The organism is Paenibacillus sp. FSL A5-0031, from assembly GCF_001956295.1.
Classification (GTDB): Bacteria; Bacillota; Bacilli; order Paenibacillales; family Paenibacillaceae; genus Pristimantibacillus.
Genome location: NZ_MRTD01000005.1, coordinates 57,672 through 115,342, shown reverse-complemented (window position 1 = coordinate 115,342; position 57,671 = coordinate 57,672). Strand labels below are relative to the sequence as shown.

Here is a 57,671-nt window from a genome sequence, read left to right as displayed (position 1 = left end):
CAGATTCGATTCATCTGGACTTTGCTGTCCGATTGGAGCTGTCACAATGTCCCAATTTTTCACGATCTTATTTTTTAGGCTTGGATAATCGCTTGCCTGCTTGATTTGGTTCGTGTAACCAACGTCTTGAATCGTCATCGCCAAACGACCGGACAGGAAAGGATCTGATAACAGGTAGTCCTCATAGGACTGTGACATCGCTCCCTCTTGGCTGCTCATACTTTCAAAATAAAGCGCGTTTGATTCTACTGCATCCAGCGCCTGCTGAAATACATTTTTCCACGAATCCGTATGTATGGTCATTTGCTTTTGCCCAGCATTCACATAGCTAACTTTTTCAGACTCTGCAAGCATGATGGCCAAATCAAACAGCTCCTCGCGATATCCCATCTTCAAACCGTATACCCGCTCCTTCCTATCACCGTCCGTAGGGAAACGCCTCGCCAGTTGTATCGTTTCATTCCAGCTCATTCGGCTTCGCGGAAGCTCAATTTTGTATTTTTCAAATAAATCCTTGTTGTAGTAAATAACCTGGCTGTAGAAGCTAGGCGCTAAACCGTATACTTTGCCGCCGCCCTGCTCTTTCAAATAGTCAAGCATACCGGGAATCAATCCCTCGGTTTCGTACTTTTCCTTTTCCATAACAGCATCGAGATCATAAAGCTTGCCTTCTTGTGACAGCTTTTGGTACCTCTCTCCATCCAGCATTAAAATATCAGGCTGTTTTTCTTCTATAAATTTGTTAAACGCAGTATCGTAGTCTGTATTTTCTTCACTATACATCGACTGATTGCTAATGACTTCAATTTCAACATTCGGATATAATGCCGAGAACACCATACCATAATCTTGAAAGAACATGCCTTCATCGTAATACATGACCTTCAGTGACGACTGCTTCATTTTATTACTGTCCTTATTGTCACCTCCAAAGCTGCAGCCAGTTGCCACTAATGCCAAAACAACGACTGATAAAACAAACCTCGACCATGCTTTCATCTTTCGTTTCTCTCCCTCTCCGCATATCCCTAATATGTATCCATATCCTATTCATAAATAGTCTAGAGGAAAAAACTTACTAATTCTCTCTGCTATTTCTTAACAATAGCTTAATGAATGCTTAAGTTTTTCAAAGTTTTCGAAGCAGCAAGGGAGCTCTAACGAAAAAAAGGACACATCCCCCTATAAGGGCTGTGTCCTTTCTTCCATGAAAACTTATGATTATACCGCTTTTTTGTAAAATGGCTTTAAAACAATCCCGAGTATTTTGCGGAGCGGCCCCGGGAACGAGCGCACATCCTCTGGTGTGATAACGCGAAGCGCAGCGAGCAATATGAGATAAAGTGAGCCTACAACAACAGATGCAACAGCAGCTGCCAAGAAATAGGAAAGCTTATCTGCCCATGCACCCGTAATAGCCAGCACCCCGTACTCAGCTCCCCAGCCTGCAAGGGCAGGTACAGCAATTGCGATCAAATAGGCAATCCATTTGCCGCCTAGCACGTTCAAGTTAACGTCCTTGTTAATGCTTCTTAAGTTCAAATACGTAATGACAACGAAACAAATCGTAGATCCAATAATAAATCCATAGACGCCAAGCAAAGGAGCAAGCGCCAGACTGAACACCACTTTAAGCGCCAAACCAATAAACGTATGGTTCATCGGCAGCTTAGGTTTGTTGAGTCCGTATAGGATCGAATTCGAAATCATCATTGTAATTTGGAAGATCGCTCCGGCTGTAAGCATCGCTACCGTCCCGCTTCCGCTTGGAGTCGTAAATAGTAGTCCAGTTACGGAATAAGAGGCTACTGCCAGCAGCAGCGCAACCGGTACGCCTGTAAACAACACAATCCGCATGACGAGCGAGGATTGACGCTGTACTTCCTTCATATTATTCAAGGCAAATGCCGAGGAAATGATCGGAATAATCGAAGCGCCGAGCGCAATCGCAAGAATCGGAGGTATGCCCGCTATCCCCATCGCCTTCGTGGAGTAATCCGCCAACGCTTTTGTTGCTGAATTTTCATTATAAAAGGATTCCGTCAATCGCATAAATATCGTTATATCAAAAAAGTACAAAAGCTGTACCGTCATCGCCGTTACGACAGCAGGAATGGAAGTGCCGAATATTTCTTTATAAATGGTCCGATAAGGCAGGTTGGAGCTTGTCTTTACCGACTTATCCTTCACATTTATAGCAGATTTGGCATGCTCCGATTGATCTTGTTTTTTCAGCTTACGCCAAAACCACATCATAACCGAAAATGCACCAATACTTCCGAGCACAGAACCAAACGCAATAGCTGCAGCGCCGTACTTATCTCCCCAGCCCCAGCCGAGAACGATCAGGGCTAGTCCAATTCCACCGATGAGCCGCAAAATTTGTTCCATGATTTGAGAAATACCGCCTGCGGACATGATCTGCCGGCCTTGGAAGTAACCTCGCATCATTGCAATAATAGGAAATAGCAGCAGCGCAGGCGCTATAGCTTGCAGCGATAAAGCTGCATCCGGCACCTTCGAGAACCGTTCATAAGCTGGTGCAAAAACAAACATCGCAGTGGCAAGCAATATTCCTGTCACTGCTCCAAACATTAATGCCGCTCGATAAATTCGTTTGGCTTCATCGGGCCGGCCAAGCGCATAGCGCTGAGAAATCATTCGACTAATCGATAGCGGTATGCCGCCCGTCGCAATCGTTAGCAGTAATAAGTAAATCGTATTCGCTGAGTTGAATGCCGCCTGTCCGGCAGCTCCCAGCATATATTCGAGCGGAATCCGCTGGAACAAGCCGAGAAACCGGACGACCAGCGCTGCGGCTGCCAGTATAATTGTGCCTTTAATTAATGAGTCTTTTTTTAGCATAATGGTCTGTCAAAGTCTCCCTATCCTTTATTTCCAATGGGCTCCAGCGGCTGATGATTGCCGCGTACGGGCACTGCTGCATGAGATGGAGAAGCCCAACGCACACCATTCTGAATCACTTGCAGCACTTGCGGGTTATAGTAGGTTGGATAAGTCTCATGCCCCGGACGGAAGTAAAAGATTTTGCCTTGGCCGCGGTTAAAGGTACAGCCGCTGCGGAACACCTCGCCGCCTTCAAACCAGCTCACAAAAACAAGCTCATCCGGCGCCGGGATATCAAAATGCTCACCATACATTTCCTCATGCTCCAGCGTAATGTATTCCGGCAAGCCGGCTGCTATTGGATGCGCTGGATTTACGACCCAAATTCTTTCCTTCTCGCCCACTTCACGCCATTTGAGATCACAGCCTGTGCCCATCAGCTTCTTGAAAATTTTTGAGAAGTGACCCGAGTGCAGCACGATTAAGCCCATGCCTGCGAGTACGCGCTGTTGAACACGATCTACAATAGCGTCATCCACCTGGTCATGCCCCATATGACCCCACCATATTAGAACATCCGTATTGGCTAGACGCGCTTCTGTAAGGCCATGCTCCGGCTCCTCAAGCGTTGCTGTCGCTACTTCGATATCTCCACTTGCGATCCCTTTGGCTAAAGCTTGATGAATGCCATCTGGATATACATTTTTGACTTCCTCATGAATTTTCTCATGCAAAAACTCATTCCATACGGTTACTTTAATCATTGAGCTATCCACCTTTTATTCATTTCATTAAAAGACGAGCCATAGGACAAACACCACGATCATCGCCAGCTGCAAAATTACCTTCACGACTACGCTTGAAAACAATCCTACAACTGAACCTAAACCAACCTTGAGCGATTTGTCAAAACGTGTTCCGATAATCATCTCACCAATGACGGCACCAACAAAAGGACCGATAATAAGGCCAAGTGCTGGAATAACGAAAGGACCAAAGATAAGACCAATTGTACTGCCGATCACTGAGGCTCGCGAGCCTCCAAATCGTTTGACGCCCCAGGCGCTAACCGCATAATCGGCGACAAACAGCACGATTAAAGTTACCGTCTGAATGAACCAGAACCAAAAACCAAATTCACTAAACGAGAAAAATAAGCCATAAACAAAAAATGCGCCATAAATGGCAAGAGCTCCCGGAAGAATCGGATAAATAGCTCCTGCCATCCCTACTACAAATAATAGAATAACTAATGTCCAGCCTAAAATATCCATACGTTTCTCATCCCTTCAGAAGGTAACGTCTAATCACTTCTGCAACTCCATGCTCATTATTCGTAAAAGTAATGAAGTCTGCAGCTTCCTTGACCGTTTCCTGCGCATTGCCCATCGCTACGCCTAAGCCAGCTTCGCGAATCGCCGCAATATCGTTCAAGCTATCGCCTACAGCAATGACTTGCGACATCTCGATGTTAAGCAAGCCGCAAAGCTCTTGAAGAGCGCTTGCCTTTGAAACGCCGAGCGGATTAAGCTCCAAATTAAATGGAGATGAATTCGTAATCTCAAGCGCTCCCCAGCTTTGTACTTCAGCGAGCAGCTTCTCTCGAGTGTTGTCATCCTCTGTGTAATAGCCGAATTTCAACCAGTGATGTGATGCATAATCATCAGCAGGCGTAATCCATTTCTCTTTATTGTAAATTTCATCAGCTGTATACGCCCAGAACCACGGCTCGCCATGTGCGAGAGCAAGCTCATGCAGCCTTTGCACGTAAACGTGGCTTAGATGAGTACGTTTATGAAGCACATGCGGACGATGCCAGATCTCACTGCCGTTTACTGTGATCATAGGTGTTTCCAGCTTCAATTGCTCAGCGTAAGGCAATGCACTGCGAAAACCTCTGCCCGTTGAGAAGCTGACAATAACTCCAGCATCAAGTGCTTTTTGAATCCATTCTGCATTTTCCGTACTAATTTCACTCTGTTCATTTAGCAATGTTCCGTCCATATCAAGCGCAAGCAATTTATAATCTCCCAATATTGTGCCTCCTCGTAAATGCCGTATCGTTGTTGTACCTAACTAGTAAATTATTTTAGCACATTTACGACAGATTCCAAATGAAAGTCACTCTAAAAAACACGAATTCATCATACTTGCTCAGAAAAAAGGAGCAGCCTCCGCTAATTTGCGTAAGCATGCTCCCCATCTTTTAACTTACTCCGTTGTTTCAATTGTCGTAACAGAACCGCTGCTTTCCGAAGTTCCAGCTCCTTCAGCACCTTCAGTAGGTACAGGATCTTCCTTCAACAGCATTTCTTGGCCTTTCACCTGCAAAATATCAAGCGCCGCATCGAGTTCCTGTTCCTTTTTCTTCACTTTTTCAAGCTCTTGGCTGGCTGCGCCTCTAAATTCTCCCCAGAAGCTTTGTGGCAGCTTGTCAAAATCTTTATAGCTATTAAATGTACTTGGCTTCAAGTCATAAAATGCTGCAAAATTATGCCCTTCTGTATCCGTAATATATTTCGTGCGGACAGGCAGTCCATTATAATTGTTCGACTTTGACTTGACTCTTGCAAAGTCCTCACTCGTTACATAGCTAAGGAATTTCCACGCAGCGTCCTTACTCGGCGATTCCGAGCGAATAGAGAAAATATTGTTGAAAGACATCATGCTTGATTGATCCGGATTTTGTTGTCCAACCGGAACCGTTACAATATCCCAGTTTTTCACGATCTTATCTTTTACTTTCTCATTCTCAGCCGCTTGCTTGATTTGATTGATGAAATTAATATCGCCCATCGTCATCGCCAATCGGCCCGCTATGAAGGGATCGCTTAACAAATAGTCCTCATAGGTTTGCGCCATCGCTTCGTCGCCACCTTGATTACGCATGCTATCAAAATAAAGCGCGTTCGAATCCAATGCGTCAATTGCTTGCTTAAATGCATTTTTCCATGAATCTGTGTTTATCGTCATTTGTTTTTGCGAAGCATTCACATAATTAACGTTTTCTGAATTAGCAAGAATGCTTGCCATTTCAAATAAATCTTCGCTGTAGCCCATTTTCAGCCCGTAAATCCGTTCCTTTTTGTCGCCATCCGTAGGGAAGCGGCGTGCCAATTGTATCGTCTGGTCCCAGCTCATGCGATTGGTTGGCGGCTCGATTTGGTATTTCTCAAACAAATCCTTGTTGTAAAACATAACTTGACTATAGAAGCTTGGCGTCATGCCAAAAACCTGTCCGCCGCCATTTTCTCTCAAATAATCAAGCATGCCGGGAATCAAGCCCTCTGTATTATACTTTTCCTTCTCCATAACCGGATCAAGATCATAAAGCTTGCCGTCGAGTGCCAGCTTTTTGTATTGATCGGTATCAAGCATCAAAATATCTGGCTGCTCCTCCGTAATAAACTTTTCGAGAGCAGCATCCATATCCTTGTTTTCACTTTGATACATTTTCCTATTTTCTACGACTTGAATTTCGATATTTGGATATAATGCCGAGAACACCATGCCATACTCCTGAAAGAAAGAACCTTCATCGTAATACATAATTTTCAGCGTTGACTGTTCATTTTCTTTTTGTTCGTTTTTGCCCCCAAAGCTGCAACCTGTTACCAATAATGTAAAAACTACTAGCGGTATGACGAATTTTGACAACACTTTCATGTTCAATTTTCTCTCCTCTTCAATTTCCTCCTAATATGTACCAATTACATTACGTTTCTTTTTGGATATAAGTTGCAGTTATACACCTTTTTTTGAAATAAATATGAAAAAAGCATCCATTAAGGATGCTTTTCGCAATTATTATGCTAACTTTCTTAGACGCAGTTTCTTGATTACAATGCCATGTGAGGGCGAGAACAAAAATGCGATAACGAACAATAATGCAGCTGCGCAGACCATACAGCCAGCAATTGAAGCATCCAATAAAACAGCTGCACCATACCCGATGAATGTACTAGCTACGCCGGCTGCTACACTCAAAACGATCATCAGGCCGAGCCGATCTGTCAGTAAATAAGCGGTAGATGCCGGGATAATCAGCAGTCCTACAACGAGTATCGCTCCTACGCTTTCAAAGGAGCTGACGGTAGCCATCGATACGAGACCCATTAACAAATAATGAAAGATAGCTACAGGTATGCCGATTGCAGCCGCTAGGGCGGGATCAAACGCGCATAACTTGAATTGTTTATAGAACAAAACGATAACTGACGTTATAATCAGCAGCGTTGTACCGAGCAGCCAAACGGCTTTCGGGCCCATATTTACGCCGCCAAGCTCCCAAATATTCCAGTGTACATACGCAATCTCACCGTACAAAATCGCATCCTGGTCCAAATGCACCTGACGAGCATACAAGCTTACAAGAACGACGCCAATGGCGAATAATGCTGTAAAGACAACGCCAATCGAAGCATCGGATTGAATGCCGCTTTGCTGAAACATTTGAATAAGAAAGGTCGTCAGCAATCCGCATAATAGTGCTGCGAACATCATCAGCAGCGAATCGCGTGAGCCGCTGAGCAGAAACGCGATAACGATACCGGGCATGACGGAGTGGCTAATGGCATCGCCGATCATCGCCATTTTGCGCAAAACGAGAAATACACCTAGAATACCGCAGCAGCTTGCTACTAGTGCACCTGTAAGCAAGATCCAGAAGTCGCTCATAATGCCGCCTCCTTCTTCACTTTGCCCTCAAGCAGCATTTCGGAGTCACGATTATAGCTTTGCTTCACTCTTTGGCGCACCAGTCTTTTTGCAAGTAATCCGCGCTGTGGACCAAATAGAATGGAAATGCAGAAGAGCAAGGTTGCTGCCAGCACCGTAACAGGTCCCGTTGGCAAGTTAGACACCGATGCGCTAATCCAAGTGCCTGCCGCACCGCTAACTGCACCGAATATGCCTGATAATACAACCATAAGCCCAAGGCGATCCGTCCAGTATCTAGCCGATACGGCCGGTGTTATAAGCAGCGCAGCTACGAGTACGACACCTACCGCTTGAATGCCCGCTACTACAGCAACGACGATTAGAAGCATAAGCAGCTGCTCAAGAAAGGCTACGGGATAACCGATGCCTCTAGCAAACCCGGGATCAAAAGAAATAATTTTAAACTGTTTAAAGAGCAGCGTGCAAACCGTAATAAGAGATACACATACGACCGTCATCGTAATCACATCAGATGCAATCATGGATGCCGCCTGCCCAAACAGGAATTTATCCAATCCGGCTTGATTGCCATAGCTGCCATGCTGGATAAGTGTAAGCAGTACGATACCTAGGCCAAAAAATCCTGACAAGACGATCCCCATCGCTGCATCCTGTTTAAGCTTAGAGTTTCGAGTAATATATCCAATACCGAACGTTGCGATAAGACCAGATATGCCTGCTCCTATGAGAAACAGTCCAATCGATTTAACGCCAGTAAGCATGAATGCAATGCATATGCCCGGCAATGCCGCATGGGCTAACGTATCGCCCATTAAGCTTTGTTTTCGAAGATACGAGAAGCAGCCGATCACACCGCTGCTTAAGCCAAGCAGCGTACAGCCTAGAAAAATCCATTGCATATTCGGATCGGTCAGCATCAACCATATTTTATCCATGAATTACTCACCCTTTCCGTCAAAACGTGACGGAGACTGCATGCTGCGATCAAGAAACGCCAGTCTGCCGCCGTAAGTACGCTGTAATTTCTCCTGGGTAAAGGTTTGCTCTGTTTTGCCGAATGCTTGAAGCTCTACATTCAGGAGCAGTACCGAGTCAAAATAATCTTGCACAGTCGCTAGATCATGATGGACAACGATGACCGTTTTCCCTTGCAGCTTCAGCTCCTGCAGCAATGTGATAATGGCTTTCTCTGTCGCTGCATCCACGCCTGCAAATGGTTCATCCATAAAGTACAGCTTCGCGTCCTGCGCCAGCGCACGCGCTAGAAACACGCGCTGCTGCTGTCCGCCAGAGAGCTGACTGATTTGCCTGCCTGCATAATCGGCCATTCCAACCTTGTTCAGGCACTCCAGCGCAATCGCCTTATCCTTCGCGCTTGGGCGGCGGAACCAGCCTAAATGACCATAACGGCCCATAAGTACAACATCAAGCGCATTCGTTGGAAAATCCCAATCCACCGATTCTCGCTGCGGGACATATCCGATCATTTTCCGCTGCTGCTTATAAGGCTTGCCATATACTAACACTTCTCCGCCAATACTCGGTATGAGGCCAAGAGCCGCCTTCATCAGTGTTGACTTACCTGCGCCATTGGGCCCGATTACCCCGACGAGCTCACCCTCGCTTACTTCAAACGATACGTTCCGAAGCACTGGCTTCTTCTGATAAGCAACGCTTAGTCCCTTAATCGTAAGCGGTGCAATTTGTTTCGTATTTTGCTTGGCTGCTGTTGTAGATTGGTTCATATTTATCACTCACTTTCCTTGCCTTTGTTATGTGCTATTTCAAAGCGGCTACAATCGTATCCACGTTATGCTTCACCATTCCGATATAAGTGCCTTCAAACGTACCGGCATCTCCCATTGCGTCGGAGTAAAGCTCGCCGCCAATCTTCACCTCATGGCCTAAGCTTTTTGCCCCTTCTATGACCGATTCAATTGATTTTTTCGGAACGCTGGATTCGATAAAAACAGCTTTTATTTTTTTCTCAACTAAGTAGTCGCGCAGCTTGCTAACATCCTTTGAGCCGTACTCCGACATCGTATTCATCCCTTGCAAACCCGTGACAGTTAGACCATACGCTTCGCCAAAATATCCAAATGCATCGTGTGCTGTTACTAAAATGCGGTCTGCCTCAGGAATAAGTGCAATTTGCTCTCTCGCGTAATTATCCAGATCCTCCAACTGCTTGATGTAGGCTGCTGCATGCTCTTTGTAGTACTCAGCGTGGACCGCATCCTTCTCCATTAGCGTGTCGCGGATCACCTCTGTTGTAGAAATCCAAAGCTTCACATTGAACCAAATATGCGGATCATGCATGCCCGCCCCTTGCCCTGGGGCAGAGTGCAGCTGATCTTCCGTCAAATATTTGGAGACGGCTACCGTCGGCTTGCGCTTCTCCAATTTCTCGAACATCTCGGCCATCTTGCCCTCTAAGTGCAAGCCGTTATAAAAAATAATGTCCGCATTATCCAGCTTCCGCACGTCTCCTTGAGATGCCTTGTATAGATGGGGGTCAATCCCTGCCCCCATCAATCCGCTAACATCGACATACTCGCCGCCTACCTGCTGCACTACGTCTGTGATCATTCCTGTTGTTGTCGTAATTTTCAATTTCCCATCGCTCGTTCCTTGCTGTCCGCAAGCTGAGGTTACCATTGCCGTCATCGCCAGAAAAACGATAACCATAATAAATCTCCGAAGAGCAGAATTTGTTTTGTACGTTTTGCGCATTGTGCTACCTCCTCCATCCCTGTCATTTTTTATATGCTCTAAAGTTTGCCCTTATGAATCTTAGTTTACCTAATGCCTTTTTTTTAATAATACACAAAAATGTTTCACTCGTGCAACATTTATTTTAAAATGGGCGATTTGCATAGCAAAAAAGGCAGATCGGAGTTGATGCTCCGACCTGCCTTTTTGATGTTTTTAGACCACTATTCGTTTGTTCCTGTTCCTGTATCAGTTCCTGTATTAGCATTATCCGCTGTATTATTAGCCGTATTTCCAGCAGCATCATTTGTAGCTGGCGCTTTCTTCTTCGGCACGCCGTACAAACCAATTTCCTCGTCATAAGCATCAAAAATCTTACGAGCGATTGGAGAGGCGCCGTAACCCCCGAATCCGCCATCAGGTACTACAACAGCTACAGCAAGCTTCGGCTTATCGGCAGGCGCATAGGCGATAAATACCGCATTTTCTGCAGTCCGGCCTTTTACTTGTTGCTCTGACGTACCTGTCTTACGGTTATAGGTGTAATCCACACCTTCAAAGCCTTGCGAACTAACCTTCGACATGCCTAGCTCAATTTCTTTCCAGTATTCAATCGGGTAATTTACTTCATTCAAAATGACAGGCGTATAGCCTTGAATAATATTTCCGTCTGCATCCTTAATTTCGTTTACAAATTGCGGCTTCATTCGTTTGCCGCGATTGGCAAGCATTGCAGTATATTGCGCGAGCTGCAACGTTGTATAACGCCCTTGCTGACCGAAGGAGGCTTGAACGAGTGCTGATTGCGAACTGGCATTTTTCGCCTCGTTAAAATACTCAATAACGCCCTTCGTTTCGTTAGGCAAGCCGCTTTCCGTCAGGACGCCAAGACCAAATTGCTTCATGTATTCGTCCCAGATTTCCACGCCATTTTGCGGATCTCTTCTATAAAGCCTATCGCCAATCATAGCTGCCATAAACGTATTGGAAGAATGTTGAATGCCTTGTGCGCCATCAATGTAGCCGAACTTTTTGCCTTGGGAGTTGCCGATATAAGTCTCATATCCTTTTCTACCATATGAGAATCTCCCAGTATCCGGGTAGGTATCTGTCGTCTTAAACAATTTCTCATTCAGTCCGACTAATACGGATAACGGCTTCATTGTCGAGCCGAGCGGCAGGATGGAAGATGGATGTTGATTGCGCTCCTCTTCGGAATACTTGCCATATACCGTTCGAATCGTACCGTTCGATAAGATATTCTGGAAGTTCTCGTAATCCTCTTTGCTAATACGGCCTCCTGACCAAATATTTGGATCATAATCCGGCATACTCGCCATCGCCACGATTTTACCTGTATCAACTTCCATCGCTACTGCGAATCCGGTTTGTGCATATTTGGCACGCTCATATTTGTTTGTAGACGTTGATATTTTTTTGAGCTGATCCATAATGGCTGTTTCCGTCGTTAACTGCACGTTTTTGTTTATGGTTAAATAAAGATCCGACCCCTTCGTAGGGTTCGTTATTTCCATAGGCCCGATAATACGCTCCGCATTGTTAACGGGATAGGTTTTCAACCCATTTTTGCCGCGCAGCACGTCCTGATACATCCGCTCAAGTCCGTCGAAGCCAACGTCCTCTTCATCCAAGTATCTCAGCGTAGGATCTTCCTCTGTCGTCTTTTCCTTGTAGAAGTCTACGTTTTCGCGAACGGTATTAAACTTCTTCAAATACCCGACAAGCTGCACCGAAATCGAATCTTTGTCATAATTCCGAACGCTTTCCTCCATGATATCTACACCTTTGAACGCCGTGCGATTTTCCATGAAATAAGCAACTTCTTTATTCGTGAGGCCGGATTTAATCCGCCGCGGGGTCGAGATATTATTCCGCTTAAAATCAAGATCCATCTGGCGAATAATATCGTCAACCGTCATCGCCTTGGCAGGATCGCCAAGCTTTGTAAATATTTCATAAAGCTTCTGCGCCATCTCTTTAGCACTTGCAGTCGCTTTCTCCAGCTTAAGCTCAGGCTGAATCGTGAAATAGATGGATTGGGTCGAAGTCGAATAGGCAATTGCATGACCCGTAGAGTCGTAAATGTTGCCCCTAATCGGCGGAATCTTCACGCTGCGTGTACTTTTGCCGATCCCTTCAGCACTTAGCGTCGGCCCTTCTACAAACTGTAAAATGGCTAGCCTTACAATCAAAACACTAAATAATGCGAACGTAATAAAGAAAAATAAGTTCAATCGAAACGAAAAATGACGTCGATTTATAATTTCCCGTTTCTGCGGATCATCTTGCACGTCTAATCACCTCATAACCTTCTCATTTTAAGCTATGCATCACTTATGTGAGTATCGTCAAATGCCGGCGGATTAAACCAATTCCCGGTATTTGCCCAAGTAGCATCCAGTGGAATCCAGCCATTATCCCCTTCGCTGATTCGCACCTCATTCCAAGCATGGGGACCGAAGCCTCCCTTGCCGTTAGCTCCCATTCCAGTTACAACCCGTACCTCTAGACCTGCCGACCTAGCCATTACAGCATATAAACGAGCTATATCTATACATACGCCTTTGCGCGTATCAAATGTTTCGGGAGGTGTCTGTTCCTTCCAAATTCCCTGCTCTTCATAATTCCGAGCTTTGTCCCAATCGTAAGCAATTCTTGTTCCAAGAAAGTCATATAGCTTTCTCGCCTTATCCTCATTCGTTTGCGCATCCTTGGTCACATAAAGAGCAGCTTTCTCAATCTCAGCTGGGATGGCGTAATCAATAATCTCATATTTTCGTTGCAAAATTTGTTTGAACTGCGCTTCAACCGCTTGGGCGAGCACGGGTCCTTGCCCTGCTAGAACGTCTCCGGCAACTGGACTCAGCCACGAAGCCGCTTTGGTATAAACCGGCGATTCGGAAATTTTGTCGACATACCAGCCATTTGGCACAAGGGACACATAAACGAATAAAAGAACGACGAATACAAATGAACGACCCGCTCCGTGAGCAGCACCAATTAAAGCCCCTATGGCACGGCTAGCACTTCGCCTGCCTTGCAAGTGAGCCATAGGCTCTTCCTTGCCGCTCCTCAGAACGCCTTCTACTGCTCTTTCCAGCAAAGGCTCAATAGAAGCTGCCAATGCCCGCAGCAGTAAATAACCGAGCAGGAACAAGACGCCATAGCGCAGCAATGCAAAATCCCTCAAACTCGTAAGCAGCGTGTACCATGCTTGCTCCACCCCGCTGAGGTCATGAAGAGGAACCTTCACCTTGCTAGTCAGCCACTTCGCTACAGCTGGCGACAATGTATTCGTAAGCTGTGCTGCCAGTACCAAACATACGATAACTGCTAAACCTTCCCAAACAAAAAAGAAAAGACGCCTCGCAGATCCCGATGCGCCTCTCCTCATCCCCTGTATAAGAGAGCCAATTAGCAATAGAAGCACAATGATAGCAATTGGCTCCGGCTCTCTAAATAATTGATCCCAACTTGTCATCGGCATTACCCGTTCTGCTTCGCTTGGTCGATGAAGGTTTGTATCGTATTATCGAGCTCCCACTTGCCGAGCGCCGTTCCGCGGAATGAAATGGCAACCTCATTCGCACCAGGCTCTCCGGTAAGCTCTACATTTTTAGTTTTCACTGTAAAGGTTCCATCCCCGTTATTCACGAAAGTAGCATCCTTTGCTTCGCCTACCATTGCATTAACGGCTTCCTGTTTTACTGTATCTGCAACCTTAGTGCCAATCTCTTTCAAATCATCCATAGTGTAGCCGCTATATACGACAATACCAAGCACGATTGCCACCACGAGTGCCCATTTAACTACAGTTTTCACGATGCGGATAATAATTAATAGTAAGATAAGCGCAATAACCAGCACAAGCCAATGTTCTTTAAGAAAAGCTGTCCAAGTGTCCCAATCATAGGTCGAAAAATTCAAAAAATCCAATTGCGATCCCCTCCATTATACCTCGTACAAAATCCCATTACAAAATATTATAACCTACGGAATATAGGGCGTAAACGCTCGTTTCCTTTTTATGCAGACATATCCTGTCCCAATTAGACGTACAAGTATATAAGAATGTAATTGGCAAGGAGGGTCAGCTCTGTGAAAACCGCGGTTTGGCTGTACTTATTTTTGTTTATCGCCTTTTTTGATTTGCATGCGCAATACCCCATTTTAACACCTTTTGCCATCTCTTTAGGTGCAGCGCCTTCCTTCATCGGACTCATGATGGGCATGTACTCCATTACGCATTTGCCTGGAAATCTCATTGCAGGCTTTGGCGTTGATCGTTATGGCAGCAGATTATTTATCGTGTTCAGTCTTATGGCAGCCGGCATTGTTCTCCTGTTTCAATCGCATGTAACTAATCCTTGGCAGCTGCTCGCGCTCCGCTCCATCAGTGGTTTTGTGCTTGCCTTTCTGTCTCCGGCTTGCTTGTCCCTGCTTGCACGAATAACGAGCGATCGAACGGAGCAAGGAAAGCTTATGGCTGGCAATGGACTAGTTCATACGCTAGCATCAGTCGTATCTCCAGCAGCAGGAGCGTATCTCGTTGCAAAAATTGGATTTTCGACCGCTTTTACGCTGCTTGGATGGGTTCTGATCGTAACATCTGTCTGCGCTCTGTTCTTTATTAAAGAAGTTCGCCAGAAGGTAGAGCAAACGGAAGCTGAGGGCAACGACGGGAAAAAGAAAACGAAGCTGCCGCTTGAACCTGCAGTGCCTATTCCTTGGCTCGTCTACCTGCTGCCTGTTGCAATAAGCTGCGCGCAGGGTATCCTATCGTTCGAGCTGCCGCTGCTTGCCAAAACGCAGGAAGCGATGATGACGACCGGCCTTTTATTTTCCGTTATCAGTATCGGCGCACTCGTAACATTAAGCATGCTCTTTCTGAACCGCGTATCCGCGTATCTGCGAACGTTGTGGGGCTCGCTCATTCTTGCCATTATTTACTTTGGCATTGCATCCGACATACCGGCACCTCTAACATTGATGCTGCTGTTTGTCGGTATGGCAAAAGGAGTCATTTTGCCCGCGCTGTCCACCTTATTAATTGAGCTTAGCGGCGGAGCACGTTACGGCCGTACTTTTTCTGTATTATCCATCGCCTTCTCCATCGGTGCGTTTATCGGGCCGATGGCGGCAGGACAGCTTCGCAACTATATATCGCCTTACTACATAGCGTTTATTGCATTAATGATAGCAGTCGCTCTGCTCCCGCTGCGAATTTCCCGTTCCCTTTCTTCCCGCACCCATTTTTCGTAGGCATAGGTAAATGCACAGGGCTAATTCCCCATCATGTCATATGCTGTACTATGACAGGTGACTAGTTAGAACAGCTAAGCTCAGCTGTTTGCATTCATCCTTCTAACACTACGGAAACGAGGTGACCCCATATATGTCTGCAAATGTAAGTTCAGAAAATCGTGGTTATGGCCACGGCGGTTTCTCAAACCTTGGCATTATCCTTGTATTGTTTATCCTGCTCGTAATCATAGCTTGCACTTGTCTCTACTAGTAAAATAATAAACGGTCTGCAAACTGCAGACCGTTTTTTCATTTTCAAAAGAAAAAACCGATCATTCCCGTTCTCGGTAAAATCGCTGTTTGGTGGTAAACTATACATATGCTTCATGACCCTGCTCTACATTCACTACGCGAGGTGACTTCCATGGATATAGCCATTATCGTAGAAGGAAAAAATGACAAGGCAAGACTTAAACGCGTCCTTCACCCGGATGTACCGATTTTCTGCACCTTCGGCACGCCCGGTTCCGAGCAATTGGACAAGCTTAGAAAACAAATTGGCAAAAGCCAAGCTTATATTTTCACCGACAATGATTCCTCTGGAAAACGGATTCGCTTCTTATTGCGCGACGTATTTCCAGATGCTGAGCATATTTATACCCGCAGAGGTTATTCAGGTGTAGAGCATACGCCAGAGGAATATTTAATTGAGCAATTAGAAAAAGCGGGCCTCGATGCGCATATCCTGTACCCTGCGCAGAGTCCCGCTTCTATTTGGAGCAAAGATGAATTTTAAAGCACCTTGTTTAATTGATTTACAATTTCCTCAGCCGTCAAATCTTCTTTGCTGCCATCAATCCATTTGCGAATTTGACCGTCCTTATCCACAATCGTAATGACATTGGAGTGAGAGAAGGAGCCATCCTCATTTTTAATGACGCCAATGCCGAAATCTCTAGCAATTTGCATCGTGTTTGACTCATCGCCCCGCAGGAAACGCCAACCATTAAGATCAGCAAAATTCCGCTTTGCAAAATCATGAATCACTTCAGGTGTATCCCGTACCGGATCAAACGTAATCGAGATGAGCTCTGCTTTAGTGCCGAGCTTGCCTTCCTCTTTAAGCTGCTCCTGTACTTGCGACAGCAAGAAGGTAGTTGGCGGACAAACATCTGGACAATTTGCGAAATAGAAATATACAATTCGCGCCTTTCCATTTGTTGAAGCGAGTGTTACCTTCTGATCATCCAGATCCGTCAGCTCAAACGTTGGCGCAGCCTTCTCGATTGGAAGAGTCTGCTTCTCCGGCATACCGTACGTAATAAATAAATAAATTCCCATTGCTGCGCAAAGCGCAAGTACTGCAATTTTGAAGCTATGCTTTTTGACAAAATCCACGCCAGTCACTCCTTAAGACGATAATTATGATCCCGTCGTATTAAGAATCATAACGATAAATATAACCATTAAATAATTGACCGAGATAAGAAAATTGGTTTTTGCCCATTTGTCGGTATCCTTGGCTTTTGGCCCCTTCAACGTATGGATAAGCCAGATTAAGCCGCCTGCAACGGATATGACCAAGAAGAAAATACCAACGTAACCGTAGGAATAAAACAATATGCCCGTTGGCAAAAGCAATACGATGTAAGGAATCATTTGAAACTTTGTACGTTTGATTCCTTTCACGACAGGCAGCAATGGAAAACCTGCTGCGCGATATTCTTCTACCCTTCTAATGGCAAGCGACCAGAAATGAGCAGGCTGCCATAGGAACATCAGAGCAAACAATATCCAAGCACCCGCATCGATTTCACCTGTTACCGCGCAATAACCGATAACCGGCGGCATCGCGCCAGAGATGCCTCCAACCGATGTACTCCAAGTTGAAGTACGCTTGAGCCACATCGTGTAAACCACAATGTAAACACCCCACCCTAACAGTCCAAGCCAGCCTGATAAAGGATTAACGAGCAGGAAGAGAACAGCTAGTCCAACAACCCCCAAAATAATACCATAAGCCAGAACAGAGCCTGGCGTCATTCGACCGGTAGGAAGCGCGCGATCCTTCGTACGTTCCATTTTCAAATCAAGTTCCCGATCCCAATAATTATTAATCACGGTTGCTGACGCTATCGTCAACGTTGAGCCGATAATCGCCCATATAAGCAATAGAACGTTAATGTCCCATTTGGAAGCAACCATGAAACCACCTATCGCAGCAAATACATTAAGTCGAAGTAGCCGCGGTTTTGTCAATGCAATCCAGTCTTTAAGCACGAAGCTAGCCTCCCAAGTTATGCGACAAGACGCTGATGGCGTCTATCATCCATTGATGAATCGTTTTTAATCATACCGAAAAAAGAACACGATGACAACGTTCGACGGTTTTGTTCATCATTTTGCCACGTAAATTGTGACAAATCATTTAGTAACCAAATGGGCGGGTGCACAATACAATAACTATGTAGTTTGATGCCTATGCCGAACAGCAAATCAAACCGTCCTAAAGTCTACGAAAGGAAGTGATCTGTCAATTCCATGGCTGTCATCAAAACCAATTCCGAAGATACGAAGATGCTCGCTAGGCTCATGCGAGCGGAAGCAGAGGGCGAGGGCGAGCTCGGCATGCTTATGGTAGGCAACGTTGGCGTAAACCGTGTACTAGGAAATTGTATCGACTTTAGAAATCTTCGGTCCATCCCAGACATGGTCTATCAAAGTCCTGGCGGTTTCGAAGCAATCACCAAAAGCTACTTTTATCAAAGCGCTCGTGATAAAGATATTCGATTAGCAAAGCGGGTCATTAACGGCGAGCGTCAGCACCCGGCTTCTAATGCATTATGGTTTTTCCGCCCAGCAGGCAGCTGCCCTGATACGTGGTGGGATCAGGCCAATAGCGGAAGATATAAGAAACATTGCTTCTTCGTTCCAACGCCAGAGGATTGTCCGGCCGTTTATTAAAACTATTTCTAAAGTATGAAAGTGAGGAAATTCTAAATGTCTAATGGTTATGGTTACAAAAATCAAGTAAGCCCCGCAAATACAGGTCCTGTTCAAGGATTCGGCTACGGCGGTTATGGTCAATACCAGTTTCCAATGGGGATGCAGCAGCCGATGGGGATGGGCATGCAACAGCCAACTACGCTCCCAGCCAACTTTCAAACCCAACAAGCACAAGTCATTCCGCCAAATGTGCCAAGCGGATCGTTTATTACGCCACAAGGCGGCACCATCGTTTCGATGCCTTCCGTTGAAGAATCCTATGTAGAAAACATTTTGCGTCTGAACCGCGGCAAAATGGCAACTTTTTATATGACTTACGAAAACAATCGCGAGTGGAACGCCAAAATTTTCAAAGGAATCATCGAAGCTGCTGGACGTGATCACATCGTTATTAGCGATCCAACGACTGGTATGCGCTACTTACTTTTGACGCTTAATCTTGATTATGTAACATTCGATGAGCCGATTGCTTATGAATATCCATTCCAAGGCGGAGTAGTAAGCTCTTCCACTCCACTTGGCATGGCTACTCTCGGCACAGCAAATTCTAGCCGTTAATCGCTGCTTCGCCCTTTAGATGTGCTGGCTTAAAGGTCCAAATGTGCATTTTCGCAGCTCCCCCAACAATAAAGCTCGATATATGCATCCAAGAGGAACGCTCACTGCAGCGTTCTTTTTTGATTTGCTCCGCTTGCTCGCAGGTTGCTGCGTTCCAAACCTCTACAAATAAACCCGGCTGATCTGTTCCTTCATATAATTGCACATCGTATCCTTCCTTTAGCAGCGAAGCTGTGTATTCAAGATATTGTGCCCGAAATTCTGGTGAAACACGATATTCTGCAAAACATATGTACATTTGCCTTCAGTCTCCTTTAGATTATATTGATAAAGTTGCTCCCCTCCGCCGATACTACATCTAATTATCGATTGGGGAGGACTTGTCATGGACACAGGCACACATCTTATCATGGGCATCGGTTTAGGGGGACTTGCCGCAATAGATCCCGTGGTAGCAGCAAATCCAGCCATTCACACCGCTGTATTGCTCGGCACAGTTATCGGATCGCAAGCGCCCGATTTAGATGGCCTACTTCGTTTAAAAGGCAATGCGATTTACATTCGCAATCATCGCGGCATCTCTCACTCCTTGCCGGCTATCGCCATTTGGACTGCGCTAATTACCGGCCTCCTCCAATTATTTTACCGCGGCTCGCTGCCTTGGCTGCATATTGGAGGCTGGGTGCTGCTCGCCGTATGCGTGCATGTATTCACCGATTTATTTAATACTTACGGCACTCAAGCGATGCGACCCTTCACGGACAAATGGATCTCTTGGAATATTATACACATATTTGATCCCATCATTTTCACAACGCATGTCATAGCTATTTTACTGTGGGCAGGCGGATTCGTAAATCCAGCTTCAATATTCCCGCTTATGTACTTGTTTCTAGCCGTTTATTTTGTATGGCGAACAATTACCTCCAGAAGTACGCTGCAACGGATGAAGACGCTGGACACTGAATATCATGAAGGCGATGCTTATATCGTCATTCCAACGATTTCTCTAACGATATGGAATGTAGTCAAGCAAGTTAAAAATGGCGGATTCGCTATCGGAAATTTACGAAATAACAATTTAGTATGGATTGATTATGTGGAATGCTCTGATCACCCGGCAGTCGCCAAATCCAAAAACGATCCCGCCATTCGATCCTTTTTATATTTCACCAGCTTTGCCTGCGCAGACGTTCGGGAGCATACATGGGGCTATGAGGTCAGATGGTGCGACGTACGTTATCGCCATCGCAAGCAATACCCATTCGTTGGCGTTCTGCTTATGAATAAAAAGGATGAGACCATTGGCTCTTATGTAGGCTGGCTTAGCGATGAACGTTTATTGAAAAGATTGCGCATGGATACTTTTTAGTATTGACGTTAGAAAGCCCTTTGCTTCAAAATAAAGGGGGCTTTCTTTTTTTTGTTTTATATTATAGAAGAAAGTCGATGAGCCCTGTGCTAAAATGATGGTTACCATAATAAAAAGCCCAAGGATTACCCTTGGGCTTCATTTCATCACTGTGTATTAGAAGCGATTAACGGGAGCCGCCTGACAATTGTTGTTCAGCAATTTGAACAAGCTTTTTCGTAATATAACCACCTAGGGAGCCTGCATCACGAGTTGAAACATTACCGTAGTAGCCATCTTGAGGAATTTGTACGCCCAGTTCTTGCGCTGCCTCAAGTTTCATTTGTTGTAATGCTGCAGTTGCTTGTGGAACAACAAGTTGATTTCTGCTTCCTGCCATAATGTATTTCTCCTTTCGTCCTCTGCACTTTGATGTGTGTTGCAAGCTTGCAAGCTTATTATGTGCACCATCAAAGAATCTATTCTTAAACCTTTAAAATATATTGACGATTTATTAAGGAGAGAAAACAAGATGTCCAAACCGCTTTCTTTGTTCTTTTCCGTACTAGCTATCGTATTTATGAGCGCTATGGCTATCTCCATCAGCTATAATGGCTGGTTTGTATTATTGTTTGGTTTGTTGAGCCTTTTCACTATAGGAGCCGGCTTTATTACAAAAGCTCGCTTGCGCAGAAAAAAACAAGGCTGACGCTATGGCGTCAGCCTTGTAAGTACCTAAAAGATTAGCCGCGAGGCGGCAGAAAACCCATAAGCTCTTTCACGTCTGCAAGTGTACGATCTGCGACCAAGGAAGCCTTTTCTGCGCCTTGCTTCAAGATTTGATGAATTTCGCCTGAACTGCGAATTTCATTATATCGAGCTTGCAGCGGTTCTATAACCGCAACCACCTGCTCCGCAAGATCCTTCTTGAAAGGCCCATAACCTTGCCCCTCATAACGAGCCTCGATATCTTCAATGCTCATATTTGCACAATGAGCATAAATACTCATTAGATTGCTAATCTCAGGTTTATTTGCTGGATCGTATTTCACTTCGCGGCCTGAATCTGTTGTCGCTCTGCTAATTTTTTTGCGAATCACATCTGAAGAATCAAGCAGCGCAATGAAGCTTCCTACGTTTGGATTGCTTTTGCTCATTTTTTTGCTGGCATCATCAAGCGACATGACCCTTGCGCCTACTTTCGGAATATAAGGCTCCGGTATCGTAAAGTATTTGCCAAACCTTGTATTGAAGCGATGCGCCAAATCACGAGTAAGCTCCAAATGCTGCTTCTGATCGTCGCCAACTGGTACAAGATCCGCATTATAAACCAATATATCGGCAGCCATCAGCGTCGGATAGACGAACAACCCCGCCCCAACAGAATCTTTGCCTGCAGATTTATCTTTGAATTGCGTCATTCTTTCCAGCTCGCCCATGTTGGCAAGCGTCGTAAACAACCATCCAAGCTCAGCATGCGCGCGAACATGCGATTGTACAAATACATTCGCTTTGAGCGGATCTATGCCTGCAGCAATAAATAATGCGGCTACCGCTTCCGTTTGTTCTCTTAAGGCAGCCGGCTCCTGTGGAACCGAAATCGCATGCAAATCAACAATCATAAAAAAACATTCTTCCGTATGCTGCAGCTTTACGAAGTTTTGCATGGCGCCAATGTAGTTTCCAAGTGTGAGCTGACCGCTTGGCTGAATACCGGAGAGTACTTTTTTCATAATGCTTCAACCTCTTTCTTGTTAATTTCAGTCTAAAAAAAAACGCAAAAAATCCCCCGCCGCAAGGGACGAGGGACCGTGGTGCCACCCTAATTCGCTTATGGTACGCTTTGTTATACAATCTAAGCGTATTATTATCCCACAAGCCTTGTTGCTCCGTAACGGGGAACGTCCGTACAAACATCTTCGGCTGCTCGTGCAGCCAGTTTCCGTTCATAGGCTCCGGGGCCCATTCAGCATCGTTGTTTGCACCGGTTCGCAGCAACCACCGGCTCTCTGTACGCAATCCAATCGAGCTTACTTATTCCCATCATTGCATTTAAAACGATTATACATCTGTAATCGTTAATGTCAAGCGATACGAAAGTTGTCCTATCCCGCATCGATACCGCATAAGCTATAGTCATAATCGTAATCCTTACATAAAGAAAGGATATTGCGCTATGGCAAAATTTCTTTACCGCATCTGCACGCCATTGCTCGGAGTAGGCTGCTTGATCATGCTCGCCCTTATCGTAACCAATCGAGAGCTTCCCACACATCTTTTTAGTATCGCTAATTTGCAATCCTTCAAAATATTATTTATAAGCATTATTTTAGAAGCATTTCCATTTATCTTGCTCGGTGTAATCTTTTCTGCACTTTTGCAAGTCTTCGTTTCGGACGAGCTCATTCAAAAATTCATGCCCAAAAACCCGGTATTAGGCGTTCTTTTTGGGGCGCTGCTGGGCATTTTATTCCCATTATGTGAATGCGGAATGATACCGGTTGTCAGGCGGCTAATTCGCAAAGGCATGCCTGCTTATATCGGAATCGTTTATTTATTGGCAGGCCCCATCGTTAATTCAATCGTTTTTGCATCAACCTTTGCTGCATTTCGAATGACGCCAGAAATGGCATACGCACGAATGATACTAGCCTTTGTCATTGCTGTTATCATCGGCTTGCTCCTTTATAAATTTATGCGAAGCAGTCCGCTCAAATTAGCTCAACCGTTTCATTTAATTAAACAGGGTCATACACACAGCCACAATCACACCCATAATCATGAGCATGGGACAAGCGGTACTGGATTCCGTGGAAGAGCCTCATCAACCCTATCACATGCTTCAAACGAGTTTTTTGAAATGGGCAAATATTTTATTTTCGGAGCAATGTTGACTGCCATTATTCAAACGGTTATTGATCGCAGCACCTTTGAGGCATTTGCTGATCAGCCTTTATTTTCATACCTTTTCATGATGGGCTTTGCTTTTATATTATCAATCTGCTCCACTTCGGATGCTTTCATTGCTTCATCGTTCAGCGGCATGTTTGATTTTGGACCGCTGCTTGCTTTTCTTGTATTCGGCCCAATGATCGATCTTAAAAATACGTTAATGCTGCTAACGACATTCCGTATTAAATTCGTATTTATTCTCATTGTACTAACCGCGGCGCTAACCTTCATCGGCGCTTGGATAACGGAGGCGCTGCTATGATTCATCATCTTTTGCGTGCCGCAATTCTTACTGGATTTGCTCTGTTTATTCTCTACTTGGATCGAACGGGTGAAATGGCTCTTTATATCGCTCCAAAAATGGAGGTATACGTAAAGCTGTCAGCGTTAGGCCTCTATGCAGCAGCTATTTATCAAGTCTATGCCGCTTTACAGAAACGTATCGGAAATCAAACGCCAAGCTGTGATTGCGAGCACGAGCCATCTCCATCCGTGTTCAAAAACATCATCATTTATGGGTTGTTTATTTTTCCGCTGCTGCTCGGTTTTCTCGTCCCGACCGGGACGCTTGGGAGCGATATTGCTTCAAAAAAAGGGATCAGCTTATCTGGAATTTCAACAGCTGAAGAAAATGGTGCCGGAGTCGATGCCTTTTATCCTTTCGATGGCTATATGGAAGCACATACAGCATACGCGAAGAAGCTGTACAGCCAACCACTTATCCGTGTACCTGATACTCAATTTATTGAGACGTTGACGACATTTGATCTCTTTCGAGAGAAACTAATCGGTAAAGAAGTTGAAATTTCGGGGTTTATTTACCACGAGGACGAGATGGGCAAGGGGCGATTTGCGGTCAGTAGATTTGCAATGAATTGTTGTTCAGCCGACGCTATGCCTTATGGACTTATGGTATCTTGGCCAAAAGCGATGGATTACGCCGACGATGAATGGGTGACGGTGACAGGAAGGTTAACGACATCAACTTATATGAATCATGTTGTCATGACTTTAGAAGCCCAGCGGCTTGAACGAATCAAGGTGCCGGAATCACCTTATGTGTATCCTGATCTAGATTTCGGACAATAAAATGAGGAGCTGACGGGTGCCGTCAGCTCTTTTTTTTCTTTACGTAATTTTATTTATTGTGAATCCCATAAATCATTTCTTTTCGGATAATAGCGAGAATTCCAATTGGCCATATTGTAATTAGATTCAAAAAGTATGCTTGCCGACCAAGAATTAGCGCTTGAACGAACGGAAAAATCATATAAAATTTCGCCATGCGACCAGTCTTTCCTAAACTTAAGCGATTCAATGGCCATTTGTTTAAATGCCTGTACCTGAACAGCTGTCAGTCCTTTATCGACACTCTCGAACTTTCCATTTTTGCATTCGATTGGATGGTGCCTAACCCCAAATTTACCCACCGCATTGTTTCGAATATGTATTAATACTGTACCAGCCGTAGCATTTGTCAGTTCACTTTCAAGCTGACGAAACACAAATTCAACTTGACGAGCGAGAGCTGCAGATTCCGTTTGCATACTTATTATCCTCCTTTATGATTTATTAGGCATGAGTTTCCACTTAGGTCTCAACGCATATTATATAGTCCATTTCTATCATTATCAATATACTAAACAACATTATTTTTATTTATTCGATATTATTCGACCTTTATTTACTTATTATATAACTTATTTTTACATAATTAAAGAAAGACCTTTTTATTACATCTTAATAAAATGAACCTTGCGAACTAAAATAATATTTTTTAATTTATTTTTCTATTCTAATTTCAAGATGTTTTTCTTTCTTACTTAGGAGTTATGTACCATGCAATCTAAACCATCAATTAATAATAAAAATGATTTCTAATTACCGATAATGGTATCATTTTCTATTTATTGTTACACCGAAAACGTATTTAGTATTTTCCGAAGTGCCGCATGCGGTCATTATTTATCTATTTTTTATGAATCGACAATTATAGACCAATTTCGCAGCTGGTGCTATAATATGGATATTCTATTAAAAGGAGCGCTTACATAATGATCCAATGGTACTATTCGCTTTCCGTGCGCAATAAGCTGCTGATTACTTCTTACCTAAATTTAGCAGTGTTTGCCCTCATTATGCTTGTCATATTATCAGTATCAGGCGGCTCGCTTATCGCTGGAATTGTTTTCACAATCATTATGGCAATCGCTACGCTTCCACTCGTTTCCTTCATCGAGAGATCCATCAATAATTCATTTGATGAAATTAAAGGAACCGCGCTTCGTATTTCCAAAGGTGATTTCACTCAAAAAATCGACACAACGTCTTCATCAGCTTTAGGCGAGCTTGGACATTCGTTTAACAGTATGATTGATAAACTTCGTGACATTCTTACGGAAACGACGAACATCATCCGTCATGTGTCCGATACAAGTCACAGCATTTTTGACAAAAATAATAATATTCAAATCGCGATGCAGCAGGTTGCTGCTTCCGCAAACGAGCTTGCTACTGGCGCAAACGAAATTTCCGAGGACGTTTCGGAGATGAGCGAATCCATTACCGAGATTGAAGAGAAAGTTTCCGATTACGCTACCTCAACAAAGGAAATGAACACACGCTCTGAGCAAACGCTTCAGCTCGTAGATAAAGGCATGAAGGCTCTTGATATTCAAGCCGACGGCATGCGCCGCAACGTTGAGGCAACCGAGAAGGTGTCTGCTACAATTGAAGATCTAGCCCGCAAAGCAAGAGGCATTAGTGCAATTACGACGACTATTTCCGATTTGGCTGAACAAACTAACCTGCTTTCATTGAATGCCTCTATCGAGGCTGCAAGAGCAGGCGAGCACGGACGAGGTTTTGCCGTTGTTGCACAGGAAGTCCGCAAGCTTGCTGAGGAATCCAGCGCTTCAACTAAACAAGTATTCAACCTAGTGAAAAGTATTGATGAGGGTATCAAGCAAACGATCAGCAATATGAAAACAAACGAAGAGGTCGTTAAGCTGCAAACCGAGCATATTAAGGAATCCGAAGTCGTATTCTCAGAAATTGTTCAAAGTGTTCAATTTATTACGGATAAAATTTATGTTTTCTCCCAAGAAAGCGACGCTATGCTTGAGAGTGCCCGCAAAATTTCCGGAGCCATCCAAAATATATCCGCGATTACGCAGCAATCGGCTGCTGGCACTGAGCAAGTATCCGCTTCGATGAATGAGCAGATTGCATCTGTACAAGCGGTGGTAGAAGAAACGGAACGTATGCGTACAATGGCGGCTCAACTGCTCAGAACCATCAATGTTTTCAAAATGAAATAATCAAGTTTTTGATTGTTTATCACGCAACAAAAAAAGACCATAATCCTTCCATTCAACATGGATGATTATGGTCTTTCTTATTTTACGCCTGCTGCTTGCAGCGATATTCTTCACGCTGTTCTGCACGAACGCTTTCTTTCACCCTTGGGCAAGTATAACAATAATAGCCGCCATCAACTAGATAATACAAGCAGCATGCTGCTTTCAGCCGAACCTGCTTATCTTTGTCTCCCAATGACTCTGTCATACGGAATTTCACATCAAGCGGGTTTTTGCTTCTGCCGAAAACCTCGCCATCAAGCGATTTGACCATATTGAAATAGGTGACAATGCTTTGCTTTGCCTGTTCATCTACTTCGGCACTCAGCATCCTGTCATACCCATATTCAAGCGAGGTAGGAAGCTGGCTCCAGAGCATGCCTATTTTCAACGTTCCTACCTTTGCAATCATGTCAAATACAGGACGAATCGTATGCTCAAAAAAAGAGCTGATTTTATCCTTAACCCACATGTCTTGTTCATCTAAAGGTAGTGGTGCCGCTACAAATTCAGAGTTATGTAAGTAAAAGCTGACAGCAATATATTCATGATTGTTATATTCAGCCTTGTATATTTGAACCGTTAAATTGTTAAGTGATAAATCCGGCGCTTGTTTTAATACCGACAACGTATAGAGCAAGCCCAGCATAGGCCCGCGAAACCAACCTGCCATGTACACTTCCCCTACGGAAGGGTCCATGCCTTTAACTAGCGGAGTATAGAAAGCTAATAATTGCTTCAATTTGTGCTCATCCAACAGATCTATTGCAGGGCAGGTAAACAGAAGATTTTCTCGTTTATTTACCGTTAAATCATAGCTGTCCTCCAACATCGCAAACAACGCTTCATTCATTGATGTTCTCGTCCTTCCATAACATGAATGTACAATAATAAACGATACGATTTATTATACAACGGACGAAAATGATTATCAATTGCATTTCATTATCTCATTGTGACAGTTAACTCACCAAGCTGCTCGATTTCCACGGTTACCACATCACCTGATTTTAAATACACCCTTTGATCTCTCGGGTATCCGATTACTACCCCTTCCGGAGTCCCTGTTAATATGATATCGCCAGGTACGAGTGTCATATGCTTAGAAATATAACTAATGATAGATCGGCAAGAAAAAATCATATCTTCCGTATTCGAATGCTGCTTTTGAACACCGTTTACGCGGCAAGAAATAGTGAGCTTATCCGGATCATTTACTTCATCTGCCGTTACAATATAAGGACCAATTGGTGCAAATCCGTCGCAGCTTTTGCCAAGCATCCACTGGGATGTTCGGCGCTGCAGGTTCCTCGCTGACAAATCGTTAGCGCAGCTATAGCCAAAAACATAATCAAGCGCATCCGCTTCTTCGATGTTTTTTGCCGTTTTTCCTATAATGATCGCAAGCTCAGCTTCATAATCCACCTCATTGCTCGTAAGCGGCAGCTCCACCTCATCACCATGTGCACTCAGGGCATTGGCAAATTTATTAAACAAAATAGGGGAGGTCGGAATTTCAGCTTTCGTCTCCTCTGCATGCTTGCGGTAATTTAAACCGACGCAAATCATTTTTTGCGGGCTCGAAACGACCGGTGCGTAAGCGAAAGTTGTATCCTGTAGCACATACATGTGGTTGTTATTTGCAACGACAGCCTCAATAACCGCTTGAAGTTCCGCTAATGCTGTTTTACCGCCTCTTATAACTTCTTCTATAGAAAGCGGAGTTGGAATATCCAGAGCTTGAGAGGCCATTTTAATATCAATAATTCCTAAGTCAACCTGCACGCCGAGTCTTAGTTGATCAGATTGCTTAAACTGCAATAACTTCATAAAAGATAACCTCCCTGCCATGAATTGGTGAACTATATTTAGTTTAAGCCTCTCTTTTTTTAAAGTAAAGCGCATGAAAGTATGCAGCATGGGTAAAATAGCGGCACGGCTTGTTTACAATCAATCATGGGGACTGATGCAAATGTGGAAAACACCACATAAAATAGGGAAGACCGTGGCGGGCATTGCTTTAATCGGTTGTATGCTGCTTAACCTATCAACCGATTCCTATGCTTCAGCTGCCGATAAGCAGCAAATAGCTCAGTTCAAACCTGCAAAAGAATCAAAAAAACGAAAAACTGCTGTCGTGTCTTGGGATAGGCTTCATAGGCAATTTCCCAATACCTTTCTCCTTAATGGGCCTCGTAATAAGAAAAGAGTCGCGCTAACGTTTGATGATGTTCCCGATCCAAGATATACACCAGCTATTTTGGATATATTAGCGGAGCATGATGTTTGCGCTACCTTTTTTATTGTAGGGAACCGTGCTGCCAAATACCCTGCATTAGTAAAGCGGATACATAACGAAGGACATGTCATTGGTAATCACTCTTATGACCATGCCATTTTTTCAAAGCTTACTTTAACGAAGTATCAGAAGCAAATTTGGCGAACGGACACCATAATAAAAAATATAGTCGGATATTCTCCTCACTTTATACGACCGCCATACGGTGAACTGCTGCCTCAGCAAGTAAGATGGAGCAAGCAGGCTGGTTTTGCTATCGTCAACTGGGATGTGGATTCCGTAGATTGGAAAAACAATCCTAGCAGCGCATTGGTGCTGCAAAATATAAAAAGAACGCTTCAACCTGGATCGATAATTTTACAGCACGCAGGCGGAGGAGTCGGCCAAAACTTATCCGGCACGGTTGCTGCACTCCCGAAGCTCATCCAATTGCTGGAAAGCAAAGGGTATGAGCTCGTTACATTGCCTGAGCTCGTCGGACAATCCGCAGCCCGTTGAGTTTATGTACAAAAAAAGGCAATCCCTCATGAAGAGTGGATTGCCTTTTCCATCTATATTTTTATTCAAGAACGAATACTTTCACGTTTTGAATACCAAAAGACATGGCTTGGCTTGTTGAGCCTGGTACAAAAATATCAACGCGATTGCCTTTAATCGAACCGCCAATATCTGTTGCTGTTGCAATCATTCCGCCTTGCGGCAAACCATTATAGGAATACCCTGTCACATAAAGCTTAGTGCCAAGAGGTATCATTTTCGGATCTACGGCAATCGTACCAACCTGGAGCTTGTCTCCAAAGTAGTCGACTGCGCCCCACTTGCCATTCTCAGATGCTGCTGCTGTATAAGCTGTAGCTTGTACGAGAAGCGCTTTCGAGTAAGCGTATTCTTTACCATTCATAGCTTTAACTGTTTTTGAGGAGTCGTCAGCTGCTGAATTCATCGTTGCCGGTTTCTTCTCTACAGAAGCTTCTGTGGAAGGTATAGTAAGCTTTAAACCTTTATATAGGTTAAGCGGATCTATCTTAGGATTAGCTTCCATTAGTGTATCCAAAGGTACACTGTACTGCTTGGATAGCTTCCAGAATGTATCATTGTCATTCGCTGTATGTGTTTTCGAAGCTGCACTTACTGTTCCTGCTGCCATCATAACCGATAATCCTACTACTGCTGCTGCTAATGTACGTTTTTTAAACATGGGGTAAATCCTCCTGTGCGTTCCCGAAGTTTCACAACTTCGATCACGTGATTATAAATCTTGTTAAGGGCGGTTGTACGCCCTTAACGTATTGCTGTTGTCTAAGGTTTAAGGAAAGACTAGCCGATAAACATTTGAACCCATTCGCCGTTTACATAACCAACGCCGATTTTAGTAAAGTTGCCGCTAAGAATGTTTGCTTTGTGACCTGGGCTGTTCATCCAAGCAGTCATAACATCTTGTGGTGTTTTTTGACCAGAAGCAATGTTCTCACCAGCATAAGAATAAGTCACTCCGAAAGAACGCATCATATCAAATGGAGATCCGTAAGTCGGCGATGTGTGGCTGAAGTAATTGTTAACGTCCATATCTCTTGCTTTCTCTGATGCTACTTTCGTAAGAAGCGTATCGCTCTTCAAAGCGGACAAGCCCGCTTTAGCACGTTCCTTATTAACTAAGTCGACAACTTGTGATTGATAAGCACTCAAATTGGAAGCTCCTGTGTCAGTACCTGTGCCTGGTTTTGTTTCAGTTCCTGTACCAGTCCCAGTGCCTGTTCCCGGTTTTGTTACTGTTCCAGTACCTGTTCCTGGTTTTGTTACTGTTCCTGTACCAGTTCCTGGTTTTGTTACTGTTCCAGTACCTGTTCCTGGCTTAGTTACTGTTCCAGTACCTGTTCCTGGTTTTGTTACTGTTCCAGTGCCTGTTCCCGGATTAGTTACTGTTCCAGTACCTGTTCCCGGTTTTGTTACTGTTCCTGTGTTACCGCCTGTCGTAGGCCATTGAATGAAGCTGCCATTCAAAAGCTTGCTAAAATCTATTCCATATTTATCACCGATCTGTTTGATCGTATCTTGGCTAATGAGGCATGGTTGTTGAATCGTGGAGAAAGTTTTCACAGCCGGTGCTGCACCTGCCGTTGGAGCCGTAAAACCTGCGCCGATCACCGTTGCTGCGATTATGCCAGCGACACCTACACGTATTGGTTGCATCTTCATGAATGAATCCTCCTAATAAGATAAGTTTTTGTAAAAAAGCGTCTGACGACTGAAGCTTTTTCAGCTGCGCATTCGTTTTGTTTGCGCATCGTTCTTCCTGACGCCACTTATCTTACCATGGGGTTTTTGGTGTTTCATGACACAAAAACTGGTAATCGCGTGAAAATAGCTTGCAAAACAGCACCATTACTGCTTTATGAGAATATGCTCATCACCGTTTTTTGCTGCTTTTAGAGCTGACCGCTAGCTTTTCGAAGCTCGTTTGCGAGCCGATGAATTTCATCTTTCTCCGCTTTTGTCGTTGCTGCAAACCATGCTGGAGAGAGCCAAGTAGAGATAATTTTGTTAGCATCTGATGCGTTCATATCAACATCCCTCCAGTCGCGAACAAGCTCTAAGAAAGCCGCTTTGCTAACTGAACTTCCTGGACATGTTTTCGCTGGATTCATTTCGCGATGAAACAAAATTTGACTGTCTGGCAGCTTCCACATGGCAGCAATTTGACTTGTCAGCTTAACGGCTGAAGCAAGCTGAGCACCTTCCAGCTTCTCCGCTCCAACATCAAAATTACCGATCATCTCGAACATAAACGGATGTATGCGATCTGGATCAGGGTCGTTGTAGCCAACAGCAGAGGCCGGCGCTTCCAGAAGAGAACGCCCCTCCCATATATAGCCGTCAGGGTCGATCGTTGCATGCTGGGCGATATCACCCCAATTTTGGGTAATTGCATGAAACCGCCACATCCCTTGAATGATTTTCATTTTATCCGCAGCTCTCCGGTAATCCACAATAGTCGGCTTCCATGTTCCATGCACATGAATCTGCGAAAACTTCACTTTTGATACGAATGGTTTCAAATACTCAACATACTCCGCAAAAGTAAACCTTTGAAAATATTTGCGCTCTACGACCATTACGCATCGCATCCTCTCGATAAACAATTGCTATATTTTATGCGATACATGAATGAATCGAGACGGCAAACACATAAAAAAAGCAAGCCATGGATATATTCCACGACTTGCTTCTTGTTTTTATAAATCTATTTTTGCTTATCGAGTGCCGAGTTTGATGTTGCCCGTCTCCGACTCCATGCTTATTTGGATATCACCGCTGCCGATTATACCTTCAATATTATTTTCTGTCTCCTTGTTAACCGAGAAACCATCCCAATCCACCTTGCTGTTTCCGGTATCCTTCTTGATACGAATAGTAGCCGAAGCAGGCTGCTTATCTGCATTAACGATAATATTCCCGGTATCCGTCTTAATTGAAAGATCGCTGCGTAATTCCTCTGTTTCAACTCGTACATTTCCCGTCTCAGATTCTGCTTTTAGAATGCCTTTTCCGTCCGCAATATTAATGTTTCCAGTATCTGTTTTTAATTCAAGCTCCTGAGCCGTGTAATTCGTTAATTTTATATTGCCGGTTTCTGATTTTAATTTCATTTTGTCAACTTCCATCTGATTCACTACAATGTTTCCTGTATCGGTTTCGATATCAACTGAGGTCCATAGCTTAGCAGGCACCTCAATCGTCAGCTTCAAGTTAACGATAGAAATACCGAATGTAAAACGATCCTTCGTATTTGCCTCAATATTAAGCGTATCCCCTTTAGGAGCTGCCGTTAGAATGACGTCTCCAGCAAGCTTTTCACTTACATCTCCTTCAAGTCTCACTTTAATATCATCTGCTGTGCCGGGAACGAAAGTGATATTAAACGTATCCGTCTCCGCATGGATCGAGCGAATGGACGATGCATCAATCGTTTTTTCCTGCAAAAAAGGTTCGCCCTGAAATTTCGTTACAAGTTCATCTTTATCGAATACAAAAAACGCGCAAAGTACTCCTATACCAAGCAAAATTAAAGCGAATGCGGCTAGTTTTTTCATTTGTTATTCCCCTTTACAATTCTTGTGTTGAATTTCAAATATTTTAAGGTCATTTTATAGAAGGAAGTTGTAAGTGCCTTTAAGCCGATGATGAGTAAAATCGTAATTGAGCTTGTAATCAAGCCTATCGTCAATGCCTGCGGCATAGTAAATGTGCCGTTCCATAAGCTCTCTACCATGATTCCGATACCGCCTACGCCTATTCCCAAAGCTGACGCCCATAAAGCAACAATGACCGACGCCAGAGCCAGATAGGGTCCTAGAACGAATATAATATTGAATAAACCAAGGCTTGCTGTTGCAAATACAGCCTTAGAGAGCTTTCCGAAGCCCTTGTTCGTCTCTGCTTGATTAACTCGGTATCCAAGCAGCATCTCGTTCGCAATCATTCTTGGATCTCCCAGCTCGCTTGCTGCTTGCTCCTCGGTTTGACCATTCTCTACCGCTTGCTGAAAATGAAGATAATAATCGTACAGCCATTCCTTCCGCTGCGGCTCTGGAATGACTTTGAGCATGCTCTCAAGCTCCAACATATATCGATCTCTTGTCGTCATGGTCTTAAACCTTCCTCTACAATTTCATTTACGGATTGCGTGAAACTTTCCCATTCTGCAATTAATTTGCGCATATGACTCCAGCCCTCTGCTGTTAATTGATAATATTTCCGAGGCGGGCCTTCAGTTGATTCCTTCAAATAGGTTGAGAAATAGCCGTCCTGTGTCAATCTGCTTAGTAATGGATATACGCTTCCGACTGCTACTTCAAACTTTTCGGAAATTTTAACAGCCAGCTCATAGCCATATCGGTCTCCCCTTGTCGCAAGCACAAGAACGCATATTTCAAGCACGCCCTTTTTAAATTGAATGTTCATTTCGTGTCCTCCATCATTGAAGTTCTAATTCTTCGGTACTGTATGTGGAAAGATACTAAGCATAACTTACTATTAATCAATACAGTATAGCACCGTACAGCAATTCCGTCTTTTGTATAATTTACCACATGCTATTCTGCAATGCAAGATAGTGTGCAAAAAAGAATACCTCCAACCTCACGGCTTGCGCACGTCGGTTGAAGGCATTCCTGTACATTGCTTAGTTTACGCTAATGAATTTGCCTGTTGCTTGTGACTCAAATGCACACAAGATAACTTTCAAAGAAGCACGGCCGTCTTCACCGCTTACAGCAGGTGTTGTGTTCGTAAGAATGCTTTCCAAGAAAGCATTGACTACGCCGCTTGTCTCTTGCTTATCGTTAGTTGAGATTGCGCCTACTTTATGCTTCTCAACTGTGCCGTTGCGCAGCTCTACGATTACTTGATCGTCAGGATGCGTACCGATTTTCATAACGCCGTTCTCGCACCACAAAATAGTGCTGTTGTCCTCACCCTTATAGTAAGTCCAGCTTGCTACAAGCGTGCCGATTGCACCGCTCTTCATACGAAGCAAGCATGATGCGTTATCATCAACATCGGTATCCTTATCAAGCGTGCCAACAAAACCAGCTACTTCTGAAACTTCGTCGTCAAGCATCCAGCGAATAAGATCGGATTTATGAACGCCAAGATCGCCCATTGCGCCCATAATAGCTTCTGGCTTACGGAAGAACCAGCTTTCTGCGCCATCGATGCTCCAGCCATCTGGACCAGGGTGACCAAACGATGTACGGAATGTAAGTACTTTGCCTAGAATGCCGGACTGCAATACTTGCTTCGCTTTAACATGCGGCGGCATGAATCGTTGGTTGTGGCCAACCATCAAGTGAACGCCGTTTTTCTTAGCTGCTTCAATCATCGCTTCCGCTTCTTCATCGGTTACAGCCATTGGTTTCTCAACAAGAACATGAGCGCCCGCATTAGCTGCAGTAATTGACATTGAAGCATGCAATGCATTTGGCGTACATACGCTTACTGCATCAGGTTTGATTTCTGCAAGCATCGTTTCGAAATCAGCAAACGCTTTGCCGCCATGCAAATTCGCATAGTGTTCTGCGCGCTCGATAATTGGATCTACGAATGCAACAAGCTCAACATTCTCATGAGCTGCATATTCCGGGATATGACGGTATTTCGAAATCGATCCACAACCTATAACTGCTACACGTACTTTAGACATGAATATTTTCCCCTATCTATTATCAATTAGATTATTATTTGTTCAAAAAATTAGTTTTCAACCATTCCATGCTTTCTGCAACAGCCTCAATCGGAGGATTCGCACAAGTGTCCTGCTCAACAATAATCCATTCAACAGATGCTTTCGAGGCAGCATCAATAATAGGAAGAAGCGGCAAATCGCCACGGCCAAGCTCTACTGTATCGATTTGCCCACCCTTCTCACCAGCGCGGAAGTCCTTCAAATGAAGAAGCGGCAGACGTCCTGCGTATTTTGCAATGTAAGCAAGCGGATCTACGCCGGAGTATTGTACCCAGCCGATATCCATTTCAACTTGCAGATATTGCGGATCAATCCGCTCATACAAAGCGTCAAATACGATTTGGCCGTCGATTTCAACTTCAAATTCAAATTCATGGTTGTGGTAAGCAAAAGAAATGCCTGCTTCACGGAAACGCTTACCATACTCTTCAAATTTCACGAGATGTCCACGCCATGCTTCTGTATCACGAGCATCTACCGGCAACCAAGGACAAATAGCATATTTAGCTCCAATGGTTTGAAGATAAGCAATTTCCTCATCAAGATTGCCTTCAAGCAGATGCAAGCCAACGTGGCTGCCGATTGCTTTCAAATTCAATTCTTGAAGCAGGTCGCGCATGTCTTCAGCTTTGATATCGCCGTATCCTGCAAATTCTACGCCCTCATAACCCATTGCTGCAACCTTGCGAAGCGTGCCTTCAAAATCTTGTGCGGTAGCGTCTCTTAACGTGTACAATTGCAAACCAATATTCATTCGTGACATGTGAGCTGCACTCCCTTATATTTATTATTTGATGTATTTGATTTTGTTTTCTGATCTTTATTATATCGACAGTCCTATGCGAAAACCAGTTGTATTATTAGTCTTTTCTTATGCGATTTTGGTCAATGCTCGTACAATGGCACTATAAAAGGGGCAGCTTCGGCCTAGCCTGCATACGGCTGGGTCGAAGCTGCCTCTTATTTGTTTAGATATGAATAGTAAACGCCAGCTGCTTCGAGCCTGCAGCAATGTGCAGAACTGTATCCTTCACATCAGCTTTTACCCCTTCGACAGAACGAATTGGACCTAGCCCCTTCAGTGCCAACGAGAATGCTTTCCCGCTGCCCTCTAATTGAACAGTGATCACTTCGCCTTGGCGTGTTGCCGAGATCGTCAATTCTGTATCGCCTTTGGTATTGCGTACAGCCGTTGCAGCTGTTTTTCCGTCTTCCAGATTATGAAGCTCAAACTGTACGCCATCCGCATAATCATAATCTGGTTTAACCTCATTCGCTCCAAGCGCAATAATGGAATTAGGACGAACGAATAGTGGAAGGCTAAAGAAATCATATTTCTCTTTGCGCCATGAGCCGCCTTCTACAATTTCTCCGGATAACAAATGCGTCCATTTTCCAGCTGGCAAATAATAAGTGACATGGCCCTGCTCGTTGAAAATTGGAGCTACCAGTATAGAGTCGCCCAGCATGTATTGGCGGTCCAGCATTTCGCTGGTCGGATCTTCTGGGAACTCAAGCACCATGGCACGCATCGAAGGCAAGCCCAGCTCAGTTGCTTGAACAGCTGTATTAAATAAGTAAGGCATGATCCGGCATTTCAGCTTCGTGAAGAAGCGAGTAACATCTACCGCTTCCGTATCGTATGCCCAAGGCACTCTATACGATTTGCTTCCATGCAGGCGGCTATGGCTGGACAGCAGACCAAAGGCTAACCAACGTTTGAATACATGCTCTGGCGCAGTGTTCTCGAATCCGCCAATATCGTGGCTCCAGAAGCCGAAGCCCGACATCCCAAGCGACAAACCGCCGCGCAAGCTCTCCGCCATGGACTCATAATCCGCATAACAGTCACCGCCCCAATGTACGGGGAATTTCTGTCCGCCTGCCGTAGCTGAACGGGCAAACAAAGCGGCTTCGTTTCGGCCAAGCTTCTCTTCCAGCACTTCAAATACGACTTTGTTATAAAGCTGAGTATAGTAATTGTGCATTTTCATCGGATCGGAGCCGTCAAAATAAGCGACATCGGTCGGAATACGCTCACCGAAGTCGGTTTTAAAGCTGTCCACACCCATATCGACAAGCTCACGCAGATAATTTGCGTACCACTTGCATGCTGCTGGGTTTGTGAAATCAACGAGCGCCATGCCTGGCTGCCACAAATCCCATTGCCATACATCGCCGTTTGGCTTTTTCACCAAATAGCCATTTTGTTTGCCTTCCTCGAACAAACGCGAGCGCTGAGCAATGTATGGATTGATCCACACGCAAATTTTAAGCCCTTTTTCTTTGAGCCGCGACAGCATGCCGACAGGGTCTGGGAATACCCGCTCATCCCACTTGAAATCGGTCCAATGAAACTCACGCATCCAGAAACAATCGAAGTGGAACACATGCAATGGAAGATCACGTTCTGCCATGCCATCGACGAATGAATTAACTGTTGCTTCATCATAGTTAGTCGTAAATGAAGTGGTAAGCCATAATCCAAATGTCCATGCCGGCGGCAGCGCTGGCTTGCCAGTCAAATCTGTATATTTATGAAGAACATCCTTCATGCTCGGACCATCGATAATGAAATATTCGAGTGATTCTCCTGACACACTGAATTGCACTTTTTTCACTTTTTCCGAAGCGATCTCGAATGATACCAGCTCTGGATGATTGACGAATACGCCATATCCCTTATTGGTCATGTAGAAAGGAATATTTTTGTACGATTGCTCCGAGCTTGTGCCCCCGTCTTTGTTCCAGAGGTCGACGACTTGTCCGTTTCTTACGAAAGGCGTGAAGCGCTCGCCAAGGCCATATACCCACTCGCCAACACCAACATCCAATTCTTCGCGCATAAACGTATTGCCGTTGTCTTCTTTAATGTAGGCCATCGATTTTTGCGTACTTCCCGTAATCCGCTCGCCCGCGCGATAGAAATCCACCGCCCATACGGCTCCTTTACGGATATGAACGCTGAGGCTGCCGCTTGTTAGAACAGCCCGTTCATCATTTTCTTCGATTACAACATGGTCGCCAGTTTGCGAGGACAACTCGAACACTGGGCCACGCTCCCGAACGCCTGCATGATGCACAAGCTTAACGCCAATAATGCCTGGCAGCGGAGAATGAAAATGGACCGTTAACAACATCGTATCCAGCATATTAGAGCGATTATAGATAGGTTGTGGCGAAGCATAAGCAGTTAGTTTGCCATCCTTATGCTCGAAATCATGGACTTGTACAGCCCCTAATACTTTGTATTCATCACGAATGAGCCAGTTGCCGTCTGTAAATTTCATCGACTGAACCAACCTTCCTGTTTAGTTTTATTTGCAATCCTATATAATTGCATTATACTGATAATTAATCGAATAATTCTAACAGAATACTGCTCATCTATAGCACTATTTTGACGATATGCCTCTATGGAATGGCAACTAACTCGCATCAAGCACAGGAGGCCTCTCAAAATGGATCAAACAACTAGGCACGCCTTAAAAGAAGACCGGCTGCATGGCGACAATATGTTCCCGCTTGCCGCCTACTGGATTGAACATGAAGAGGCTGGCGTCCCCGTTCTGGATTGTCATTGGCATGCTGAAGCAGAGTTTTTTTATGTGCTTGAAGGTGAAGTGCTGTTCCAGGTTGATACCGATTATTTCATTGTAAAAGCAGGCGAAGCTGTTTTTATAGACGGTGGCGACATTCATGCTGGTCATGCACAAGGCGATACTGCCTGTTCTTTTTGCGCCATCGTGTTCGATACTCATTTGCTCGCCAGTGCCAGCTATGATGCCGTACAGGAACGATTTATTTCACCGCTTCAGGACAAGAAAAAGACGTTTCCTAGACATATTCAGCCAAAAACAGAATGGGAAATCGCGCTGCTTCAGCATTTGCAATGCATTATGAACGTATGTCAAAGTCAGAAGCCTGGTCACGAGACCGCGGTGAAGGGTCACTTTTATTTAATGCTTCATGAAATTGCCGCGCAAAGCAAGTTTTGCAACAGAAGTGAAACAAGCAATGCCGACTCTACAAAAATTGACAGACTGAAGACCGCTATTGTTTATATGCAAAATCATTTCCAGCGCCCTATACGGATCGCAGAAATTGCTGATCAAATTCCGATGAGCGAAGGTCAGTTTTGCCGATTCTTCAAGACGATGACCAGACAAACGCCAATTGAGTATTTGAATGCTTATCGAATTAGACAAGCAACGGAGCTGCTTCTGAAGCCAGAGCTCAAAATAGCAGCTGTAGCGCTTGATGTCGGATTCGATCATATTAGTTATTTCGTCAAAGTATTTCGCAAAATGATGAAATGCACGCCTTCCCAGTTTCGCAAAAAACAGCTTGAATCGTCGGATCGTCGTCCATAATAAGAAAAAACGTGTATGATTTGGTCATTTACTCAAAAGTTACAGCTTTGTAACCAAATACTCACCGAATTTTAAGAATTATTTAATAATTGTACGTTACACTATAAAAAAAAATCCTTCGCGGGATGGAGGTCCATACTATGAAAACGATGCTGATGTTCCAAAATAAAACGATACCTGTCTATTTAACAGATACAAATAAGCAAGCCATTGAGAAATTGACCGCAGTACTTAATCGTAAACTGACAACAGGCAAAAACGCACTTAAAACATGTATCAAATCGCTTATTAGCGTAGAAATTGTAGGCAGTGAGGCAACGCTTCATTCTTATTTCGAACGTGACACTCTAACCATTTCCCTATATTAATCTAGACTTCCCATATACCGAAATACGAAGAGGGTGATCCTTTTGGTCTATACAGGCCATCAGGACACCCTCTTCTTTTATTTACAACGTTCAAACGCTTTAATTAGTAAACATTTGAGTTGTGTAATTAACTTTCGAATTATATAATGTTAGCAAACATAACGGAATGAGGATCAATCGATGAACATAGAGGTTAACAGCCGCAATATCAAATTTCTTGAATGCTTTGCATCGGACACAAGAGTGAAGATCATTGAATTATTAAATATTAAACCAATGAACATTAAAGAAATAGCTGAAGCGCTAGGCATTTCGTCAGCCATCGTGACTAAGCATATTCAGAAGCTTGAAGAAGCATCCATTATTACGACAGAAAGTGTGCCCAGCACGAGAGGCCGTCAGAAGGTATGCCATCTCACACTCGATTCTGCTACGCTGCAATTTCGTGTGAAGGAGCAAGCCATTCAAAATAGGTATGCCGTATCCATTCCAATTGGTCAATATTCCTCTTATGAAGTAAAACCTACTTGCGGACTGACATCGGATACCAAAATTATCGGCATGGTGGATGACCCGCGCTACTTCTCCGATCCTGAGCATGTGAAGGCATGCCATCTGTGGTTCGGAAGCGGCTATATTGAATATCGCATTCCTAATTATTTAGTAGGAAAACAATCGGCAAAAAGCATTTCCATATCGCTTGAAATATGCTCGGAAGCACCGCACTACAACGAGAACTGGCCTTCTGATCTTTCCTTTTATATTAATGACATCTTGCTCGGAGTATGGACTTGCCCAGGAGACTTCGGTGCAGTAAAGGGTGTGTATACGCCGAGCTGGTGGGATTTGGGGACTCAGCATGGCTTGCTGAAACAAATAACCATCGACTCAGGAGGCTCCTTCATCGATGGCATTCGGATGTCTGACCGGACGATAACGGATCTTGATGTTGGCTTTGGCGACGACATCAGATTCCGTATATGTGCGCCGGAGACTGCAACGCACAGCGGCGGGCTAAGCATGTTCGGCAAACAATTCGGGAATTATGATCAGGACATTCAAGTTTACGTCGCCTACTAGCAGCTAGTTCTGCATAACATTCGGTTTGATATGGATATCTTCACGGTATTCCTTTGGCGACATACCGGTTTCATTGCGAAACACACGGTTAAAATGGCGGATATTCGTGAAGCCCGTATGTTCAGCTATCGTAGCAATTTTATTATCGGTTTGAACCATTTGCCGCTTCGCTTCAAAGATTCGAATCTCAGTAAGCCGCTCAACGAAGGATTTCCCGGTTTGCTTCTTGAACAAGGTGCTGAAATATGCTGCATTTAAATAGACGGAATCGGCTACCTCTTTAAGCGTCAGCGCTTTGGAATAATGCTGTTCAATATATCGAATCGATTTTTCAATGGGATCATGCTCAGGCTGCGCCGTACTCTCAGCGATACATACGGCTAAACGAACGAGCAGCTGCGAGCATGCATCCATCAGCTCTTCTCTGGAAGAGATCGAGCAAATATCAAATAGAACGGTTTTCATATCCTTCATGCCCAGCCACTGCTTCGTTAACCGCAGCCGCCCTGCTGCTTCATAATAATGAATGAGCAGCTTGCATAGCTGCTGATGCACGGTTTCCGGCGTTTTGGCATCAAGGCAAAGCTCACTAACGAAAGCATGGGCTGCCGCCGCGACCTGTTCCAGCTTCCCCTCATTCATGGCCAGATCCAGCTTCTCCCACGACCATTTTTTCAGTTCACCTTTGAAACGATCTTCCGTGCCTAAATCACTGTAGACTAACACTTTATCTCCGCCAACGATGAGCCTGTGAAGCAAAGCAATTTCCGCTTCGTTGTACGCATCGGATATCGATTTAAAGCCCTTTGCCACCTGGCCTATGCCGATCGTGACCGTCATATTCGATAAGCTTGTAATTTGTCTGCGAATCGTCTCGCCTATTTCCCGCACGGCAGCCATCGCTTGGTCACTATCCTCAATATTTAGCAGCGCCGCTACTTCCGTCTCCGACATGATGAAACAAAAGCCATTTGTTCTCCTGCTCAGCACTTCTTGCACGAGCTGTTGAATATACAATTGAAACAAAGAAGGATCAGCTTGATTATACCGCTCACTGCCGATTGAATTTTTGTCTAATTTCACAACCATGCAGGTGAAGTAAGGTTGATGAAAGTCGATCCCAATGGTCCGAAGCAGCTCCAAATCCGCTTCATTCACGCTGCCCTTCAGAAGGCCAGTTAACAGATGTTCACTTACATGCTGCCTAATCCGATGCTCATCACGATGGGGATTGCTAACCGGAACCGCTTGGCTAAGCTGTACTTTCTCTTTAAGCATTTGAAGCACCTTATCCAGCTCTTCGCGCTCAATCGGCTTCATCATATAATCCTTCGCGCCTTGCCTCATCGATTGCTGAATATAGACAAAATCATCAAACCCGCTTATAACGACACATAACACATGCGGAAAACGCTCCTTCATCATCTGCTGCAATTGAATGCCATCCATGCGAGGCATCCGAATATCCGTCAGAATAGCTTCTGGCTCAAGCTCCTCCACCAGCTGCAATGCTTCATAACCATCCCGCGCTTCACCAACGACCTCCCATTCCGGGTCGAGTTCTATTATCATTTTGCGCAAGCCTTTTCTAAATATCGATTCATCATCTACAATAACGATTCTAGGCATGAGCATCCCCTTTCATTTGATCAGGCTTCTCAAATACAGCAGGAAAAGTCATCGTAACTTTCAAGCCTTGATATGGCATGCTCTCCAGCATTAAACCATACGATTCACCATAATGAAGAACAATTCTACGATGGACATTTAATAATCCATTGCCGGAGCTGCCTCCTAAATCCTTCGAATGCTGAAGTCGTCGGCGAATATCCGCGAGCTGCTCCTCCGTCATCCCAATACCATCGTCTTCAATGATAATACGCAGCACGTTTTCTTCTATTTTGCAGGTTAATGTAATTCGCCCGTTGCCCACACCCTGATCGATGCCGTGGTTAATGGCGTTCTCGACAATCGGTTGAATAATTAAGGGAATGACCATACAGGTCAAAGAAGCTTCTTCTCGGTCTAATCGAAAATCGATCCGATCCTCATAGCGCATTTTTTGAATCGTCATGTAACCCAAGACATGTCCCAGCTCATCCCCAAGGTTGACATGTTCTTTCTGGCTGCTCAAGCTGTAACGCAGCAGCCTGCTTAAATTATTCGTCATTTTGACAACCTCTTGATTGCCGTCGACTTCTGCATACATACTGATCGATCCAAGCGTATTATACAAAAAATGCGGATTGATTTTGCTTTGCAAAGCCGCAATCTGCGCATCCTTCTCGCGAATCTCTGTCTCATAAAGCAAGTAACCAAGCTCGCTTAGCTTGGATACCATCGTATTGAACGCTTTGCCCAAATGGCCAACTTCATCCCATTGCTTGACGGGAAAGGATACGAGAAGATCGCCGCGTTCCACCTTGCGCATGAGCCTAATTAAACCTCGCAGCGGCTCTGTTATTCGAAACGCAAGGAATACCGACATAAGCATAGCAAGGCCCATACAGATGACACCAAACAGAATAATCGAATTCCGCATAATTAAACTGTCCTTCATCAGCTCCGACACCGGAACGACTCCAACTGTCGTCCAATTGGTGATCGATGACGTCACGTAAGAAACGAGCTGCCGCTCTCCGTTAAGTGCAGCGTGTGTAACCCCTTCCGGCGCTTTATCCTTATAAAGGCCTCCCAAAGCCTCTTGCGGCATCGTTCGATTTTTACCGACAACGACTCCACCGTCTTGATCCATAATATATAAAGCTTCCTTCGTTCCGAGCGTAACCTGCGATATCATCTTATGAATGACCGTTGGATCTACATCAATAACGATATATCCAAGCTTTTTCCCGCTATCAAAGCTGCGCAGCTCCCTTGCAATAGAGAACACGGGGTATACCGTTCCGCTGGTAGACTGAATATTGTGGGTTGTAATAAAAATGGATTGTCCGTTGCCGCCCTTCTCGTTTTGGAGCCACTGCGCATTCTCATCTAGTCGATACGTCGTGACATATTGGCTTTCCGGCAGTACAACATAGGATGCGCCGCTTTCCCCAAATAACGAGACACCCACAATATCGATGCGGCCGTTCAGAAATACTTGGGAGACAAAGCTGTTTAATTGCTTAATCTCTTCCAGTGTTAAAGCCTGACCCTGCTCACGCTTGCTCTCTAGAAAAGCTGTAATTTGCTCATATTGATAGGGCATAAGCGTCAAACGATCTAATTCTGCCATATAAGTATCCAGATTTAGCGTCAGCTGCTTCATGGTCTGCAGTTGATAGTCGCCGACCTTCTGCTCAAGCGTCGAAGCAAACCGAGTGAATGCGAAATACCCCATAACGCTGAGTGGAAGCACGATGAGTATAAAGTTTATGAGGATGAGCTTTCGTGCCAGCTCCTGATTTTTGAACCACCCAATCACCGCGAGTACCCGCTTCATAGCTATCTCCTTACTTCCTCAGCTCGATGTTCACCCTTTTCACGGCTGCTTGCAGCGTTTCCTCAGGCGTTTGCTCCGAATAATTCATTTTTTCAAATTCTTGAATTAAAATTTCAACGATCGACCATTGCCGGACATGACGCGGCCAATAAGCTACATAGTTTGCGGAAGCTGCATAGGAGCTTCTGTAATTCAAGCTGTTAAACGGTTCGCTGGCAACGACCTTTGTCATGCTTGGCACATGGCCCGCTTCCGCCCACATCGCACCGTTTTCTACACACCATTTGACAAAAGTAAGCGCCGCTCGCTTCTTCTCATCTGTCATCCCATGCTTGGTTGGTATGGCAATGGTGTGCGAATCCCCCCATACCGCAGCCCGGTCGAACAACGCAGGCATTGGAATTACGCCAAAGTCCAAATTTTTTGCTTTCTCAAATGCACCCGTTCCCCACATCCCTGTAATTAGCACCGCAGCTTTTCCATCATAAAAAAGCTTGAATGCATCATTAATATCAGGCGGAATAAGCCCTTTCTTGTACAAATCATTCATATAGCTTAGCGCTTGCAGCGCTTGCGGATTGTTGAATACGGCAGCAGTTGCATCCTCATTATAAAAGCTGCCCCCGCCGTCTATTTGGTTATACAGACTCCACCAAAGCCATACGGAATCAATCCGAGTACTCGGCTGAGCCATCGGCGCAATGTCGGCTGGTATTGAAGACTTAAGCTTCTGCAGGAAAGCTTCAAATCCCGCAGCTCCTGCCCCGATCAATGGCTTATCCGCCTCATCAATTAGACCTGCTTTACGCAAATAGGTTTTATTGTAAAACATAACAAGCGCATGCGTATCAAGCGGCACAGCGTAAGGGATTCCGTCATACATGGTAGAATCGAGAATATTGCGATTAAAGCCCGACCAGTCCAGCCCGATCTGCTTAGCAGGCTCTGTCAGATTCTCGATATAGCCGTTCTGTACGAACTGCGGCAAACTTGTCTGATGCAAAATCGCAAGCTCCGGCGCATTGCCAGACATTATCGCCGTTTTTAGCCTCGTGTAATAGTCATCCAATCGAGAGTTTACTTGCACAACGTTAATCGTCGGATTCTCTTCATTAAATCGTGTGACCATTTCCGTCATAAACTGATTGTCGCCGCCGCTAAACGGCGTCCAGTACTCAAGCCTTATAGCCTCAGGCTTCGTCTCTTCATTCTTCTGATCTGCTTCTTGCTCGGAGGCGCAGCTTGTCAAGGCAATGACCAGGAGACCAATTAGTGTATAGGAGACCCACTGCGCGCTCCATTTTTTTATATTCATGTCTAGCGCCTCCGTAGCCTGAGTTGTTAGTTAGTTTCTATCGGAAACAATATCGATATAATCGATTTCAAGCGGCCCGGTCGCATTTCCAAATTGCAAAGTATTGTCATCCATTTTCAGGTTTACGCTTACGGTTATCTGCTGCTCTGCATCTGCCTCACTTGCGGGAATACTTATCTTTTGTACACGTCCGCTATTAACCTTCAGCTCCAGCATCTGCTTGCTTCCTGTCCCATTAGCCACACTTAAATGTAAAGCATATTTCCCACCCATCGGAACTCTAACATGATCAAAACGAATCGCGTCCTTATCACCCTCTGCCAATTGAACAGAACGGCCATTCGATTTTGTCGAGCTTTCAATAAGCTCACTGTCTGATGAGAACTGCGCGTACTCCGCTTCAAAACGTGGAATTTCAATCGCCGAGATCAGATCAGCTGCCTGATTTCCTATAAAAGAAAGGTGGTTTTGCCCATCGTTCAGCGCAATTGAAGCATATACATATCCCACTTCATTTGGCTTAGTAGGTAGAAGTATAATTTCTGCACCAACCGCATCATTCACATTGACCTGAATACGCTGCTCTGTTTCCGCATCGTTTGTGTAATGGACTAATAATGGGGCATCCGTAGCAAGTGAAGACGATATCCCGCTGAAATCTAAGTTATCTTTGTCAGTAGCTGCTGCATGCTCTGCACGTATTAATCCTGTGCCCGCTGGTACTTCAATTGCTGTAGCAAGAGATAATGGAGAACCAAAGACAGGCAAACCATCCTTCTGCCATTCAATCCGCTGGGCACGCGCCTTCCGATTATTCCAGCCGTCCCCTTGACCGCTTGTCGCATGGTAGACGATCCAATCCTCGGTTCCGTCTGGCGAGGCAACAAACGTATTGTGACCAGGACCGTAAACTTCAGCATCTCCATCCATTTGCATAAGGGGCTGCTCAGCTTTTGTCCATTTCGCCGGATCAAGCGGATCTGCTCCCAGCTCTAATGACAATAATCCAATGCTATAGAACGGTGTCCAGCTTCCCGCACCAGAATAAGCAATCCATACACGGCCGTCTTTTTTCAAAATCGCTTGGCCTTCATTTATGAACGGAGGTCCGCCTGCTCTCTCCCATTCCAAATCCGGCTCGCTAAGCAATACTCGCGGTCCGCTAATCGTGTATGGATTGCTCATCGGTGCAATGTACGTATTTTGTTGTACATTTAAATCGCCTTCCCAGCCCGACCATACAAAATACAGCTGCCCCTCATGCTCAAGCGCGAGGCCGTCAATAGCCCATTTGTTTGTCGAATCCGTCACTTGGCCTTTAAACGCATAGCTGCCCATCGGATCGCTGGTTTCCGCTTCGAGCGCATACATGCGATGGTTTTCATTTTCACCGTTATCTGCTGCAAAATAAATATAAAACTTTCCTTGAATATATTGAATTTCCGGCGCCCACAAATTTGCCGAATACATCGTATCCACAGGCGGGTACCATACCACCTTCCGCTCTGCTTGATTGAAGTCGAGCGATCGCGATTTCATAATCATAATATCCGTTCCGTTATGCGTAAACGTCATATAATAAAATCCATTGACGTAAATGATGCTCGGATCTGGTGTGTCCATAGATGCTAATGTATTTTTGAACGTTCCACCATGCCCATTATAAGCTCCCGCAGCCGTAGTGTCATGATTCATTTTATTCACGATAAAAGCCCCCAAAATAATAATAATTACCGCAATCATAGATGCGATCAGAGTTATACGCTTACGATTAAGTTTCATGACATTCCCTCCGCTTACTCGCCAACATGGACAGAAAGAGACCTTATCGGTCTCTTCTCCTTGCCATATCGGTGTAATCATTGATTATTTCACTGCCGATTGTGTAATAGCTCTCACAAAGGAGCGCTGTCCAAGAATGAATACAATAACGACTGGAAGCGTTGCGACTGTCGTCATCGCCATAAGCTTGCCGTAGCTTTGGGTATAGCTTCCTGTTGCCATCATCGCTATGCCCGCCGTGATCGTGCGCATCTCGGGTGATGTTGTCGCATACAGCGGCCATACAAAATCGTTATAGATCCCCATAAAAGTGAAGATGGCTAATGTCACCATAATAGAAACGGCGGATGGCAATAAAATACGAGCATATATCTGCCACTTGTTCGCTCCGTCAATACGCGCCGCTTCTTCGATTTCCTTTGGAAAGGAAGCGAAAAACTGATAGAGCAAAAAGACGCCAAACGCCCCCGCAGTTGCCGGCAAAATCAGTGCGGGATACGTATTGATTAAATTGAGTGCATTAAATTCCAAATACATGGGCAGAAACGTGAGCACGCCAGGAATCATAAGTGATGCGATAAATAAGGAAAGCATAATTCTGCGAAGCGGCAAATCGTTTAATCTCGCCAATGCATAAGCAGCCATAGAATCGATAATGAGTACGAGAATGGTGCCAATGAGCCCAACCGACAAGGAGTTAACAATCCAGCGCGTAATGGGTACGTTCATTAATTCACCGGTCAAGCCTTGTACGAAGTTATCGATCGTTGGTTTTATCGGAAAAAAGTTCATTTTCCCAGACAATGCTTCGAAATCATTTTTAAACGATGTTGAAATCATCCAAACGAGCGGGAGGAGGAAAAATACCGCAATGATTATGGCAAGCACGATAAGCCATAACTTTTTTGTCTTTACCATTTAAACCTCTCCCTTTCTGCCGCTCGTCAGCTTGAACTGTACGATGGATATAATAATAATGAGCAGTGCCATAACGATCGCCATCGCTGAAGCTGAACCTACTTCTTTGCGTAAAAAGGCTTGATCCAGCACATTGATGAGCAGCACCTTCGTCGTATCGCCGGGTCCGCCGCGTGTTAATAAATAAGGCTGCGCATAAATATTAAAGGAAGCAATCGTCGATGTAATCATAATGAACAGCATAACCGGACGAATCGACGGTAGCGTTATTTTCGTAAATTTATTCCATGCGTTTGCCCCATCAATCGAAGCAGCTTCATAGAAATCCTCTGGCACTTCATTTAGTGCATTTATAAAAATAATCATATTGAAGCCAATTGTCCACCAAAGCGTCGTCACAATAAGCGAGATCCACGCCCATGGCGTATCCGTTAGCCAAGGAATGCTGTTGATGCCAAGCTTAGCAAGCATACTATTAAGAAAACCGGCATTCGTATCGAACATCATCAGCCAAATGACCGCCATAACGGAAGCTGACAACGCGTACGGAAGAAAATAAAAGGTACGAAACAAACCGCGTATTTTGGCAGGCAGCGCATTAACAAGCATCGCTAATGACAACCCAACAATGATTAAGAGTGGAACGGAAAATAAGACAAATTGAGCGGTTACCCACAACCCTCTAAAGAAAATATCGTTAAGATACGTGCCTGGCGTAAAAATTTTGATGTAGTTGGCAAGTCCAACAAATTCATGTTCCTTCGATAGCAGCTCGAAATTTTGAAGGCTGATATATACGCCGTAAAGAATCGGGAACAGCAAAAAAATACTGAACGCTGCTAAGTATGGCAGTACGAATAAAAAAGAAGTGAATCGTGACGCAAATGTCGTTTTCAAACGGAGTCCCCCTGACGCTTTCCATATTTTCCAGCACAAGCAATCGCAGCTTTAGAAGATGGGAACGGACTCTGCTATTCCCATCCTCCTCGCTGCTTACGATTATTTATTTTTTCATTGCTTGCTTCGATTTGGCTGCCGCATCATCAAGAGCCTTTTGTGCATCTTTTTTGCCAAGCAATGCATTGTTCAGCTCGCCCCAGATTGGCTCAGAGATCGTGCCCCAGTTCAATACATTTGGCGCAAATTGTACATAAGAAAATGCCGATGCTACATTGTTTTGGAACGTTAGCGCTTTAAACTCATCACTCTCAAGCATTGGTTTCGATGCCAGCGCTTGACCGGACTCCGCCCAGTCCATTGAATTTGTGGATACGTATTTCAAGAAATCGCCGATACCTGCTGTTTTGGCTGCATCCGTTACGCTTTTTGGAATAACGAAGCCATGGGAGCCTGCGAATACCGCTTGCTTCGCTTTACCGATTTGTGGAACAGGCGCAACGCCATAATTTAATCCTGCTTCATCAAATTGTGACTTCATCCACGGGCCGTTGAATTGGATCGCATTTTTTCCTTGCAGGAACAATGTGTTTTCGCCGTCTTGTTGAACATTCCCAGGCGAAACGCCGTTATCCACCATGCCGCGCAGCCATTGAACCATTTCAACCGCTTCCGGAGAGTTGTAGGCTACGTCTGTTCCGTTCCAAAGCTCGCCGCCATTTTGCCATACTAGTGTTGGGAAAATGAACTGCTGTGGCCATAAGGTTGGAACAACATAACCGTAAACGCCTTTCTCTTTGTCCGTCAGCTTCTGAACGGCATCATCAAACTCTGTACGGTTCGTTGGAGCTGCAGAAATGCCCGCTTTATCGAACAAATCTTTGTTGTAATACATCACAAGCGGATGGATATCAAGCGGAATGGAATACCACTTGCCATCGAGCGTCGAATACGTCGTTGCTGCATCTGCAAAGTCCGCTTTATTGATGCCTGCGCCCGCTGCAATCTCATCGATCGGCTGCAATTGATCTTTGCTAGCGTAGGTTGGTACTTGATCAACGTGCATAATCATCATGTCCGGGCTTTCTTTGCCTGTGCTTAGCGCTACGTCCAATTGCTTGTAATATTCGCCGTTTGGCTGAATAACGAAATTCACTTTATATTGATCTTGCGAGCCGTTATATTTGTCTACGATTTTTTTCATGAACGGGCCATCCGAACCAGAGAATGGTGACCAGAACAAAATTTCTGTCTTTTTGCCGCTGCCGGCGCTTTTACCGCCGTCTGCTGGCTTCTCTCCGCCATCCTTGTTGCCGCTGCAGCCAGCAGCAACCAGCGCAATGATCGTGACCATTAGAAGCAGCATTGAAAACTTATTGCGTGCTTTACTCATTTTTTTGTCCCCCTAAAAATGATATTGGATAGACTTGGTGTCTTCCGTGGTTTCATCATAAGCGGAGGGGCAAAGCAAACATATGCCGCATTTATAGATGATATGGACATATTTTTGGATAGCTCTAGTTACCGAATGTGTATACAACGTAAAAAAAGGCCAACCAGTAAGCTCTGGTTGACCTAATCATACAAAGGAGCTGCCCCAGTAGTAGATTTATCTACGTTTGGAACAGCCCCTGCTTTTTATTGATAGAGCTTAGAAAGAAGAACGATGATGTCCTCTCCTTATCACACTTATAGCTTACGAACCTAGTAGGCCTTATTTAAAGCATTCTTAATGAATTAACATTATAACGAACTCTAGAATCGTTATTACGAGGAATGCAGCTCATGAGACCATGCAAATCATGATATAACGTGAATACGGTTCGTTAAAATGAAAGAAGAACGGTCTTCTGCATCATAAGCATACTACAGTTCGTTAGAGCAACCAGCGAACAGATTGCTTTTGAAAATGCCTACTTCTAATGTGCATAGGATGTTGAGACGACTAAAATTAGCCTTAACGCTGCCAGTGCTTCGCTTTCGGAAGGTGCATTAGTTGCTGCATTGCTATTTGTGTTATTCGTAACGCCGCAGGCGGATACGAAGACAGATAGCTATTGCGTTGTTGCCTGCTGCTCCTGCCTTGGCTGTCTGCCGCCGCCAGCGCCTCCGCCAAAACCACCGAAACCTCCCGTACGAACAGTAATGGATTCTGCAATCTGCGTATCGTCAGTTAGCATAATAGACAAAATATCATCAGCTTTTAGATCTGCCAGCGTTATTTCTTTCTCTGCCATTTGTTCATTCTCGAAGGTGACTGTCATAATTTTGGTCGTATCTGTCACTTGAATGTCCACCGTCTCCTCTGAGAACATGGCGTCCATATTCATCCTGCCGCCGCCCTCAGGAGCCGTTCCATCACCAGCGGGTGGTTGCGGAGCCTCACCTTCTGCTGGCATTTCAGCGCCTTCTGGAGCCTGCTGCCCCTCGCCCGCTCCAGGCATATTGTCCGTTCCATCCCCTTGCGGCGGACCGCCTTGTCCCATAGCCGATTTGTAGAGGGTAATCGTTTGGCCATCCACCGATTTCACTTTACCCATCAAATCCGCTTGAGCCCCCATCTGCCCCATGCCCGCTCTGGCTCCATTCCGCTGTACTTTGCCCTGAGCATCCACTTGCTGATCGGATGAAACCTGTTCGTCCTGAGCTCCGCAGCCTGCCAAAGCAGCAGCGATAACCACAGCGCTAAGCATCACTTTCCATTTGTTCATATCGTTCATCTCCTACGAATATGTAATGAATAGCTTCTATTCATAACATTCTAGCATTCGATTATGAACATGAGATGAACGGAAACTGAAGCGAAAATTAACCTTTTTGAGTAAGCGGATTCCGCTTCCAATTGCCTGATATAAATAGAAACGTACCGATCCATCCGCATATAGAAGCAATAACCAGCAGCAATGACAAAGATACACTATGCGAAAGCGATGTGCTTAAAGTCGGCCCAATCGTTCCTCGAACGCCAAAAAGCATCAAATGCAGCCCGAAAACCATTGCTTCCCGGCCAGGCGCCAGTCGGAAGACAAATGCCAATATGCCGATATCCCAAATCGCTTCCCCGATTCCTTGTATCGCATTGCCGGTTATAACCGCGGCATAGCTGCCCCAAAGTCCATATAACATCGGCACTATAGCGTAAGCTGCAATGCCGCATAACAGCGTATATTTAATATCGATGCGATCAATCATCCAGCCCGCTATCCAGAACGTAAGCAGCAGCGCTGTAAAATAAGCGACACGAGCATAACCAATTTGCAAATTGGAAAGCTGAAGCACATCTACCTGTATAATTTGATACAACGGATTTGCAAACATATTGCCAAACCCGGTAAGTGTAGTCGCAGCTAAAAAAACAGCTAACGTTCGATTTTCTTTAATAAGCTTCCACTGCTCCTGAAGCGGGAACCGGCTCGTTTTTTTCAGAGAAGCAGGTTTATCAGGAGCCTTCTGTACAGGCAGCTTCACTGTATTAAATAGACTTATAGAGAGAAAACCCGCAATGGAAGCTGCAATGAGTGGACCTGACGGCCCAAAGGCATCCGACCAGCTGCCAACAAAGTAAGCAAGCGGGATCATAATAATCCCCATTGCCACCCGCACATACCCCATTAGTCTTCCACGCAAATCAGAAGGATACATACGCGATACTAATGCCGCATACGCAGGAGCCTGCACGCCCATTAACAGCTGAAATACAAGCGCAGCCACTACATACAAGGATGGATAAGCGAAAAAAGCCGGCAACAGCAGGAGCAATCTGCCGATGGCATTAGGAATGACGACGAACGGCTTGGGATTATTCGCTTTCTCAATCCAAGACGCCCAAAATGGCGAAAACAATAAACCAACGGCAGGTGCTGCTGACAATAATCCAACTTGAAAATTGCTTGCTCCTTGTTGAATCGCGAAAGCTACATAGAACTGGTTCATGACGACATTAAATAAGCTGAAAAGACAGGATGCACCTAAATCGATGCGGGCATTTCTCCATACATTTGCAGTCATTGGCATACCGAACTTCATGATTCGCGAACTTTCCTTGGCCTCGGATTCCATTTGGGCAGCTACCTTCTTCTCTAGGTTGATGATATACGCACGGAGGACCCTTTGCGCCGCAAAGGATCCTCTCTCAAGCACTTCATTCGATTGGATATTACTACACTCCTTACTTTTTGTACAGCATTAGTTGATTAAAAAAGCATACGCTTCCAAAAGGCACTGATACGTTCGGTTCTTTCTAATATTCCAGTAGTATGATAGACTTTTTCTCAAAGGTTCACAGTCATTTTCATTTCATTGGAGGGTATTTACGTGAGTATTGCAGTAGGAATTGATATTGGTGGAACAAAAATAGCATTTGGCTTCGTAGACGAGCAAGGAAACGTTATTGCGAAAGGTTCATTAAAAACTAATCTGCAGATCACGCCCGCAGACATGCTTGCGCAGGTTGCAGACGCGGTAAAGCAGCTGGCAGAGCAAAATGGGCTAGCGCTAGAGACGCTTAAAGGTGTTGGCGTAGGTGCACCCGGACCGCTTAATACGATAAAGGGTGAGCTGACTTGCCCTCCAAACTTAAAAAGCTGGTGGGGTTTCCCCGTTGTAGAGGCATTGCAAGCCCATCTGCCGCTTCCGATTAAGATGGAGAATGATGCAACCGCTGCTGCCCTTGCTGAGAAATGGGTCGGCGCTGCACAGGATTCCGAGCATTTTATCTTTATTACGATAAGCACAGGCATTGGCGCAGGCATCTTTATGCATGGCAAGCTGCTTACTGGGTCAACAGGAAATGCCGGCGATGCTGGCTTTATGATTATGGATCAAGCCGGTACGCCATGGGAAGTCGTCGCTTCCGGTACAGCCGTTGCCCGTCAAGCGACGGAGCTGCTCGGCCGAGACGTTTCTTCCAAAGAAGCATTTGAGCTGGCGGCGCAAGGCGACCCCCAAATGTCTGAGCTGGTTAATCGTGTATTCAAAACAATCGGCATGGGCTGCGTATCGCTAATCAATATTCTTGATCCGAACAAAATCGTTATCGGCGGCGGCGTCTCACAAGTAGGCGAACCACTATTTGCAGCGGTCAGAGACTATGTATCCAAAAACGCGCTTAACCCGTCAGGCAGGGAAACGGCTATCGTACCCGCGAAGCTTCAGCAGGACGCTGGACTAATCGGCGCTGCCGCATTAATTCAACAAGCTTACTAAGCGGTTGAAAATATAATATAAAAGGAGCTGCTGTTCGAGGCTATAAGCCTTGTACAGCAGCTCCTTTTTTGCGTGATGAATGAATAGAGTTATATTTGGATACTTGGTCACTCCGTTACCTATTTTCATCTAAATAGTTTACAGCCTAATTGTAATGGACGTTTAGTCCATACCGCTGTTCGATAGCGTCATATCATACCCTATATAGTTTAATATTTAGGGAGGTATGAATGAGCTTGGGAAATCCACTCGCAACAAAGAAGAAAACAATTCGTATATGCCCAATAAAAAGAAAGAAAAAGCACAAAAAGATCATTAATTTCAAGAAGAGGCCTCATGCTGTCAATCAACATAACTCACAAGAAATTCGAGGAACTCAAGGTTCGCAGGGGTCTCCAGGCCCTCAAGGTACACAAGGTCTTCAAGGGCTTCAAGGGCCTCAAGGACCTCAAGGACCTCAAGGACCTCAAGGGCCCCAAGGCGAATCGGGATCTATTATCGTCCCTTCTATTATCATTTTACCAGCTGCCCAAAGATTTTTTTATAAGATGACCTCAGATGCAGAATCCCAATTCACTATTCCAGCCGATGATTTTACAAACGATGAAGGAGCTTTCATAACTGCTTTTGCAGGCAATGGTCCAAATAGCTATAGCAATCTTTATATCAATGGGATATTGCAAGCAGGCAGTTTGTATATCATTAATGAAAATAATTTGAACATTAGTCTCGATAATCAAACGATTTATTCGGGTACGCCAATCATTCTCGAAACCGTTACATTCTCAGCTACAGTTGTTCCTTAGTTCAATCTATTAAACTCCGCGATTCAGACCTTCCCTTTTTCGAATACTAGCATAAGTTAGTAGAGAGAAGAGAGGTGATATAAATGCCAATTACAAAACCATTCATGGCTGCCAGAAGATTTAGTGCCACAGCAGGGGACGGAACTGGAGTAGGTGCTGCGTATAATATTCTTGCAACAGCAACAACGAATGACACCGGTACAGCTGCAACTGCATTTCCAACTGCTCCTGCTTACTACAATCTATATATTAATGCACAGATTCAAACTGCAGATACATCAACCGTTACGACTACTGCAATTACCATACCAGACGGTGATACACTCGATCCTTTGACTCCAATTGTAATCGAATTTGTTGTAAACTAACCTAATTTGTTGACTTGGTGCCGACAATATTTCTTTTTTTATTGTCGGCATTGTTTTTCATTAGAGGTTATTAATTCCTTACATAGCTTCTAATTATAAATAAGGAGTTGAATATGAATGCCGTTCATTTACCCTATCTCTCCCCCAATAGGTTCTGGATATATTTATAATATCAGCGCTCAAACGGTTCCGGTGGAGGCAGATATTATTTTTGATACAAGTATTATTTTCACACCCGGTATTACGCATTCCCCTGGAACCAGTCAGATTACCGTTTCCACCCCTGGAAATTACGAAGTTACTTTTTCAGTGCCGGGAGTAGAACCGAATCAATTCGCCTTATTTTCAAATGGAACGCTAGTTACAGGAACCATATATGGTTCAGGAGCTGGTACTCAGCAAAATAATGGGCAGTCTATTATGGCTCTAGCGGCTGGAAGTATTCTCACACTGCGAAATCATAGTTCAACTGCTGCCGTTACGCTGCAAACTCTGACCGGTGGCACTCAAACAAATGTAAATGCTTCTGTTATAATCAAAAAATTAAGTTGATTTCTAATCCACAACCTCACGAGGAAGTGGATTTTTCTTTCCTGCAAAACTTTATAATTATTGCTAATGGCATCAACTGTTTATTGCATTTGCCTATAACAATTATTTTCTTTATATATTAGACCAATAGAATATTTGGCTATATGATAGATTGAATCATACAAATGATTTCCATATTGCGCAGTTATTGAGGAAATAATAAATCAGTAACACAGGGGAGGTTAACCACATGTCGATTTATGATTTTCAAGCGATCTCCATTTTCGGAGAAACAGTAAAACTGTCATCCTACCGCGGAAAAGTTATCTTGATCGTCAACACGGCAAGCAAATGCAGTTATTCACGTCAATTCAATGATCTGCAGGTGTTATACGAAAAATATCAGGAACAAGGATTCGAAATTCTCGCTTTTCCTTGCAACCAATTCAACGAGAAAGAGCCAGGCAGCAATTCGGAAGTGAAGCAATTTTGCGAGGTCAACTTCAAAGTTACGTTCCCGCTGTTTGAGAAAACGAATGTGATAGGAGCATCATCTCATCCATTATTTCAATATCTGACGCAGCAAGCTCCGTTCCAAGGCTTCGACACAGAGACGGCGAGCGGACAATGGATGCAGCACTTCCTGCAGGAGAAATACCCAGAAATATCTGCTGGGGACGGGATCAAGTGGAATTTTTCCAAGTTTTTAATTAATCGCGACGGATATGTTCAAGAAAGATTCGAATCGACGATAGAGCCCATCGCTATTGAGCCTGCCATCATATCGCTTCTATGTACTTAAGGAGTGAGCCAGTGAGGACATATTCGGATAGTCTAGGAGGATAAACGGATGGGAATAGAATGGTACGATCGAATTGCACGAAAAAATGGCGGATATCGAAGCAATGCGGTATTTACGATCGAAGGTATTTCAGCAGAGCAATTATTTGAAGAAAAATTAGTTGAAATGCTGCCTGCATTTGATACGGTTCTTGATGCGGGTTGCGGACACGGCGATTTTACACTAAAGATGTCACTTCATACTAAGTCGATTGTTGGATTTGATAATTCAATGGAAATGATTAAGATTGCCAACTCCATGAAAGATGAGAGCCAAGCTCATAATATATCGTTTATTTACGCGACTACAAAAACCGATTTGCCATTTACCGACGGACAATTTGATCTCATTTACGATAGGCGCGGACCAACGTCCATTTTGAATCATAGCAGAATACTACGCTCGGGAGGTACGATATTTGGTATACATTCAGGCGCTCTCGAATTGGTCAAAGAAAGATTAAACAGTA

The 57,671-nt window shown here is 44.5% G+C and carries 59 protein-coding genes and 1 other annotated feature (2 of these 60 cut by a window edge); of the genes, 19 read left to right on the top strand and 40 right to left on the bottom strand.

The annotated features are described in order from the left end of the window. The 13 genes from BK120_RS10845 to BK120_RS10785 all read right to left on the bottom strand — a co-directional run. Positions 1-999, bottom strand: partial view of an ABC transporter substrate-binding protein gene (locus BK120_RS10845; RefSeq protein ID WP_076267518.1) — the 5' portion only. 432 nt of this gene lie to the left of the window's left edge; 999 of the gene's 1,431 nt are visible here — the first part of the coding sequence; it begins with the start codon at positions 997-999; its stop codon lies off the left edge, out of view. 222 nt (positions 1,000-1,221) lie between these two features. Continuing rightward, positions 1,222-2,865, bottom strand: coding sequence for a putative polysaccharide biosynthesis protein (locus tag BK120_RS10840; RefSeq protein WP_076267517.1), 1,644 nt, complete (start codon positions 2,863-2,865; stop codon positions 1,222-1,224). Positions 2,866-2,885: 20 nt separating this feature from the next. After that, positions 2,886-3,611, bottom strand: a complete 726-nt coding sequence (locus BK120_RS10835; RefSeq protein WP_076267516.1) for a ThuA domain-containing protein — start codon at positions 3,609-3,611, stop codon at positions 2,886-2,888. 27 nt (positions 3,612-3,638) lie between these two features. Continuing rightward, positions 3,639-4,121, bottom strand: coding sequence for a DUF456 domain-containing protein (locus tag BK120_RS10830; RefSeq protein WP_076267515.1), 483 nt, complete (start codon positions 4,119-4,121; stop codon positions 3,639-3,641). 7 nt (positions 4,122-4,128) lie between these two features. Next, on the bottom strand, positions 4,129-4,881 hold the full coding sequence (locus BK120_RS10825) for a Cof-type HAD-IIB family hydrolase (protein WP_076267514.1): 753 nt from the start codon (positions 4,879-4,881) through the stop codon (positions 4,129-4,131). Between the two features lie 177 nt (positions 4,882-5,058). Next, positions 5,059-6,513 carry an ABC transporter substrate-binding protein gene (locus BK120_RS10820; RefSeq protein WP_076267513.1) on the bottom strand — a complete coding sequence of 485 codons (1,455 nt, stop codon included), beginning with the start codon at positions 6,511-6,513 and terminating at the stop codon, positions 5,059-5,061. A gap of 141 nt (positions 6,514-6,654) precedes the next feature. After that, the gene (locus BK120_RS10815; RefSeq protein ID WP_076267512.1) at positions 6,655-7,524 is read right to left on the bottom strand and encodes a metal ABC transporter permease; all 870 of its coding nucleotides are present in this window, start codon (positions 7,522-7,524) and stop codon (positions 6,655-6,657) included. After that, positions 7,521-8,462 carry a metal ABC transporter permease gene (locus BK120_RS10810; protein ID WP_076267511.1) on the bottom strand — a complete coding sequence of 314 codons (942 nt, stop codon included), beginning with the start codon at positions 8,460-8,462 and terminating at the stop codon, positions 7,521-7,523. Before BK120_RS10810 ends, BK120_RS10815 begins: the two co-directional genes overlap by 4 nt. Before the next feature lie 3 nt (positions 8,463-8,465). Continuing rightward, complete coding sequence (locus BK120_RS10805; RefSeq protein WP_076267510.1) at positions 8,466-9,272, bottom strand: metal ABC transporter ATP-binding protein; 807 nt, start codon at positions 9,270-9,272, stop codon at positions 8,466-8,468. Between the two features lie 34 nt (positions 9,273-9,306). Beyond that, positions 9,307-10,260: a metal ABC transporter solute-binding protein, Zn/Mn family gene (locus BK120_RS10800; RefSeq protein WP_076267509.1), complete on the bottom strand. Its 954-nt coding sequence runs from the start codon at positions 10,258-10,260 to the stop codon at positions 9,307-9,309. Between the two features lie 203 nt (positions 10,261-10,463). Further along, positions 10,464-12,551: a peptidoglycan D,D-transpeptidase FtsI family protein gene (locus BK120_RS10795; protein ID WP_076267508.1), complete on the bottom strand. Its 2,088-nt coding sequence runs from the start codon at positions 12,549-12,551 to the stop codon at positions 10,464-10,466. Positions 12,552-12,583: 32 nt separating this feature from the next. Next, the gene (locus BK120_RS10790) at positions 12,584-13,747 is read right to left on the bottom strand and encodes a transglutaminase domain-containing protein (RefSeq protein ID WP_256710849.1); all 1,164 of its coding nucleotides are present in this window, start codon (positions 13,745-13,747) and stop codon (positions 12,584-12,586) included. Next, positions 13,747-14,196, bottom strand: a complete 450-nt coding sequence (locus tag BK120_RS10785; protein WP_076267507.1) for a hypothetical protein — start codon at positions 14,194-14,196, stop codon at positions 13,747-13,749. Before BK120_RS10785 ends, BK120_RS10790 begins: the two co-directional genes overlap by 1 nt. A 162-nt stretch (positions 14,197-14,358) precedes the next feature. Here BK120_RS10785 and BK120_RS10780 point away from each other — a divergent pair, with 162 nt between their 5' ends. After that, on the top strand, positions 14,359-15,522 hold the full coding sequence (locus BK120_RS10780; protein ID WP_076267506.1) for an MFS transporter: 1,164 nt from the start codon (positions 14,359-14,361) through the stop codon (positions 15,520-15,522). Positions 15,523-15,706: 184 nt separating this feature from the next. Here BK120_RS10780 and BK120_RS35235 read toward each other — a convergent pair whose 3' ends face one another. Continuing rightward, entirely contained in the window at positions 15,707-15,892 is a 186-nt protein-coding gene (locus BK120_RS35235) for a hypothetical protein (protein WP_076267505.1), read from the bottom strand. A gap of 36 nt (positions 15,893-15,928) precedes the next feature. On the opposite strand from BK120_RS35235, the gene BK120_RS10770 reads away from it, so the two are divergent. Beyond that, entirely contained in the window at positions 15,929-16,300 is a 372-nt protein-coding gene (locus tag BK120_RS10770) for a ribonuclease M5 (protein WP_076267504.1), read from the top strand. Here BK120_RS10770 and BK120_RS10765 read toward each other — a convergent pair. Together BK120_RS10765 and cyoE are read right to left on the bottom strand one after the other, a co-directional pair. Further along, the gene (locus BK120_RS10765) at positions 16,297-16,902 is read right to left on the bottom strand and encodes an SCO family protein (RefSeq protein ID WP_076267503.1); all 606 of its coding nucleotides are present in this window, start codon (positions 16,900-16,902) and stop codon (positions 16,297-16,299) included. The genes BK120_RS10770 and BK120_RS10765 overlap by 4 nt on opposite strands. Before the next feature lie 24 nt (positions 16,903-16,926). Then, positions 16,927-17,784, bottom strand: a complete 858-nt coding sequence (gene cyoE, locus BK120_RS10760; RefSeq protein ID WP_076267502.1) for a heme o synthase — start codon at positions 17,782-17,784, stop codon at positions 16,927-16,929. A gap of 261 nt (positions 17,785-18,045) precedes the next feature. On the opposite strand from cyoE, the gene BK120_RS10755 reads away from it, so the two are divergent. Beyond that, on the top strand, positions 18,046-18,468 hold the full coding sequence (locus tag BK120_RS10755) for a cell wall hydrolase (protein WP_076267501.1): 423 nt from the start codon (positions 18,046-18,048) through the stop codon (positions 18,466-18,468). Between the two features lie 36 nt (positions 18,469-18,504). Continuing rightward, on the top strand, positions 18,505-19,068 hold the full coding sequence (gene gerQ / locus BK120_RS10750; protein WP_076267500.1) for a spore coat protein GerQ: 564 nt from the start codon (positions 18,505-18,507) through the stop codon (positions 19,066-19,068). Here gerQ and BK120_RS10745 read toward each other — a convergent pair. Beyond that, positions 19,058-19,366, bottom strand: a complete 309-nt coding sequence (locus BK120_RS10745; protein ID WP_076267499.1) for a hypothetical protein — start codon at positions 19,364-19,366, stop codon at positions 19,058-19,060. The two genes, gerQ and BK120_RS10745, sit on opposite strands and share 11 nt — an antisense overlap. Positions 19,367-19,453: 87 nt before the next feature. On the opposite strand from BK120_RS10745, the gene BK120_RS10740 reads away from it, so the two are divergent. Further along, entirely contained in the window at positions 19,454-20,440 is a 987-nt protein-coding gene (locus BK120_RS10740; protein WP_076267498.1) for a metal-dependent hydrolase, read from the top strand. Positions 20,441-20,606: 166 nt separating this feature from the next. Here the strand turns inward: BK120_RS10740 and BK120_RS10735 are convergent, their stop codons facing one another. Further along, the gene (locus tag BK120_RS10735) at positions 20,607-20,819 is read right to left on the bottom strand and encodes an alpha/beta-type small acid-soluble spore protein (RefSeq protein ID WP_054023438.1); all 213 of its coding nucleotides are present in this window, start codon (positions 20,817-20,819) and stop codon (positions 20,607-20,609) included. Positions 20,820-20,951: 132 nt separating this feature from the next. Between BK120_RS10735 and BK120_RS35230 the strand changes: the two genes are divergently transcribed. Then, complete coding sequence (locus BK120_RS35230; protein WP_179089778.1) at positions 20,952-21,128, top strand: DUF5325 family protein; 177 nt, start codon at positions 20,952-20,954, stop codon at positions 21,126-21,128. A 34-nt stretch (positions 21,129-21,162) separates the two neighbouring features. Here the strand turns inward: BK120_RS35230 and trpS are convergent, their stop codons facing one another. Continuing rightward, the gene (gene trpS / locus BK120_RS10730; RefSeq protein ID WP_076267497.1) at positions 21,163-22,152 is read right to left on the bottom strand and encodes a tryptophan--tRNA ligase; all 990 of its coding nucleotides are present in this window, start codon (positions 22,150-22,152) and stop codon (positions 21,163-21,165) included. A 61-nt stretch (positions 22,153-22,213) separates the two neighbouring features. Further along, positions 22,214-22,475, bottom strand: a binding site (T-box leader). 120 nt (positions 22,476-22,595) lie between these two features. Here trpS and BK120_RS10725 point away from each other — a divergent pair. Beyond that, positions 22,596-23,633: a permease gene (locus BK120_RS10725; RefSeq protein ID WP_076267496.1), complete on the top strand. Its 1,038-nt coding sequence runs from the start codon at positions 22,596-22,598 to the stop codon at positions 23,631-23,633. Further along, entirely contained in the window at positions 23,630-24,460 is an 831-nt protein-coding gene (locus BK120_RS10720; protein WP_083681860.1) for a TIGR03943 family putative permease subunit, read from the top strand. Before BK120_RS10725 ends, BK120_RS10720 begins: the two co-directional genes overlap by 4 nt. Before the next feature lie 53 nt (positions 24,461-24,513). Here BK120_RS10720 and BK120_RS10715 read toward each other — a convergent pair whose 3' ends face one another. Then, entirely contained in the window at positions 24,514-24,918 is a 405-nt protein-coding gene (locus BK120_RS10715; RefSeq protein WP_076267494.1) for an O-methyltransferase, read from the bottom strand. Between the two features lie 510 nt (positions 24,919-25,428). Between BK120_RS10715 and BK120_RS10710 the strand changes: the two genes are divergently transcribed. Then, the gene (locus BK120_RS10710; RefSeq protein ID WP_372238977.1) at positions 25,429-26,691 is read left to right on the top strand and encodes a methyl-accepting chemotaxis protein; all 1,263 of its coding nucleotides are present in this window, start codon (positions 25,429-25,431) and stop codon (positions 26,689-26,691) included. An 82-nt stretch (positions 26,692-26,773) separates the two neighbouring features. Here the strand turns inward: BK120_RS10710 and BK120_RS10705 are convergent, their stop codons facing one another. Together BK120_RS10705 and BK120_RS10700 are read right to left on the bottom strand one after the other, a co-directional pair. Continuing rightward, a complete protein-coding gene (locus BK120_RS10705) occupies positions 26,774-27,583 on the bottom strand; it encodes a (2Fe-2S)-binding protein (RefSeq protein ID WP_076267492.1) in 810 nt (269 codons plus the stop codon). A 92-nt stretch (positions 27,584-27,675) separates the two neighbouring features. Beyond that, positions 27,676-28,560: a fumarylacetoacetate hydrolase family protein gene (locus BK120_RS10700; protein ID WP_076267491.1), complete on the bottom strand. Its 885-nt coding sequence runs from the start codon at positions 28,558-28,560 to the stop codon at positions 27,676-27,678. An 88-nt stretch (positions 28,561-28,648) separates the two neighbouring features. Between BK120_RS10700 and BK120_RS10695 the strand changes: the two genes are divergently transcribed. Further along, positions 28,649-29,527 carry a polysaccharide deacetylase family protein gene (locus tag BK120_RS10695; protein WP_256710848.1) on the top strand — a complete coding sequence of 293 codons (879 nt, stop codon included), beginning with the start codon at positions 28,649-28,651 and terminating at the stop codon, positions 29,525-29,527. Between the two features lie 61 nt (positions 29,528-29,588). Here the strand turns inward: BK120_RS10695 and BK120_RS10690 are convergent, their stop codons facing one another. From BK120_RS10690 to yicI, 9 genes are all read right to left on the bottom strand, one after another. Beyond that, entirely contained in the window at positions 29,589-30,227 is a 639-nt protein-coding gene (locus tag BK120_RS10690; protein WP_076267489.1) for a 3D domain-containing protein, read from the bottom strand. Between the two features lie 119 nt (positions 30,228-30,346). Continuing rightward, a complete protein-coding gene (locus BK120_RS10685) occupies positions 30,347-31,225 on the bottom strand; it encodes a CAP domain-containing protein (protein WP_076267488.1) in 879 nt (292 codons plus the stop codon). A 230-nt stretch (positions 31,226-31,455) separates the two neighbouring features. Next, positions 31,456-32,142, bottom strand: a complete 687-nt coding sequence (locus BK120_RS10680) for a peptidoglycan recognition protein family protein (RefSeq protein ID WP_076267487.1) — start codon at positions 32,140-32,142, stop codon at positions 31,456-31,458. 138 nt (positions 32,143-32,280) lie between these two features. Next, positions 32,281-33,120: a DUF4097 family beta strand repeat-containing protein gene (locus tag BK120_RS10675; RefSeq protein WP_076267486.1), complete on the bottom strand. Its 840-nt coding sequence runs from the start codon at positions 33,118-33,120 to the stop codon at positions 32,281-32,283. Next, positions 33,117-33,674, bottom strand: a complete 558-nt coding sequence (locus tag BK120_RS10670) for an HAAS signaling domain-containing protein (protein ID WP_076267485.1) — start codon at positions 33,672-33,674, stop codon at positions 33,117-33,119. The genes BK120_RS10675 and BK120_RS10670 overlap by 4 nt, the downstream gene beginning before the upstream one ends. Further along, positions 33,671-33,991 (bottom strand): PadR family transcriptional regulator, encoded by a 321-nt coding sequence (locus BK120_RS10665; protein WP_076267484.1) that lies wholly within the window; start codon positions 33,989-33,991, stop codon positions 33,671-33,673. The genes BK120_RS10670 and BK120_RS10665 overlap by 4 nt, the downstream gene beginning before the upstream one ends. 220 nt (positions 33,992-34,211) lie before the next feature. Further along, positions 34,212-35,231, bottom strand: a complete 1,020-nt coding sequence (locus BK120_RS10660; RefSeq protein WP_076267483.1) for a Gfo/Idh/MocA family protein — start codon at positions 35,229-35,231, stop codon at positions 34,212-34,214. A gap of 34 nt (positions 35,232-35,265) precedes the next feature. Continuing rightward, positions 35,266-36,036 carry a sugar phosphate isomerase/epimerase family protein gene (locus BK120_RS10655; protein WP_076267482.1) on the bottom strand — a complete coding sequence of 257 codons (771 nt, stop codon included), beginning with the start codon at positions 36,034-36,036 and terminating at the stop codon, positions 35,266-35,268. 205 nt (positions 36,037-36,241) lie between these two features. Continuing rightward, entirely contained in the window at positions 36,242-38,563 is a 2,322-nt protein-coding gene (gene yicI / locus BK120_RS10650) for an alpha-xylosidase (protein ID WP_076267481.1), read from the bottom strand. Positions 38,564-38,734: 171 nt separating this feature from the next. Here yicI and BK120_RS10645 point away from each other — a divergent pair, with 171 nt between their 5' ends. The 3 genes from BK120_RS10645 to BK120_RS10635 all read left to right on the top strand — a co-directional run bounded on the left by BK120_RS10645 (position 38,735) and on the right by BK120_RS10635 (position 41,094). Then, a complete protein-coding gene (locus BK120_RS10645) occupies positions 38,735-39,646 on the top strand; it encodes an AraC family transcriptional regulator (protein ID WP_076267480.1) in 912 nt (303 codons plus the stop codon). Between the two features lie 140 nt (positions 39,647-39,786). Continuing rightward, positions 39,787-40,014 carry a hypothetical protein gene (locus BK120_RS10640; protein WP_053372108.1) on the top strand — a complete coding sequence of 76 codons (228 nt, stop codon included), beginning with the start codon at positions 39,787-39,789 and terminating at the stop codon, positions 40,012-40,014. A gap of 180 nt (positions 40,015-40,194) precedes the next feature. Beyond that, a complete protein-coding gene (locus BK120_RS10635) occupies positions 40,195-41,094 on the top strand; it encodes an ArsR/SmtB family transcription factor (protein ID WP_076267479.1) in 900 nt (299 codons plus the stop codon). A 3-nt stretch (positions 41,095-41,097) separates the two neighbouring features. On the opposite strand, the gene BK120_RS10630 is transcribed toward BK120_RS10635, so the two are convergent. The 9 genes from BK120_RS10630 to BK120_RS10590 form a co-directional block, all read right to left on the bottom strand. Next, the gene (locus BK120_RS10630) at positions 41,098-42,723 is read right to left on the bottom strand and encodes a response regulator (RefSeq protein WP_076267478.1); all 1,626 of its coding nucleotides are present in this window, start codon (positions 42,721-42,723) and stop codon (positions 41,098-41,100) included. Beyond that, positions 42,716-44,539: a cache domain-containing sensor histidine kinase gene (locus BK120_RS10625; protein WP_076267477.1), complete on the bottom strand. Its 1,824-nt coding sequence runs from the start codon at positions 44,537-44,539 to the stop codon at positions 42,716-42,718. The genes BK120_RS10630 and BK120_RS10625 overlap by 8 nt, the downstream gene beginning before the upstream one ends. 10 nt (positions 44,540-44,549) lie before the next feature. Continuing rightward, positions 44,550-45,854 (bottom strand): ABC transporter substrate-binding protein, encoded by a 1,305-nt coding sequence (locus BK120_RS10620; RefSeq protein WP_076267476.1) that lies wholly within the window; start codon positions 45,852-45,854, stop codon positions 44,550-44,552. Between the two features lie 30 nt (positions 45,855-45,884). After that, on the bottom strand, positions 45,885-47,636 hold the full coding sequence (locus tag BK120_RS35225) for a family 43 glycosylhydrolase (RefSeq protein WP_076267475.1): 1,752 nt from the start codon (positions 47,634-47,636) through the stop codon (positions 45,885-45,887). A gap of 84 nt (positions 47,637-47,720) precedes the next feature. After that, positions 47,721-48,554, bottom strand: a complete 834-nt coding sequence (locus BK120_RS10610; RefSeq protein WP_076267474.1) for a carbohydrate ABC transporter permease — start codon at positions 48,552-48,554, stop codon at positions 47,721-47,723. Then, positions 48,555-49,451, bottom strand: a complete 897-nt coding sequence (locus BK120_RS10605; protein WP_076267473.1) for a carbohydrate ABC transporter permease — start codon at positions 49,449-49,451, stop codon at positions 48,555-48,557. It abuts the gene before it with no gap. Positions 49,452-49,557: 106 nt separating this feature from the next. Next, positions 49,558-50,844 carry an ABC transporter substrate-binding protein gene (locus tag BK120_RS10600; RefSeq protein ID WP_076267472.1) on the bottom strand — a complete coding sequence of 429 codons (1,287 nt, stop codon included), beginning with the start codon at positions 50,842-50,844 and terminating at the stop codon, positions 49,558-49,560. Between the two features lie 661 nt (positions 50,845-51,505). Then, the gene (locus tag BK120_RS10595) at positions 51,506-52,162 is read right to left on the bottom strand and encodes a hypothetical protein (protein ID WP_076267471.1); all 657 of its coding nucleotides are present in this window, start codon (positions 52,160-52,162) and stop codon (positions 51,506-51,508) included. 97 nt (positions 52,163-52,259) lie between these two features. After that, the gene (locus BK120_RS10590; protein ID WP_076267470.1) at positions 52,260-53,510 is read right to left on the bottom strand and encodes an MFS transporter; all 1,251 of its coding nucleotides are present in this window, start codon (positions 53,508-53,510) and stop codon (positions 52,260-52,262) included. A 255-nt stretch (positions 53,511-53,765) separates the two neighbouring features. On the opposite strand from BK120_RS10590, the gene BK120_RS10585 reads away from it, so the two are divergent. The 6 genes from BK120_RS10585 to BK120_RS10560 form a co-directional block, all read left to right on the top strand. Continuing rightward, positions 53,766-54,656 carry an ROK family protein gene (locus BK120_RS10585; RefSeq protein ID WP_076267469.1) on the top strand — a complete coding sequence of 297 codons (891 nt, stop codon included), beginning with the start codon at positions 53,766-53,768 and terminating at the stop codon, positions 54,654-54,656. 230 nt (positions 54,657-54,886) lie between these two features. Continuing rightward, positions 54,887-55,462 (top strand): DUF4183 domain-containing protein, encoded by a 576-nt coding sequence (locus tag BK120_RS10580; RefSeq protein WP_083681854.1) that lies wholly within the window; start codon positions 54,887-54,889, stop codon positions 55,460-55,462. An 83-nt stretch (positions 55,463-55,545) separates the two neighbouring features. Then, a complete protein-coding gene (locus tag BK120_RS10575; RefSeq protein ID WP_076267468.1) occupies positions 55,546-55,830 on the top strand; it encodes a DUF4183 domain-containing protein in 285 nt (94 codons plus the stop codon). A gap of 117 nt (positions 55,831-55,947) precedes the next feature. After that, on the top strand, positions 55,948-56,382 hold the full coding sequence (locus tag BK120_RS10570; protein WP_076267467.1) for a BclA C-terminal domain-containing protein: 435 nt from the start codon (positions 55,948-55,950) through the stop codon (positions 56,380-56,382). Positions 56,383-56,611: 229 nt separating this feature from the next. Beyond that, positions 56,612-57,163: a glutathione peroxidase gene (locus BK120_RS10565; RefSeq protein ID WP_076267466.1), complete on the top strand. Its 552-nt coding sequence runs from the start codon at positions 56,612-56,614 to the stop codon at positions 57,161-57,163. A gap of 48 nt (positions 57,164-57,211) precedes the next feature. Then, positions 57,212-57,671: the 5' portion of a class I SAM-dependent methyltransferase gene (locus tag BK120_RS10560; protein WP_076267465.1), read on the top strand. It continues 221 nt past the right edge of the window; 460 of the gene's 681 nt are visible here — the first part of the coding sequence; it begins with the start codon at positions 57,212-57,214; its stop codon lies beyond the right edge, outside the window.

What these genes read in the sequence shown, in the direction of transcription:
- BK120_RS10840 (WP_076267517.1), bottom strand. Translation starts at nt 2,865, where the DNA reads ATGCTAAAAAAAGACTCATTAATTAAAGGCACAATTATACTGGCAGCC.
- BK120_RS10835 (WP_076267516.1), bottom strand. Translation starts at nt 3,611, where the DNA reads ATGATTAAAGTAACCGTATGGAATGAGTTTTTGCATGAGAAAATTCAT.
- BK120_RS10830 (WP_076267515.1), bottom strand. Translation starts at nt 4,121, where the DNA reads ATGGATATTTTAGGCTGGACATTAGTTATTCTATTATTTGTAGTAGGG.
- BK120_RS10820 (WP_076267513.1), bottom strand. Translation starts at nt 6,513, where the DNA reads ATGAAAGTGTTGTCAAAATTCGTCATACCGCTAGTAGTTTTTACATTA.
- BK120_RS10815 (WP_076267512.1), bottom strand. Translation starts at nt 7,524, where the DNA reads ATGAGCGACTTCTGGATCTTGCTTACAGGTGCACTAGTAGCAAGCTGC.
- BK120_RS10810 (WP_076267511.1), bottom strand. Translation starts at nt 8,462, where the DNA reads ATGGATAAAATATGGTTGATGCTGACCGATCCGAATATGCAATGGATT.
- BK120_RS10805 (WP_076267510.1), bottom strand. Translation starts at nt 9,272, where the DNA reads ATGAACCAATCTACAACAGCAGCCAAGCAAAATACGAAACAAATTGCA.
- BK120_RS10800 (WP_076267509.1), bottom strand. Translation starts at nt 10,260, where the DNA reads ATGCGCAAAACGTACAAAACAAATTCTGCTCTTCGGAGATTTATTATG.
- BK120_RS10790 (WP_256710849.1), bottom strand. Translation starts at nt 13,747, where the DNA reads ATGCCGATGACAAGTTGGGATCAATTATTTAGAGAGCCGGAGCCAATT.
- BK120_RS35235 (WP_076267505.1), bottom strand. Translation starts at nt 15,892, where the DNA reads ATGAAGCATATGTATAGTTTACCACCAAACAGCGATTTTACCGAGAAC.
- BK120_RS10770 (WP_076267504.1), top strand. Translation starts at nt 15,929, where the DNA reads ATGGATATAGCCATTATCGTAGAAGGAAAAAATGACAAGGCAAGACTT.
- BK120_RS10755 (WP_076267501.1), top strand. Translation starts at nt 18,046, where the DNA reads ATGGCTGTCATCAAAACCAATTCCGAAGATACGAAGATGCTCGCTAGG.
- gerQ (WP_076267500.1), top strand. Translation starts at nt 18,505, where the DNA reads ATGTCTAATGGTTATGGTTACAAAAATCAAGTAAGCCCCGCAAATACA.
- BK120_RS10745 (WP_076267499.1), bottom strand. Translation starts at nt 19,366, where the DNA reads ATGTACATATGTTTTGCAGAATATCGTGTTTCACCAGAATTTCGGGCA.
- BK120_RS10740 (WP_076267498.1), top strand. Translation starts at nt 19,454, where the DNA reads ATGGACACAGGCACACATCTTATCATGGGCATCGGTTTAGGGGGACTT.
- BK120_RS10735 (WP_054023438.1), bottom strand. Translation starts at nt 20,819, where the DNA reads ATGGCAGGAAGCAGAAATCAACTTGTTGTTCCACAAGCAACTGCAGCA.
- BK120_RS35230 (WP_179089778.1), top strand. Translation starts at nt 20,952, where the DNA reads ATGTCCAAACCGCTTTCTTTGTTCTTTTCCGTACTAGCTATCGTATTT.
- trpS (WP_076267497.1), bottom strand. Translation starts at nt 22,152, where the DNA reads ATGAAAAAAGTACTCTCCGGTATTCAGCCAAGCGGTCAGCTCACACTT.
- BK120_RS10725 (WP_076267496.1), top strand. Translation starts at nt 22,596, where the DNA reads ATGGCAAAATTTCTTTACCGCATCTGCACGCCATTGCTCGGAGTAGGC.
- BK120_RS10720 (WP_083681860.1), top strand. Translation starts at nt 23,630, where the DNA reads ATGATTCATCATCTTTTGCGTGCCGCAATTCTTACTGGATTTGCTCTG.
- BK120_RS10715 (WP_076267494.1), bottom strand. Translation starts at nt 24,918, where the DNA reads ATGCAAACGGAATCTGCAGCTCTCGCTCGTCAAGTTGAATTTGTGTTT.
- BK120_RS10705 (WP_076267492.1), bottom strand. Translation starts at nt 27,583, where the DNA reads ATGAATGAAGCGTTGTTTGCGATGTTGGAGGACAGCTATGATTTAACG.
- BK120_RS10700 (WP_076267491.1), bottom strand. Translation starts at nt 28,560, where the DNA reads ATGAAGTTATTGCAGTTTAAGCAATCTGATCAACTAAGACTCGGCGTG.
- BK120_RS10695 (WP_256710848.1), top strand. Translation starts at nt 28,649, where the DNA reads ATGGGTAAAATAGCGGCACGGCTTGTTTACAATCAATCATGGGGACTG.
- BK120_RS10690 (WP_076267489.1), bottom strand. Translation starts at nt 30,227, where the DNA reads ATGTTTAAAAAACGTACATTAGCAGCAGCAGTAGTAGGATTATCGGTT.
- BK120_RS10685 (WP_076267488.1), bottom strand. Translation starts at nt 31,225, where the DNA reads ATGAAGATGCAACCAATACGTGTAGGTGTCGCTGGCATAATCGCAGCA.
- BK120_RS10680 (WP_076267487.1), bottom strand. Translation starts at nt 32,142, where the DNA reads ATGGTCGTAGAGCGCAAATATTTTCAAAGGTTTACTTTTGCGGAGTAT.
- BK120_RS10675 (WP_076267486.1), bottom strand. Translation starts at nt 33,120, where the DNA reads ATGAAAAAACTAGCCGCATTCGCTTTAATTTTGCTTGGTATAGGAGTA.
- BK120_RS10670 (WP_076267485.1), bottom strand. Translation starts at nt 33,674, where the DNA reads ATGACGACAAGAGATCGATATATGTTGGAGCTTGAGAGCATGCTCAAA.
- BK120_RS10665 (WP_076267484.1), bottom strand. Translation starts at nt 33,991, where the DNA reads ATGAACATTCAATTTAAAAAGGGCGTGCTTGAAATATGCGTTCTTGTG.
- BK120_RS10660 (WP_076267483.1), bottom strand. Translation starts at nt 35,231, where the DNA reads ATGTCTAAAGTACGTGTAGCAGTTATAGGTTGTGGATCGATTTCGAAA.
- BK120_RS10655 (WP_076267482.1), bottom strand. Translation starts at nt 36,036, where the DNA reads ATGTCACGAATGAATATTGGTTTGCAATTGTACACGTTAAGAGACGCT.
- yicI (WP_076267481.1), bottom strand. Translation starts at nt 38,563, where the DNA reads ATGAAATTTACAGACGGCAACTGGCTCATTCGTGATGAATACAAAGTA.
- BK120_RS10645 (WP_076267480.1), top strand. Translation starts at nt 38,735, where the DNA reads ATGGATCAAACAACTAGGCACGCCTTAAAAGAAGACCGGCTGCATGGC.
- BK120_RS10640 (WP_053372108.1), top strand. Translation starts at nt 39,787, where the DNA reads ATGAAAACGATGCTGATGTTCCAAAATAAAACGATACCTGTCTATTTA.
- BK120_RS10635 (WP_076267479.1), top strand. Translation starts at nt 40,195, where the DNA reads ATGAACATAGAGGTTAACAGCCGCAATATCAAATTTCTTGAATGCTTT.
- BK120_RS10630 (WP_076267478.1), bottom strand. Translation starts at nt 42,723, where the DNA reads ATGCCTAGAATCGTTATTGTAGATGATGAATCGATATTTAGAAAAGGC.
- BK120_RS10625 (WP_076267477.1), bottom strand. Translation starts at nt 44,539, where the DNA reads ATGAAGCGGGTACTCGCGGTGATTGGGTGGTTCAAAAATCAGGAGCTG.
- BK120_RS10620 (WP_076267476.1), bottom strand. Translation starts at nt 45,854, where the DNA reads ATGAATATAAAAAAATGGAGCGCGCAGTGGGTCTCCTATACACTAATT.
- BK120_RS35225 (WP_076267475.1), bottom strand. Translation starts at nt 47,636, where the DNA reads ATGAAACTTAATCGTAAGCGTATAACTCTGATCGCATCTATGATTGCG.
- BK120_RS10610 (WP_076267474.1), bottom strand. Translation starts at nt 48,554, where the DNA reads ATGGTAAAGACAAAAAAGTTATGGCTTATCGTGCTTGCCATAATCATT.
- BK120_RS10600 (WP_076267472.1), bottom strand. Translation starts at nt 50,844, where the DNA reads ATGAGTAAAGCACGCAATAAGTTTTCAATGCTGCTTCTAATGGTCACG.
- BK120_RS10595 (WP_076267471.1), bottom strand. Translation starts at nt 52,162, where the DNA reads ATGAACAAATGGAAAGTGATGCTTAGCGCTGTGGTTATCGCTGCTGCT.
- BK120_RS10590 (WP_076267470.1), bottom strand. Translation starts at nt 53,510, where the DNA reads ATGGAATCCGAGGCCAAGGAAAGTTCGCGAATCATGAAGTTCGGTATG.
- BK120_RS10580 (WP_083681854.1), top strand. Translation starts at nt 54,887, where the DNA reads ATGAGCTTGGGAAATCCACTCGCAACAAAGAAGAAAACAATTCGTATA.
- BK120_RS10575 (WP_076267468.1), top strand. Translation starts at nt 55,546, where the DNA reads ATGCCAATTACAAAACCATTCATGGCTGCCAGAAGATTTAGTGCCACA.
- BK120_RS10570 (WP_076267467.1), top strand. Translation starts at nt 55,948, where the DNA reads ATGCCGTTCATTTACCCTATCTCTCCCCCAATAGGTTCTGGATATATT.
- BK120_RS10565 (WP_076267466.1), top strand. Translation starts at nt 56,612, where the DNA reads ATGTCGATTTATGATTTTCAAGCGATCTCCATTTTCGGAGAAACAGTA.